Below are 57671 nucleotides of genomic sequence, written 5' to 3' on the forward strand. Positions count from 1 at the left end.
TGCTCCCGGTGGGAGGCTACTTGTTGGTGCCCGTCATGGTGGTGACGTCGAGGGCCTTCTCGAGGTCGGCCTCGGAGACCTTGCCCTCGCCCTCGCCCACGAAGCCGAGCGCGACGGTGGCCTCACGGACCGTCAGGCCCTCCTTGACGGCCTTCTTGGCGATCTTGGCCGCGTTCTCGTACCCGATGAACTTGTTCAGCGGGGTCACGATCGACGGCGACGCCTCGGCCAGGAAGCGGGCGCGCTCGACGTTGGCCTCGATGCCGTCGATCATCTTGTCCGCCATGACGCGCGAGGTGTTGGCGAGGAGGCGGATCGACTCCAGGAGGTTCGCGGCCATGACCGGGATGCCGACGTTGAGCTCGAAGGCGCCGTTGGTGGAGGACAGCGCGATCGTCGTGTCGTTGCCGACCACCTGCGCGGCGACCATGATCGCGGCCTCGCAGATGACCGGGTTGACCTTGCCCGGCATGATCGAGGAGCCCGGCTGGAGGTCGGGGATCGCCAGCTCGCCCAGGCCGGTGTTCGGGCCCGAGCCCATCCAGCGGAGGTCGTTGTTGATCTTCATGAACGAGTAGGCGATGTTGCGCAGCTGGCCGGACGCCTCGATGAGGCCGTCCCGGTTGGCCTGGGCCTCGAAGTGGTTGCGGGCCTCGGTGATCGGCAGCTTGGTGTCGGCCGCGAGCAGCTCGATGACGCGCTGCGGGAAGCCGGCCGGGGTGTTGATGCCGGTGCCGACGGCAGTGCCGCCCAGCGGGACCTCGGCGACCCGGGGGAGCGAGGCCTGGATGCGCTCCACGCCGTAGCGCACCTGGGCCGCGTAGCCGCCGAACTCCTGGCCGAGGGTCACGGGGGTCGCGTCCATGAGGTGGGTGCGGCCCGACTTGACGATGTCCTTGAACTCCTCGGCCTTGCGCTCGAGCGAGGCGGCGAGGTACTCGAGGGCGGGGACGAGGTCGTTCACGAGCGCGTCCGTCGCGGCCACGTGCACCGAGGTGGGGAACACGTCGTTCGAGGACTGGGAGGCGTTGACGTGGTCGTTCGGGTGGACGCTCGTCTCGGAACCCGCCTCGGCGAGCGCGCGGCTCGCGAGCTCGGCGATGACCTCGTTGGTGTTCATGTTGCTCGAGGTGCCGGAGCCGGTCTGGAACACGTCGATCGGGAAGTGCTCGTCGAATTCGCCGGCGGCGACGCGGTCCGCGGCGGCCGCGATGGCCTGGGCGCGCTCGTCGTCGAGCACCCCCAGCTCCGCGTTGGCGAGGGCCGCGGCCTTCTTCACGCGCGCGAGCGCCTCGATGTGCTTGCGCTCAAGGGTCTTGCCCGAGATCGGGAAGTTCTCGACGGCGCGCTGCGTCTGCGCGCGGTAGAGGGCGGCCGCGGGAACGCGGACCTCGCCCATCGTGTCGTGCTCGATCCGGTAGTCGTCGGTTGCAGGGGCCTGCACTGCAGAGTCAGTCATGGCTCCCAGAATAGGCCCCCGCAGCGACGCGTTCCGAACGGTGTCGCCTAGATCTCGCCGATCTGAGAGACGAGCTCCGCCTTGCCCTCGCGGAGGTGGTAGCAGACGCTGAGCACCGCGGTGCGGCCCTCCTCGACGGCGGTGGCGATGGTCTGCGACGTCTCGATCAGCCGGGCGCCGGCCTGCTTCGCATGCTCGACCACCGTGCCGTCGACGTCGGTCACGCCGTTGCGCTGGGCCGTGAGCACACTCGGCATGATGCGCTCGACGAGGTCGCGGACGAATCCGCTCGGCATGTTCCCGGTCTCGTACGCCTCGACCGAGGCCGTGACCGCGCCGCACGAGTCGTGGCCGAGGACCACGATCAGCGGGACGTTGAGCGGATCGATCGCGTACTCGAGGGAGCCGAGGACGGCTTCGTCGATGACGTGGCCGGCCGAGCGGACGACGAAGGCGTCCCCGAGGCCGAGGTCGAAGATGATCTCCGCGGCGAGACGGGAGTCCGAGCAGCCGAAGATCACGCAGACGGGGTTCTGCGATGCGACGAGTTCGTGGCGGCGCGCCGAGTCCTGATTGGGGTGGACGCTCGCGCCCTCCACGAATCGCTGGTTTCCGTCGCGCAGGATGCGCCACGCCTGGGCAGGAGTGAGAGTCTGGGGCACGCGCCTACTCTAGCGCCCGGCTAGCGGTGTGTGGCGGACGTGACGACGGCGTCAGCCACCTCGTCCAGCTCGGAGAACGCGGCGGAGCCGCTCAGCACCACCGTGGTACCGCCGACGGTCGCAACGAGGCTCTTCTCGATGCCGGGCTTGTCATACAGCGTCCAGTCGACCCCGGCCACGTTCCTCGTGCCGGTCACGGGCGCCTTCTTCACCTGCGCGTTCAGCCAGGTCGGGTTGGCGGTGCCGGTCTGGACGACCGAGACGAACTGCTGGGCAGGTGTGAGGTATCCGATGTCCCAATGTGACACGCCGTCGGTCCCAGCACCGCTCCACCGGGCGTAGTTCGGCGAGTAGCCGTCGGGCAGCGACGGCACGACAGGGGCGAAGCCCGCGACGCCAGCGGCGTTGGCCGCGATCGAGGAGACGTCGACCACCGGCCTGCGGGGCTCCGACTTCGGCGCGGCGTTGAGCAGCACCACTGGCAGGATCGCCAGGAGGCTCACGGCGAGGGCCATGATCATGCCGATGACGGAGGCGTTCGCGCGCTTCGCCGCGGCGGCGGGGATGACCGGCTTGACCGGCGTGGCCTCCGGGGAAGCCTGAGGGGACTGTTCGGTGCTGCTCACCCCTCCATGGTCCCGCACTGGGCCTTCCTCCCGCCAACCGGCTGCGGGGCTGTGAGCGGCGTCATCGTCGCGGCGGGGACATCCCGGACGACTATGATGCGTACAAAGCCCGCTCGAAGAAGAGGTCTCCGTGTCCCCTGCGCCCGACGACAGCCAGTACTCGACCCTTTCCAGCTCGCTCCATGTAGGAGCCGATGAGCCAGACCGCAACCTCGCCCTCGAGCTCGTCCGTGTGACCGAGGCCGCCGCGATCGCCGGCGGCCACTGGGTCGGCTTCGGCGACAAGAACAAGGCCGACGGCGCCGCCGTCGACGCCATGCGCTCGTTCCTGCAGACCGTTCACTTCAACGGCGTCGTCGTGATCGGCGAGGGCGAGAAGGACGAGGCCCCGATGCTCTACAACGGGGAGCGCGTCGGCGACGGCACGGGTCCCGAGGTCGACGTCGCGGTCGACCCGATCGACGGCACACGCCTGACGGCCCTCGGCATCAACAACGCGCTCGCCGTCCTCGCGGTGGCCGAGCGCGGGACCATGTTCGACCCCTCCGCGGTCTTCTACATGGAGAAGCTCGTCACCGGACCCGAGGCTGCCGACCTCGTGGACCTGCGCCTGCCGGTCAAGCAGAACCTGCACCTCATCGCCAAGGCCAAGGGCGTCAAGATCAACCAGGTCACCGTCTGCGTGCTCGACCGCGACCGCCACAAGCCGCTGGTCGAGGAGATCCGCGCCGCGGGTGCGCGGACGAAGTTCATCATGGACGGCGACGTCGCCGGAGCCATCGCCGCGGCCCGTTCGGGTACCGGCGTCGACGCCCTCATGGGCGTCGGCGGGACCCCTGAGGGCATCGTCGCCGCGTGCGCGATCAAGGCGCTCGGCGGCGTGATCCAGGGCCGTCTCTGGCCGACCAGCGACGAGGAGAAGCAGAAGGCGCTCGACGCCGGGCACGACCTCGACCGGGTCCTCACCACGAACGACCTGGTCACGAGCGACAACTGCTACTTCGCCGCGACGGGCATCACCGACGGCGACCTCCTGCGGGGGGTCCGCTACCAGAAGGACCGCGTCAAGACGCAGTCCATCGTGATGCGCTCGAAGTCCGGCACGGTCCGCTTCGTCGACGCCGAGCACCACGCGAGCAAGTGGGAGAGCTGGGCGCGCCGCGCCTGACCCCCGGCCGCCGCGGCTGGCCCGCGGCTAGAATGGGGCGCGGCCTTCGCCGCGCCCCATCGTGCTGCCGAGGACACACTGCCGCGCATCATCCAGGAGGAACATGAGCCCCGAGAGCCAGCTGGCCGCCCGCGATCTGACCGTCCGCCCCTGCACCGACCGCGCAACGTGGGACGGCCTGGTCAACGCACTCGGGGGTCACCCGCTGCAGCTGTGGGGCTGGGGCGAGCTCAAGGCGGCCCATCACTGGCGCACCGAGCGGCTCCTTGTCAGCGAGGGCGAAACGGTCCTCGGGGGCGCGCAGGTCCTCTACCGCGGCCTCCCGTGGCCGCTGAAGTCCTTGGCCTACATCTCACGCGGCCCCGTCTGCGCGCCCGAGGACGCCGAGCGGGTGCTCGCCGCCGTCGGCCGCGCGGTCCGCGAGGCCCACGGCTCCGTGGCACTCGTCGCCGAGCCGGACTGGGAAGCCGGATCCGCAGGGGAACGGGGTCTCGCCGCCGCGGGCTTCCGCCGCGCCGAGAGCACGATCCTCATCCCGCGGACCCTCATCCTCGACCTCACCCTGAGCGAGGACGACCTCATGGCGGGCATGTCGCGCACGACCCGTGCCAACGTCCGCAAGAACCTCAGGGGCGGTCTCGAGTTCCGCACGGTCGCGACCGAGGCCGAGCTCGACCAGGTCCTCGCGATCTACCGCGAGACGGCCGCCCGGGCGGGCTTCGGGATCCACGAGGACCGGTACTACCGGGACATCTGGCGGTTCCTCGGGGAGGACTCGCCCGTCGTGGCGGCATTCGACGGCGACCAGGTCGTCGCGTTCGTCTGGATCGCAAAGAGTGCTGGCACGGCGTTCGAGCTCTACGGCGGCGTCAACGCCGCGGGGCAGAAGGCCCGCGCGAACTACGGCGTCAAGTGGGCCGCGTTCACGGCCATGAAGGCCGCAGGCTGCACGCGCTACGACCTCAACGGGCTGCTCAACGACGGCATCTCCGACTTCAAGAAGCAGTTCGCCCAGCACGAGGACCTGCTCGCCGGAACCTGGGAGCTTCCGCTCTCGCCGTTCTACTCCGTCTACTCGACCGGGATGCCCATCGCGCGGCGGACCCTCCTGCAGGGCCGCCGGGCGGCGAAGGCCGCCGTTCGCCGGGCTAGGGGAGCCGCCGGAAGGGCACGCCAGCTCCTCCAGCGCTGACGCGCCCGACTCCCGGGGCCGGCGTCGTGCGCCTGCGGGAGGCGCCTAGGCCAGTCCCGAGGCCGAACGGAGACCGGTGGTCACAGCGAAGGCCAGGACGCCCTCGGGGCCGGGATGCGCGAGGGCAGGAGCCTCCGCATCGGGGACAAACGCGCTCTGGCCGCGCCCGAGCGCTAGGTCGCCCTTCGGGGTGTCCAGGGTCAGCGACCCGTCCACCACGAGCACGACCGCCGCGCCGGCCTGCGCCACGGGCACCGGCGCGGGGCGGCTGCCGTCCGCCGCGACCGCGATGCGCTGGAGCTGGAACTCCGCGAACGGCGGCCGGTAAAGCTCCTGCCCGAGGTCGGACTCCTGGGCGGCCAGCACGGGCACCTCGGAGGGAGCGAACACGACGGTCCTGAGGAGCTCGGCGATGTCGATGTGCTTGGGCGTGAGCCCGCCGCGCAGGACGTTGTCCGAGGATGCCATGACCTCGATCCCGACGCCCTTCAGGTAGGCATGCACGTTCCCGGCGGGGAGGTAGAGCGCCTCGCCCGGGGCGAGGCTGACCCTGTTGAGGATGAGCGAGATGAGCACGCCCGGGTCGGAGGGGTACTGGGCAGCGAGATCGACGACGGTGCGGAGCGCCGCGTCGTCGTCCCGGCCGGATCCGTGTGCGCCGCCGGGGGAGAGGTGGATGCCCACGGCCGCCGCCACCGCATCGACGCAGGAGCGCACGTCGCGCCCGCCCTCGATCATCCGGCCGAAGGCGGCCGCGAGCGCCGCCGCCTCGTCGGGGCCGCGCAGGAGTTCGGCCACCTGCTCTGTGACCTCGGCGGCGTCGGTCCCCGCGACGAGCCCCGTGAGCCGCTCGAAGAGTGCCGCCGCCTCCGCGGGGGCCCGGAAGCCGCAGAGCGCCTCGAAGGGCGTGAGCGCGAAGAGCATCTCGGGCTTGTGGTTGTCGTCCTTGTAGTTGCGGTGCGGCGCCGAACGGTCGACGCCGGCCGCCTCCTCCGCGGCGAAGCCCGCCCGGGCCTGGTCGAGCGTCGGGTGGACCTGGAGGGACAGCGGCGAGTCGGCGGCGAGGACCTTGAGGAGGAACGGCAGCCGTGGCCCGAAGGCCTCGACGCTCTCCGGGCCGAGCGCCGCGGCAGGGTCCGCCGCGATGGCCTCGTGCAGCGGGACCGACGTCTCGCCGTCGACCATCCGGGAGGGGCCGTCCGGGTGGGCCCCGATCCACAGCTCGGCCTCGGGCTGGCCGCTCGGCTCACGGCCGAGGAGCGCCGCGATCGCGGTGGGCGAACCCCACGCATAGTTCCGCAGGGTGTTGCTCAGCAGATGCATCGAAGTCCTCTCAGAGCGGCGTGCACTCGCCGTTGCCGGCCATGATCTCGTCCAGCAGCTCGTTCTGCCCGGTCCGGAACAGGTAGTCGAGCCGCTGGGCGGTGACCTTCACGCCGTCGGGCCCGATGTCGTTGTACGGCCCCGCCGGGACGCCCGAGGAGACGCTGGACGCCAGAGCGGCGGGCAGCGGGCCCGGTGCGCCGAGCCCGGCAGGACCGCCGGCGCCCGTGGCCTTGGGGCTGGGGGAGTCGGAGGAGGAGCCGGTCGCGGACTTGATGACGTCGGCGACCTTTGCATGGATCGCATCGAAGTCCGGATACGTCGGGAAGGACGCGTCGAAGTCAGGGGGGCCGATCACGAGGCGGCTCGTGGGCTGGCTCTTGCCCTTGAGCGCGAGGTCCACGAAGCTGCCGAGCTGGTCGGCCGAGATGTTGGACTCGACGACCTTCGTGCCCGCGCCGGCGATGTCCTGGAACTTGCTCAGGAGCGTGGCCGGATTGAGCTGGTTGATCATCGCCTGCTGGATGCACTGCTGGCGCGCGATGCGGTCGTAGTCGCTCGCGAACTCGCGGCTGCGGCCGTACCAGAGGGCGTGGAACCCGTCGAGCTTCTGCTCTCCGGGGGCGATCCACCCGATCGGAGGCTCGTGGGTGCCGGAGTTGTCCACCGAGGCGCCGCTGATGGGTACCCATCCGCCTGCCTTGATCCGGATGCCGCCCATGGCATCGATGAGCTGTTGGAATCCTGCCATGTCGACGACCACGTACGCCTGCACCGTGATGCCCAGCGTGCCCGAAGCTGCCTCGAGCGTGGCCTGGGCCCCCGGGTCGTCGACGCCGGGGTAGAGGTCCCGGTACTTCTCGTTCACCTCGGTGTTGATCGCGTTGATGAGGCACTCGTCGCCGCAGTTGTACCCGTCCGGGTAGATCTTGCGCATCGGCGAGCCCTCCGAGAACTGGGCGTTCTGCAGGTTGCGGGGGATCGAGATGAGGGCAGTGCGGCCGGTCGCGGCGTCGACGCTGATGATCGAGAGGCTGTCGGGGCGGCGTCCCACGCGGTCTGCACCGGCGTCGCCGCCCATGACCATGAAGTTGTAGCGGCCGTCCACCGGGCTGATGGCCGGGCCTCCGCTGAAGATCGTGCCGATCGCGCCGCGGCCCACACCGATGAGGTACGCGGCGTACGCGAGGCTCCCGCTCGTGGCGACCATCGCGGCCACGAGCGCGACGACCAAGAGGGCGCGCATCCGGCGCGCGAGCAGGGGGACGCGGATGAGGCGCAGGGTGTTCAGGAACAGGATGGCCCAGCCGAGCGCGAGGGCCAGCAGGAGCACGATGAGCACGAACGAGATCACTGGGTGCGTGAAGATCGTCAGCACCGCTCCGCGGTTCGTCAGGCCCACCACGAGCACGACGGCGGCGACTGCCCACACGCTGAGCGTCACCATCAGCGCGCGGCGGCCGAGCCGGCGGCTCCCGGCCACCAGCTGCGCCGAACCGGGGACGAGGACCGTGAGGGCGAGGAGCGTGAAGGCCCGCTTGGTCCGCACCGCTGACGGGGCGTCCTCGGGATGCCGGATCGGATCCGTGTGGTGGCTGGGCAATCCGGCGAGGTCGTGTCGCCGCGGGCTGTGCAGGGCCATCCTGGTCGTCCCTTCCCTAGCGCCCGCCCCGGGCCTGGACATGCTCCGCTGCGAAGACGGTGGACACCTTCTCCCGCAGCGAAGCTCCCTTCCGGGTGGCCGTGGCGTTGAGATCGCTGGCGAAGTCCGCGAGCTCGTCCGCAAGGCGCTGGCCGAGCTCGTCGTGGGCCGAGGCGAGCATGCGGACGGCGAGGAGGCCCGCGTTCCGCGCACCTGCGATGGACACCGTCGCGACGGGGACCCCGGCGGGCATCTGGACGATCGAGAGCAGCGAGTCCATCCCGTCGAGCGTCTTGAGGGGAACCGGCACGCCGATCACGGGCAGTGTCGTCACCGAGGCGAGCATCCCCGGAAGGTGGGCTGCCCCGCCGGCGCCGGCGATGATGACCCGCAGGCCCCGCTCGCGCGCGCCCTTGCCGTACGCGATCATCTCCTCCGGCATGCGGTGCGCCGAGACGACGTCCGCCTCGAAGGGGACACCGAACTCCGCGAGAGCGTCTGCCGCGGCCTCCATGACGGGCCAGTCCGAGTCGGAGCCCATCACGAGCCCCACGAGGGGGGCCTGCTCGGGCCGCGGCGGGGTGCTCGTGCTCATGCCTTCTCCTTCGGGCGGGCGGGCAGGTCCTGGGGTGCATCGGCGCCGCCGGGCGCCGAGGCGCCGTCGCGGATGATCGCCGCGACCCGGGCGGCGCGTGCGCGCAGCTCGTCGGGGTCCGACCCCGCGCCGCCCACGAGGTTGACGTGGCCGATCTTGCGACCCGGACGGACGGATTTCCCGTAGCCGTGCACCTTGGCGGCGGGGTCGGCGGCCAGGGCGGCGGGATAGGCGCTGAAGAGGTCCTGGTTGGCCCCGCCGAGGTAGTTCTTCATGATCGCCCACTCGCCGAGCACGTCGGTCGCGCCCAGCGGCAGGCCCAGGACGGCGCGCAGGTGCTGCTCGAACTGGCTCGTGACGCAGCCGTCCTGCGTCCAGTGGCCGGTGTTGTGGGGGCGCATCGCGAGCTCGTTGACCAGGAAGCCGACGCCGCGCCCGGGAGTCTCGAACAGCTCTGCGGCCATGACGCCGGTGACGCCGAGCTCGTCGGCGATGCGCAGCGCCGCCTCCTGGGCGGCGGCGGCCACGGCGGGATCGATGCCGGGAGCGGGAGCGATGACCTCGTCGCACACGCCGTGCACCTGGATTGTGTGGACCACCGGCCACGCGCGCGACTGGCCATCGGGGGTACGGGCGACGAGGGCGGAGAGCTCGCGGCTGAACTCGACCATCTCCTCTGCGAGGAGCGGAGTCATCGTGCCGAACCAGTCGATGGACTCCTCGGCGTCGGCGCGCGAGCGCAGCACGCGGACGCCCTTGCCGTCGTAGCCGCCCCGAGGGGTCTTGAGGACGACGGGCCAGCCGATCTCGTCGCCGAACGCCACGAGCTCCTCCACGTGGTGCGCCGCACGCCAGCGCGGATTCGGCAGGCCGAGCGCATCGACGGCCGAACGCATGCGCAGCTTGTCCTGGGCGTGGACGAGCGCGCCAGGCCCCGGCTGGACGTTGACGCCCTCGGCCATGAGGGTCAGCAGGTGCTCCGTCGGCACGTGCTCGTGGTCGAAGGTCAGGACGTCGACGCCGCGGGCGAACTCGCGCAGGTCGTCGAGGCTGCGGTAGTCGCCCACGGGGGCGTTGGGCACAGCAGGGACCGCGGAGACGTCCTCGGCCTCTGCCAGGACTCGCAGTTCGAGGCCGAGGGCGGTTGCGGCAGGGGCCATCATGCGCGCCAGCTGGCCGCCGCCGACGACGCCGATCACAGGGAAAGTCACCCACCCAGCCTACAGAACGTCAGGAAGCCCCAAGCCTGCGGCGGTAGAATCACTCCGCCCCCGGCGGCTCGCGCCAGGCGGCAGGGAACTGTGGAGGACCATGATCAGGACCATCTCCGACCGCCTGCGCGGTCTCGTCTCGCTCTTCTGGCGCGAGGTCGCGAAGTTCGGGACGGTCGGTGGGCTCGCGTTCGTCATCGACTCCGCGGTGTTCATCTGGTTGCTCAACGGCCCCCTGCACAGCGGCGAAGTCTGGGCCAAGTCCATCGCCACCGTCGTGGCCAGCATCTTCTCGTGGGTCGCGAACCGCTACTGGACCTTCCGCCACCGCAAGCAGACCAACGCGGTCCGTGAGGCCGTGATGTTCGCGATCATGAACGGCATCGGCCTGCTCATCGCGGCCGGCTGCGTCGGCTTCACGAAGTACATCCTCCATATGACCGACAAGGTCTCGATCTTCATCGCCGGGTCTGTCGTAGGCCTCATCCTCGGCACGATCTTCCGCTTCTTCGCATACCGCTTCTGGGTCTTCAACGAGGAGCTGGACGCCGAGCCCGGCTACGAGGGCGACCACGAGCTCATCGAGGTGCACCACGACGGCGAGCTTGCGTCCGGACACCCTGGCGACGGCGCGGGTGGCCCCGAGCGCGGCATCCCGGATTCGGGCGTTCCGGACCCGGGCGTCCACGGTCTCGGGAGCACAGGCGAAGGGCCGTCCGGCCGCTAGGAGGCCGCCGGCCGGGCAGCCCGGCTGCGCCGCTCAGGCGGTGACGTTCTCCACGCGGCGGAGGTGATCGACGTCGTCGATTCCCGGGTGCGCGAGGACGGCCGATCCGCCGGCGGACCACGCCCCGATGAGGCGCGCGAGCGCATCCATGAGTCCGGAACTCCCCGCCACGAGGACCCGCGCCCCATCGGCCGCCGGGACAGCGAAGCGCGAGAACAGCTCGGTCTGGGTGAACGTGTGCTGGCCGTCCACCGCGGGGTCGCTCTCCATGGGAGGGTCGAAGGGCTCGTAGGAGTCCGCGAACTGGCGCACGAGCGCCGCGTAGTCCAGTGCCCCGGCGGGCAGTTCGCCGGGATACGCCATCTCGAGCGCCCCGAGCGCGACGGCGACGAGCACGCCGCCGCCTGCCTCGCCGTCGTGCGACTCCGGGCCCGTGAACGTGATGTCCGCCGGCGCCGTGTCCACGAGGACCGCACCCGTCTGGAGCGTCGCGAGCGCGATGACGACCGACTTCCAGTGCGGCGGGAGGTCCAGCCGGACCCGGGTGCCGCGGCCGGCGTCGAGTTCCTCCGAGAGGAAGTTGGATGTCTTGGCGACCCAGTTGTCCAGGACGCGGCCGGAGAGCTCGACCCGCTCGCCGTCGGGCCCGTACCAGGTCAGGCGGGGCGACGCGGAATTGCCGGCGCGGAGGTGGTGCGTGAGGTCGAGAATCGTCGAGGGCATGGCCCTATTGTGCCCGCCCGCCGCCGTCGTCACGAGAGCGTCCCGGCCGCCACGCATTTCGGCGTGTTGGGCGGCTAAACAAATTTCTTCTGCCTAGAATCCGCCGTTCCCGCTTGACTCCCGCAACTTACACGCATGTAATTAGGACTGGACAGTAACTGCGCCGGCGGACGTCGATGAACCGATCATCGCATGCTCCGAGGGGAACCGGCACCGGGAATCTTCCTGGCGCTGGTCGCCGCGGCTCGCCGCGCAGAAAACGACCCGAGGAGGAGCACCGTGGGACAGGCGGAGCGTATCCAGTACGAGTCGGCGGTCGCTGCGCAGGCGTCCGCCGCCTACCGGTCGAGGGGGATTCCCGCGGACTGGTATGTAGACCCGGCGGACCCCGACGCGCACGAAAGGTACCAGGCCCTCTCGGCGAACGCGCTCGAGGAGGCCGCGACGGCGTTCCTCACCGAGCACGCGGTCCACGGCGATGCCCTCGTGGACGACCTGGACGAGCCCGAGGACGAATCCGACGAGCCGGCGGACGAGGCCATCGAGAGGGCGCTGGCGCTCCTCGCGAGCCCGGCCGACCACACCCCCAAGGGGGTGCTGATCGACCTCCTCCACCCGGGCGAGCCGGAGGAGGGGGAGCTCGCGTGGCAGGCAGAGGCCCTGTGCGCCCAGACCGACCCCGAGGCGTTCTTCCCCGAGAAGGGTGGCTCGACTCGCGACGCGAAGAAGGTCTGCGGGTCGTGCACCGTCCGGGCGCAGTGCCTCGAGTACGCGCTCGCGAACGACGAGCGGTTCGGCATCTGGGGCGGCCTCTCAGAGCGCGAGCGCCGCCGCCTGCGCAAGCGGGCGGTCTGATCCTGGAGGCTGTGCACGTCACCGCAGTCGTCGTCGCGCACGACGGCGGCGCCTACCTGCCCCTGACCCTGACCGCGATCTCGTCGCAGACGCGGCCGGTCGACGTCGTCCTCGGAGCCGATGCCGCATCCGACGACGATTCCGCCGAGGTCCTCGGCCGCGCCCTGGGTGCCGACCACGTCGTCGCCGTGCGCGGCTCAGGCGGCTTCGGGGGCGCGGCTCGCAGCGCCTTGGACAAGCTTGCCCCTGCGCGGAGCGGCCCCGACGGCCCGGCCCAGGAGTGGGTCTGGCTCCTGCACGACGACTCGGCCCCCGCACCCGACGCTCTCGCGGAGCTGCTCGGCGCCGTGGAGCGCGCGCCGAGCGTCGCCGTCGCGGGCTGCAAGCAGCTCGACGCCGACGCGCCGCGACGGCTCCTGGACGTCGGCCTCTCCGTGAGCCGGTGGGGCGAGCGGCTGACCCTCATCGACGTTGATGAGCAGGACCAGGGGCAGCACGACGCGCGCAGCGACGTCTTCGCCGTCAACTCGGCGGGAATGCTCGTCCGCCGGGACGCGTGGGAGCAGCTGGGCGGGTTCGACCCCGGGCTTCCGGCCACGGGTGACGACGTGGACTTCTGCTGGCGGGCCCGCCTCGCAGGCCACCGGGTCGTCGTCGTGCCCTCGGCCCGGATCCTGCACTCCTTGCGGCCGGAGGCCGCGGGCACCCCCTTCGCAGCCCGACGCGCCGAGGTGTACTCCCGGCTCAAGCACTCCCCGGGATGGCAGCTCCCGTTCCAGGCCCTCGGCGCCCTCCTCGGCGGGCTGTGGCAGTTCCTGCTCGGGATCGTCCTCAAGGAGCCGGGCGTCGGCGCTGCCAGGCTCGGGGCGAGCCTGGCAGCCCTCGGCGCGGTCGGCCATCTCGCGCGGGGCCGCCGCGCGGCGCGCCGGACGCGGACCGTCTCGCGCAGCACCCCCCGAGAGCTCCAGACGTCGCGTGCCGAGATCTGGGCACACCGCCGGGCCCTCCTCGAGTCCGCGGCGGCGGACTCCGAGGCCGTGGTCGGCGACGGATCCGGCAGCGCCGCCGGGCCCGAGGAACCCACGGGAGACTCCCAGCACGACTTCGCGGCCCTCGCGGTCGCCACGCGCGGCTGGCCGGGCACCGGCGCGATCGTGGTCGCGGGCGCTGCGCTCCTGGCCTCCCTCGTCGCGCTCGCGCCCCTCCTCGGAGCGCAGGCCGCGGTCGGCGGTGCGCTCATCCCTGTCTCCTCCGCGATGGGCGACATCTACGCCAACGCGACGGCATGGTGGTCCCGTCTGGGAGCGGGAGAGCCCGGCTACGGAGACCCGTTCGACCTCGTGCTGTGGCTCCTGGGCCTCGTGGGCTTCGGCGACGCGAACCGGGCCCTCGCCCTCGCGCTCGTGGCTGCCTCCCCGCTCGCGGCGCTCGGGGCATGGGCCCTGGCGGCGAACCTGACCGCGCACCGAGCGCCGAGAGTGCTTGCGGCCGTCGTGTGGGCGGCGGCGCCGGCGCTCCTCATCGCCGTCGGCGAGGGGCGGATCGGGGCCGTCGTCGCCCACGCGGCCCTGCCGTGGGCGGCGCTCGGGCTCCTCCGCGCGGTCGGCGGCGCGCGCGTGCGCGCCATGACGGCCTCGGAGCAGCATGAGCCGCGTCCCGGTTCGGGGGGCGTGCCCTCGTGGACCGCTGCCGCGGCAGGCGGGCTCGCCCTCGGCCTCGCGACGGCGGGCGCCCCCTCGCTGGTGCCGTTCGCGGTGATCCTGGTCGTCGCGGGCCTTGTGGCCCTGCGCGGTCAGGCGCGTGCGCTGTGGTGGGCGCTCGTCCCGACGGTCGCCGTCTTCCTTCCTCTGTGGGTCTCCACGGCCGAACGGCCCCGGGCCTGGATCGCCGACCCGGGCGTTCCGACCCCGTTCGCGGTGGCGTCGCCGTGGCAGATGCTCCTGGGCCAGCCGCTCGCCTTCGACCCCGCGGCGCCCCTCAGCGGCCTCGCGTTCCTCCCTGCCGGCGTCCCGTGGTCGCTCGTGGGTGCGCTCGTCCTCGCCGCGCCCCTCCTGCTCGGGGCCGCCGCCGCGGCGGTCCTCCTCAGGGGCCGCCGCGGCACAGCCGCACGAGCCCTCGTGGCGATCGGGATCCTGGCGCTGGCCTATGCCTGGGCCGTGTCCCGGATCCCGGTCGCCGTGTCCGGGGATACGCTCGTGGCCCCGTTCGCGGGTCCGAGCCTGGGCGCCGCCACGCTGGGCTTCCTCGGCGCTGCCGTCCTCGGAGCGGACAGGCTGATAGAGCACCGCCGTGCCGCCGCGAACCGCGTGGCTGACGGCGATGCGCACCAGAAGCGGGCGCTCCGCCGCAGGGCCCGGACTGCTGCCGCGGTCACCGCAGTGGCCCTGATCGGTGCAGGCGCCGGACCGGCGGCCGCACTCGCGCACTGGGCGTGGGCGGGTCTGAGCCCCGCGCGCGCCGAGGCGCACGGCCTGGGTCCGGACATCCAGGTGGCACCCGGCGCCGCGCGGACCCTTCCAGCCACGGCTGCAGACCTCGGCCTCGGTCCGCAGCAGACGCGCACGCTCGTCCTGGGCAGCGCCGACGACGGAAGCGTGACGGCCTCCCTCATGCGCGGGGCCGGCACCACCCTCGACGCCCTGTCCGCCGCCGCGTCGGCGAGCCGCATCACCGGCCCGTGGGGCGCGGAGCGCATCGCTGACGACGACGGCGCCCTCGTTGCCCTTCGCCGTGCCGTTGCCACCGTCGGCGGCGCCGCGAGCGGGGGAGCGGCCGGGGTCGATCCATCGAAGGACCTCACTGCCCTCGGAGTCGGATTCATCGTGCTGAAGGACCGCTCGGCGGCCGACGAGGTCGCGGCCGCGCGCATCGACTCCGTCCCGTCCCTCGTGCCGGTGGGCCGGACTGACGCCGGCTGGCTCTGGAGGGTCACGCCGAACGGGCCGCAGGCGGGCGACGCGTTTGCCATCGCGCAGCGCGCACGCATCGTCGACTCGAAGGGCCAAACGCTGTCCTGGCTGCCGTCGGGGCCCGAGCAGGTCTCCGTGGACGTTTCTGCCGCCGATGGGGCCCGGCGCCTCGTCCTCGCCGAACGCAGCGGGCCCGGGTGGACGGCGACCCTGAACGGCATAGCGCTGGCGCCCGAGGCCCAGGACTGGGCCCAGGCGTTCGAGCTCCCGGAAGAGGGCGGACGGCTCGAGGTGCGCTATGCGGTGCCGGCGGCCGCGCCGCTCGGGCTGCTCGCCGCCGTCGCGATCGGGCTCACGGTCCTCCTCGCGGTGCCGGCCCGGATCCGGCGCCGCACGTCCGGCGGCCGCACCGGCGCTGGGCTCCTGCTCCCTGAGACGGCTGCCAGGCGCCACCGCCAGGACGCGCCCCGCCAAGACACGCAGGGTGGCGGCGGAACCGCCGACGACGCGGCGGATGGGTGGGGTCCCGACAAGCGGCAGGACGACCCTCCCGGAGGCGGCGGCCGCCGTGGCACGAAGCGTCACCGAGGCGGAGAGGACGCCGACCCGCCGGAGGAGATGGACAGCGGGAATGCGAAGCAGGGGGAAGATGCCCGGCCGGAGGGAAGGCAACGTGCAAGCGATGAAGCGTCCGTCTGAGGGCCGCGCGGCGGCCTCGGGCCGGAAGACGCCGACGGGCGGAGGACGCCGCGCCCGGGCAGCGGGCGCCGCAATCGCCGGGGGCCTGCTCGTGGCCGCCGGAGCCGCTCTGACCGTCTACGCGTCGGGGATCCCGGCCCCGGCCTCGCTCGCCGCCGGGACAGCGCGGTCCGCGGAGGTGCCCGCGGGCGACGCCGTGCGAGGCTGCGCCGGCCCCGCACGCCTTCTCGAAGGAACGCCCGTGCAAGGCGATCCCCAGTTCAGCCCGGCGAGCAAGACCGCCCGCACGGACGTCTCAGCGGTCGTCCTCTCGGACACCCAGGGCACGCTGCCGGACGCCTCGGTGACCGGCGCTGACGGCGGCCTCCTCAAGTCCCTGCCCGGACAGGCCGTCGCCGCGGGCACGGCAGCCCAGCCGAGGGCCGCCGTCGTGCCCGCCCAGTCGGTCAGCGCCGCCGCAATCCTCACGGCCCGCGCGGCCGGGGGAGACGTCCCGGACATCGCCGGCCTGACACGCTTCTCCGCGTCCGACGGCGACCTCCGGGGACTTGCCACGGCGTCCTGCACGGCCCCGGCCAATGACCAGTGGCTCCTGGGCGCCTCCACCACGGTGGGCAGGACGTCGGTCCTGACGCTGACGAACCCGAGTGCCACCCCCGCGACCGTCGATCTCGAATTCGTGGGGGACAAGCCTCTGGCGCAGGCTCCGCCGTCGAGCCGCGGGCTGCAGGTCAAGCCGAACAGCACGGCGTCGTATGTGCTCAGCGGCTACCTGCCCGGACAGGCCAACCTCTCCGTCCATGTGCGCAGCACCGGCGGCCCTGTCTCGGCCGTCATCCAGCAGTCGACCCTCCGGGGACTCACGCCGGGCGGCGTCGAGCTCATCACCGCGGCCGCAGCACCCGCCGCGCGCCAGACCGTCGCGGGGATCGACCTGCAGGACCCCGCCCAAGCCAAGCAGCTCGCGGCCCGTCAGGGCTTCGCCGACGCCGCCGCCTCGCTTGCTCTCACGGTCCCCGGTGCCGCCGACGCGGTCGTGCAGCTGCGTGTCTACGGCAGGAACGGGCCGGTCGCGCTGCCGGGCGGCGGAGTGGTGACGGCGAAGGCAGGCACCGTCACGGAGGTCTCTCTCGCGGGCCTTCCCGCAGGCACGTACAGCGTCTCCGCCTCGGCGGACGTCTCCTTCACCGCCTCAGCCCGGGTTCCCCGCGGGCTATCCGCCACGGAGCCGCTCGACTTCGCGTCTCCGGGGGCGTCGATCCGGCTCGGGGACGACCACGTCCTCGCGGTGGGGAAGGGCCTCACACGGAGGGTCGTCGTCGGCGTGCCGGACGGCCGGGCCCAGATCCGCGCGGTGCCGGTCACCGACGACGGGCGGCTCCACGCAGCCCAGACGGTCGACGTAGCGGGAGGGACGACGGCGGTCGTCGACGTCCCAGCCGAGGCCGAGGGCTCACCGGTGGCGGCCCTGCTCATCTCGGCGACGGGCGATCCCGCCTACGGCACGCTCGTCACGACCGGCGACGGCAATGCGATCGCGGCAGCCTCCATCGTCGCTCCGGCAGCGGGAGCCCAGGCCCTCCCGGTCACGCTCGGCTACTGAGCCGGCGGCGTCAGTAGCCGCGGTAGTACGGATCGAGGGTCTCGGGCGCCACGCCGAGCATGAGCGCGGTGTACTCGACGACGATGTCGTGGACGAGGTCCTGCAGCTCGGTGCGGGCGCCGGCCTCGGTCTCGACGACTCTCCGGTAGATCGTGATCCGCGGCGCACGGCCCGCCCCGCCGGGAGTGTACTTGCCCTGGGGGACACGTCCCCGCTCCACGAGGATCTGCTCGAGACCTGGCGGGATCTCCTCGACGGCGTACTCGACGCCGTCGAGCCTGGAGCCGTTGAGGTCCTGGAGCCGCTCCGCTGCGTCGAAGACCCAGTCCTCGAAGCGCTCGGCCCGCGTGCGCGACGCGGGGAGGACAGCGGGCAGGATCTCGCCCCTGAGCCCGCGGCCGTGCCGATTCCTCCGCCGCTCGCGGAAGCTCCTGCGGCCGCGGCCGCTCGGCTCGTCCGCGGCTGGGACGGCCCGGATGCGAAGGCTGCCGCCCTCGGCCCCGGAGCCGTGGGCCAATGAACGATCCTGCATACATCGACTCTAGTCGCCGCCGCCCCGGCGGGCGAGCCGGAGCGGAGGCACACGCCCGGTCGCGGGGTTCAATGCCCGCTTCCGCCGGAGAGCGGGAGTAGGGTTCTGTGCCGTGGGTCCACTACGCCATTGTTCTCGATCGGCTTGCCGCCAGGCCGCGGTGGCCACGCTCACGTACGTCTACGCCGAGTCGACGGCCGTCCTGGGTCCGCTGGCAACCTTCGCCGAGCCCCACAGCTACGACCTGTGCTCTGAGCACGCCGCCCGGCTCACGGTGCCACGCGGCTGGGAGGTCCTGCGGCTGGCCCTTCCCCCGGCGCCCCCGCGCAGCCCAGACGACATGCTCGCCATAGCCGACGCCGTGCGCGAGGAGGACGCGCCCGTCCCCACGGAACAGCCAGACTCCTCGGACCGGCCTCCCCGCGCCCCGCTCGAGGCCCCGGCCGGCGCCGAAGCCGTCGTGCGGCGTCATCTGCGGCTGCTCCGCGAACCCTTCTAGTCCCGCCCCCTGAGGAAGCAGTCGCCGCCGCTCTGCGCGCCGCGCGCATGTCTGTAGGCTAGTGGGCATGCCGAACCTCAGCCCGTCGCTGCTCGCCGTCCTCCGGTGCCCCGTCACGGGGTCCGCCCTCGTCCAAGACGGTGACTCGCTCGTGGCCACGACGCGGGCCAAGGACGGCACGACGCCCCGTTACGCGATCGAGGACGGGATCCCCGTCCTCCTCGCCCCCGAGCACACGCAGGCCGGGGCCGCCCCGGGCGACCAGCACGAATCCAGCACCGCACAGGAGCAGCACGCATGACCCTCGAGTACAAGGTTGCCGACATCTCCCTCCATGAGGCGGGGCGGCACCAGATCCGCCTCGCCGAGCACGAGATGCCCGGCCTCATGGCCCTGCGCGAGGAGTTCGGCCCGTCCCAGCCGCTGGCAGGAGCCCGCATTGCCGGGTCACTCCACATGACGGTCCAGACGGCTGTGCTCATCGAGACGCTCGTCGCGCTCGGCGCGGAGGTCCGCTGGGCGTCGTGCAACATCTTCTCCACCCAGGACGAAGCAGCCGCCGCCGTCGTCGTGGGCGCCGGAACCGCCGAGGATCCTCAGGGAGTGCCCGTCTTCGCCTGGAAGGGGGAGACGCTCGAGGAGTACTGGTGGACCGCGGAGCAGATCCTCACCTGGCCCGGTGCCGACACCGATCCGGCCCTCGGTCCGAACATGATCCTCGACGACGGCGGTGACGCTACGCTCCTGGTCCACAAGGGCGTCGAGTTCGAGGCCGCCGGGGCCGTCCCCGAGGCGACCGACGAGGACCCCGAGGAGTACCGGATCATCCTCGACGTCCTCCGGGCGGGGCAGGCCCGCGACCCGCAGAAGTGGACCCGCACCGCCGCAGGCATCAAGGGCGTGAGCGAGGAGACGACCACGGGCGTCCACCGCCTCTACCAGCTCGCCGAGCAGGGCAGGCTCCTCTTCCCGGCGATCAACGTCAACGACGCCGTGACCAAGAGCAAGTTCGACAACAAGTACGGGATCCGCCACTCCCTCCCGGACGGCATCAACCGGGCCACCGACGTCCTGATGGGCGGCAAAGTCGCCGTCGTGTGCGGCTACGGCGACGTCGGCAAGGGGGCCGCGGAGGCGCTGCGCGGGCAGGGCGCGCGCGTCATCGTCACCGAGATCGACCCGATCTGCGCCCTCCAGGCCGCAATGGACGGCTACCAGGTGGCGCGGCTCGAGTCGGTCCTGGACCAGGGCGACATCTTCATCACGACCACCGGGGGCAAGGACATCATCCTCGCAGAGCACATGGCCGGGATGAAGGACAAGGCCATCGTCGGCAACGTGGGCCACTTCGACAACGAGATCGACATGGCGGGTCTCGCCAAGGTGCCCGGGGTCCGCAAGGTCGAGATCAAGCCCCAGGTCCACGAATGGGTCTTCCCCGCCTCGAGCGGCCCCAACGGTGCCGCGCCGGAACACTCGGTCATCGTGCTCTCGGAGGGACGCCTGCTGAACCTCGGCAACGCGACCGGCCACCCCTCGTTCGTGATGAGCAACTCGTTCGCGAACCAGACGATTGCCCAGATCGAGCTGTGGACGAAGCGCGACCGCTCCGAGGACGGCCAGGACTCGGCGCGCGAGTACGAGAACCGGGTCTACGTCCTGCCGAAGATCCTCGACGAGAAGGTCGCCCGCCTCCACCTGGCGGCGCTCGGAGTCGAGCTCACGGAGCTGAGCAAGGACCAGGCGGAGTACCTCGGCCTCGACGTCGCCGGCCCCTACAAGGCGGACCACTACCGCTACTGAGGCGCCTCGCGAGGCGTCGCCGCCGCGCCCCGGTCACCCCCGGCCTCTGCCCCGGGGTGACGGGGGCGCGCGTCGCTCTGGCGTACCCTTGAACGAAGGCCGGACGAAGGGGGACTCACCTGTGGCGGAACGCAGGAAACTGGGACGGGGGTCCAGAGCGGCCCTCGCAGGCATTCTCGTGGTCGGTGTCCTGGGGGGTGCGGCCGGGATAGCCATCGCCCAGCCGTGGACGCAGCAGGCCCCGGCGTCGGAGGCCGGAACGCCCCTGCGCACCCAGCCCGGGCTCGTGACCCCGGTCGTCAAGCCGTTGGAACTTGGAGTCACCCCCACCGACGGTGCCACCGAGGTGAACCCGGCGATGAGCCCGCAGGTCAAGGCCGTCAACGGCCGGGTCGTGTCCGTGCACCTCGCCGACGCCAAGGGCGTCGAGGTGAAGGGGTCAGTGAGCGCCGACGGCGTGACCTGGACTGCGCAGGACCCGCTCGCGTTCAACATGGCGTACACCTACGAGTTCACGCTCGCGGACGGGGCCGGACGCGAGACGACGAAGAAGCAGACCTTCCACACGGTCACAGCGGCCAACGAGGCCGATGCCGCGGTCTTCCCCCGCAACGGCTCCACGGTGGGAACGGGCCAGCCGATCCAGATCACCTTCAGCGAGCCGGTGACCAACAAGGAGGCCGTCGAGAAGGCCGTCGCCATCACCTCGACCTCCAATCAGGACGTCAGGTGGCACTGGTACAGCGACAAGATGGCGCGCATCCGCCCTGCGACCTTCTGGGCGCCGAACGCCAAGGTCACTCTCGCCCTCAGGCTCTTCGGAGTCGACTTCGGCAAGGGCATGATCGGCAACTTCAACGCCGACGTCAGCTTCACCACCGGACCCAGCCGCCTCGCAGTCGTGGACGACACGACCAAGACGATGCAGGTCTTCCTCGACGGCCAGCACGTGAAGACCTTCCCGGTGACCCTCGGGGACGCCGGGTGGCTCTCGCCGACCGGGTACGCCGTGATCATGGAGCAGGAGCGGTACTCGCACTTCAATGCAGGCAGCATCGGCCTCAAGCCGGGGGACAAGGGGTACTACCCGCCCCTGACGGTGGAGCACGCGAACAGGCTCACGAACTCGGGGGTCTACGTCCACCAGGCCCTCCCGTCCGCGATCCCGTATGTGGGCAACACGAACGTCTCCCACGGCTGCGTGGGGCTCCTGCCCGACGACGCCGCCTGGTTCTTCAACACGTTCAAGCCCGGAGACATCGTGCAGACCCTCAACACAGGTGCGCCCCCGATCGAGCCGCTCGAGGGCTGGGGCGACTGGAACATGGACTGGGCCACCTACGCCAAGCACTGAGCCACGCGCTGGCCACGCCGCCGGGCGTCCTGCAGACGGGCGGGTAACGCTTCGGCCACACGTCGATGACGCTGGCGGGTTGGGGCGGGGCAAGCCGGTACGGTGGGAGGCAGACCTTGCTTACTTGAGGCCCTTGCGGGGCCGCTACTGGATGGTGGCTGTGTTGACCGACAAGAGATCCGGATCCGAACCGGGGGCTGACTTCGACGAGCCGAAGGACAGCGGTGAGCCGGAGTTCGCATGGATGAAGACGGACGACGGCGCCACGGCAGTCCCAGCGGAGCCGCACCCGACCGGTGCCCTCAATGTCCGGCCCCCGGAGGACGAGGTGCAGCGGCGCAAGGACCAGCGCGAGGCCGCCGCCCGGTCGAAGCCCGTGGGTCCCCGCATCGTCCAGGTCTTCATGGCGGTCCTCCTGCCGTTCCTGCTGCTCACCGCCGCCGTCCGCGCGGTCGCGAGCCCCCTGTTCCTCTGGGCGGAGTACTTCCGGCCCGGCTTCCCTGGGGACGGGTACGGCTTCACTCCGGACGACAGGCTCACGTACGGCTCCTACGCGGTGGACTACCTCGCGAACGTGGCCGGGCCGCGGTACCTGGGGGACCTGGTCTTCCCCAACGGCGACCGGCTGTTCACCAGCGGCGAGGTCAGCCATATGGCGGACGTGAAGCTGGTCGTCCTCTCGTCCTACGGGGCTGGGCTCGCGATCCTGATCTTCTTCGTCGTCGCGTTCATCGGGCTGCGCAGGACACCGCGCGCCTTCGCCCGCGGGATCTTCGCCGGCTCGCTCCTGACCGTCGGCCTCATCGGCGCCCTCGCCGTGGCGGCCGCGCTGGGCTGGCAGCAGTTCTTCACCGAGTTCCACCGGCTGTTCTTCGCCGACGGGACCTGGACCTTCCGCCTCGAGGACACCCTCATCCGGCTGTTCCCGGCGCAGTTCTGGATGGATGCCGCGATCACGATCGGCGTGCTCGTGCTGCTCGTGTCGGTCCTCATGGCGATCTTCTGCTGGCCCACGCCGAAGCGCCGCGAGGGCGCCGCGGGCCACGCGGAGGGTCAGGCCGAGTAGAGCCCCTCGACCTCGTCGCGGAACGCCTCGGTGACCGGCTGGCGCTTGAGCTTGAGGGACGGGGTGAGGTCTCCGTCCTCGAGCGTCAACTCGCGGGGGAGGATCACGAACCTGCGGATCGACTCTGCGCGCGAGACCGTCTCGTTGGCCGCGTCGACCGCGGACTGCACCTCGGCGAGCACCTCCGGGTCGGTCCTGGCGTCCTCGAGGGTGAGCACGCGCCCGCGCCGGCGGGCCCACGCGGGGAGCTCATCGGCGTCGAGCGCCACGAGGGCGGCGACGTAGGGGCGTCCCTCGCCCACCACGATGGTGTGCGCGACGAGCTCGCACTCGCGGACGGCCTCTTCCAGCGGGCCGGGGACCACGTTCTTCCCTCCCGCTGTCACGATGATCTCCTTCGTCCGTCCCGTGAGGGTGAGGAAGCCGTCGTCGTCGAGGGAACCGAGATCCCCCGTGGCGAAGAACCCGTCCTTCTGGAACGCCGCGGCCTCGGGCGAGTCCGGGGACGCCGAGCGGTACCCGCGGACGACGCCGATGCCCTTCACGAGGACCTCGCCGGTGTCCGAGATGCGGATCTCGGTGCCGGGCACGGGCCGGCCCACACTGCCGATCCGGGTCGCTTCCGGCGTGTTCACGGTGCACGGCGCGGTGGTCTCGGTCAGGCCGTAGCCCTCGAGAACCGTGAGCCCGGCCCCGCGGAAGAAGTGCGCGAGTCCCGGGCTCAGCGCGCTCGCACCGGAGACGATGGTGGAGACCTGCCCGCCGAAGGCCGCCCGCAGGCGCCCGTAGACGAGCCGCTCGAACACTGCATGCCGGATCCGCAGCCGGCGCCCGGGGCCTTCGCCGCCCGTCGCCTCCGCTTCGAGCGCCTCGGAGTACTCCCGGGCGGTGTGCGCCGCCCGCTCGAACAGCGACCCGCGCAGCCCGTTGGCCGCCTTGGCGTGCGCGGCGGCGTAGACCTTCTCGAAGACCCGCGGCACCGCGAGCAGGAAGGTCGGCCGGAAGGTGGCCAGGTCGCGCAGGAGGTTGGCCTGGCGCGAGTGCCCGACCACGACCCCGGCGGCGACGCACGTGACCTGCACGGCCCGGGCCAGGACGTGCGCGAGGGGGAGGAACATGAGCGTGCGGCTGCCGGGACCGACCACCGTCGGGAGGTGCGCGGCGAGGTTCACGGCGAGCAGGCACAGGTTGCCGTGGGTGACCTCGCAGCCCTTCGGCCGCCCGGTCGTGCCGGAGGTGTAGACGAGGGTCGCGAGCGTCTCGAGGTCGGCTGCCGTGCGGTGCCGCTCGAGCTCGGCGTCGCCCACCCCGAGGCCGGGGCCGGCGAGGCTGCGCAGGGTGGCCCCTTCGCCGTCCTCCGTCATGACCGTCACGGGGAGCCAGGACTCGCGCAGAGCGGGGGAGGCCTCGATGGCCTCCTGCACGGACTCGGCGAGCTCGCGGCTTCCGGCGAAGACCCGCTTCGCCCCGGCGTCCTCGAGGATCCAGGCGATCTGGGACGGGGAGGACGTCTCGTAGATCGGGACTGGGACGCCACCGGCGTACCAGACGGCGAAGTCGACGAGCGCCCACTCGAAGCTCGACGGCGAGATGATGGCCACGCGGTCGCCGATGTCGAGGCCGCTCGCGATGAGCCCCCGGGCGAGCGATCGGACCTGCTCGGCGAACTGCGCCGCAGTGACGTGCTCCCAGCCCGCCGCAGTGCGTCGGGAGAAGAGCTCGGCGTCCGGCGTCGCGGCCGCGCGGTCCTCCAGGAGGTCGGTCACGTTCGTGGCGCCGGGGAGGCTCGCCACGGCCTCTGCGGACACCTCCGTACGGCTCCGGCGCTGTCCCGTTTCCGCGCTGCCTGCCACGTCGTCACCCTTTCGTCGCGCGTGCTCCGCCTCGTCCCCCGTGTCCATCCTGCCATCTGGCGCTACGTCCAGCTCGGCATCCACAGCCTGAGCCGCCATTCGATGTACGGGATGGGTTCCGCGGTCCAGATCGGCAGGAGGTAGGCCGAGATGACCAGCGCCGCCAGCAGGTACACGCCGACTGCGAGGAAGCCGGCCTGGCGGCGCCACAGCGGGTCGGTCGGCCTGCCGAGGACGAGCCCCAGCCCGAACGCCAGGGCGAGGATCAGGAACGGCTCGAAGGAGACGGCGTAGAAGGCGAACATGGTCCGCGTGGGGTACAGGAACCAGGGCAGGTAGCCAGCCGCGACTCCCGCGAGGATGGCTCCAGCCCGCCAGTCGCGCCGTCCGGCCCAGAGCAGGGTCACGACCGCGAGCGCGACGACGGCGGTCCACCAGATCAGGGGATTGCCGACCGAGAGCACGGCGGAGGAGCAGTGCTCCACCCCGCACGTGTTCGCCGGCTCGGCGTAGTAGAACGAGGTCGGACGGCCCTGCACCAGCCAGCTCCACGGGCTTGAGGCGTAGGGGTGCGGCGAGCTGAGCCCGTTGTGGAACGCGTATGCCTCGAAGTGGTAGTGCGCGAGCGAGCGGAGCGAGTCCGGGATCCAGCTCCAGGACGGGTCCGGATGGTCCCTCGCCCAGGTGCGGTAGAAGCCGCTGTCCGAGAGGAACCAGCCCGTCCACGACGCGAGGTAGACCGCCGCTCCCACGACGACGATGCTCACGGCGGCCAGCGGGGCGTCGCGCACGACGGCGCCGGGCAGCCAGGCGCGGATTCCCGCCCTGCGGCGCGCTCCGGCATCCCACAGGACGGTCATGAGGCCGAAGGCGGCGACGAACGCGAGGGCGGACCACTTCACTCCGACGGCGAGCCCGAGGCACACGCCAGCGGCAACCCGCCACCACCGGATCCCGAGCCAGGGGCCGGTGACGAGCGCTGTGGGCCTGAGGCGGCCGTCGGGCCCGGCGAGGCGGCCGAGCCGGTCCGCGAGGCGCCGTCGGCCGTCGTCGCGGTCGATCAGGAGGGCGCAGAACGCGGCGAGGAGCCAGAACGAGAGGAAGATGTCCAGGATCCCGGTGCGGGACAGGACGATGTGGTGGCCGTCGATCGCCAGCAGCAGGCCGGCCGCCGCCGCGAGCGCGTGGGAGCGGAAGAGCCGGCGGGCGGCCCACGCCGTCATCACCACGGAGAGCACGCCCACCAGTGCCGCGCTGAAGCGCCAGCCGAACGAGCTCCCTGGTCCGAAGAGCGCCATCCCGAGGGCGATCATCCACTTGCCCACGGGCGGGTGGACCACGTATTCCGGCCCGTCCTGGAGGCCGCTCATGTCGCCCCGCAGGAAGAGCGCGTTCGCGTTCTGGCTCCATGCGCGCTCGACCCCGGAGACCAGGTAGGAGTACGCGTCCTTGACGTAGTAGGTCTCGTCGAACACGAGGGCGTGCGGGCGGTCGAGCTGCCAGAAGCGCAGGAGCGCGGCGATGAGGCCCACCGCGAGGGGGATCGTCCAGCTCAGCAGCCTGTCCCGTGCCGACCGTTCGCGCCAGGCGAGCTGGGCTCCAAGGAGCCGCTGCCTGAGGGCCTCCACAGTGCCGAGGGCCGCGTCCTGCACGGGGTCGACGATCCGCCGCCGGGGCGTGTTCCAGCCGCGGACCGGCGGGCGGGTCTGGGTCGGGGAGGTCATCCTGCCCCATGCTACCGGCGTAGGCTGGGCCCCGTGCACGAGCCCGACAGCGATCCCACGCCCCCCGCAGACACCGAGCCGTACGACGCCGCGGGCACCCTCCCGGGCAGCGCGGGCAGCGGCGCGGTGGTCCTCGCGGCGACGCCGATCGGGAACCTCGGCGACGCGAGCCGCCGGCTCGTCGAGCTTCTGGGGGAGGCGGACCTCATCGCCGCCGAGGACACGCGCAGGCTCCAGCGGCTCGTCGCCGGGCTGGGCGTACGGCCCCGCGGTCGGGTGGTGAGCTACCACGAGCACAACGAGGCAGCCAAGACGCCCGAGCTCGTCGACGCCGTCCGTGCCGGCGGCACGGTCCTGCTCGTGACCGACGCGGGCATGCCGGTCGTCTCCGACCCCGGCTACCGGCTGGTCGAGGCGGCAGTGGCCGAGGGCCTGACGGTCACTGCGCTCCCGGGACCCTCGGCCGTCCTGACGGCGCTGGCCCTGTCGGGGCTGCCGACGGACCGTTTCTGCTTCGAGGGATTCCTCCCCCGCAAGGCGGGCGAGAGGGGCCAGCGGCTCTCCGAACTGCGCGGCGAGCGCCGCACCATGGTCTTCTTCGAGGCGCCGCACCGTCTGGCGGCGATGCTCCGGGCCCTCGCCGGGGCGTTCGGCGCGGAGCGCAGGGCAGCCGTGTGCCGCGAGCTCACCAAGACGTACGAGCAGGTCCTGAGGGCCAGCGCCGGCGAGCTGGCCGCCTGGGCCGAGTCGAGCGAGGTCCGGGGCGAGATCGCCGTGGTGGTCGAGGGCGCGGGGGAGGCGCCGCCGTCGAGCATGGAGGACCTCGTCGCGGAGGTGCACTCCCTCGTCGCGGCCGGGACCCGGCTCAAGGAGGCCGTGGCCGTCGTCGCCGAGGGCTCCGGGACGAGCAAGCGGGAGCTCTATGCCGCATCGGTCGCCGCCCGCTGAAAAGCCCGGAATTCCGCGGAAGTAGATTGTGCAGATGCACAGGTGAAGTGCGTCACGGTGGTTCCGTCATGCATGGACACCCATGCGGCAGGGGCCTAGCGTGGAATCAGTCCACCCACGCTCGCCGGTGAGCGTGCTGCGAAAAGGAGCCTGACGTGTCCGAGAACACCGCTGTCACCCCTGAGCGCGAGCAGGAGCTGCTCGCGAAAGTTCCGACCGGCCTGCTGATCAACGGCGAGTGGCGCGACGCCACGGGCGGGGCGACCTTCGCTGTCGAGGACCCCGCGACGGGCAAGGCCCTCCTGGAGATCGCCGACGGCACGAGCGAGGACGCGCTCGCCGCGCTCGACGCCGCCGCCGCCGCCCAGGCATCGTGGGCGCGCACCGCCCCGCGCGAGCGCGCCGAGATCCTCCGCCGCGCGTTCGACCTCGTCACTGCGCGCTCCGAGGAGTTCGCGCTCCTCATGACGCTCGAGATGGGCAAGCCGCTCCCGGAGTCCCGGGGCGAGGTCACGTACGGCGCCGAGTTCCTCCGCTGGTTCTCCGAGGAGGCCGTGCGCGACTACGGTCGCTACGTCACCACGCCCGAGGGCAAGAACAAGATCCTCGTGCAGCGCAAGCCCGTGGGCCCGTGCCTGCTCATCACGCCGTGGAACTTCCCGCTGGCCATGGCCACGCGCAAGGTCGGCCCGGCCCTCGCCGCCGGCTGCACGGTGATCATCAAGCCGGCCAAGTTCACCCCGCTCACCACCCAGCTGTTCGCCTCCGTCCTCGTCGAGGCGGGCGTGCCGGCGGGCGTCGTGAACGTGGTCTCCTCGTCGTCCGCGTCGAGCATCTCCGCGCCGCTCATGAAGGACCACCGCCTGCGCAAGGTCTCCTTCACCGGCTCGACCCCGGTGGGCCGGCGCCTGCTGGCCGACGCGTCGCAGAACGTGCTGCGCACTTCCATGGAGCTCGGCGGCAACGCGCCGTTCATCGTGTTCGACGACGCGGACCTGGACAAGGCCGTCGAGGGCGCCATGGCGGCCAAGATGCGCAACATGGGCGAGGCCTGCACGGCCGCCAACCGCTTCCTCGTGCACGAGTCGGTGGCCGAGGAGTTCACCTCCAAGTTCGCGGCCGCGATGTCGGCGCTCAAGCCGGGCCGCGGCACGGAGTCCGACACGACCGTGGGGCCCCTCATCGACGGCGGTGCCCGCAAGGACGTCCACGCGCTGGTGACCGAGGCGGTGTCCGCGGGTGCCCGCGTCGCGACCGGCGGCTCCCCGCTCGAGGGCGACGGGTACTTCTACGCCCCGACGGTCCTCGCCGACGTCCCGAACGACGCCGAGATCCTCAGGAACGAGATCTTCGGCCCCGTTGCCCCGGTGACGACCTTCGCGACGGAGGAGGAGGCCATCCGCCTCGCCAACGCGTCCGAGTACGGCCTGGCCTCGTACCTCTACACCCGCGACTACGCCCGCATGTTCCGCGTCGCGGAGCAGATCGAGTTCGGCATGGTCGGCTTCAACGCCGGCGTCATCTCGAACGCGGCCGCCCCGTTCGGCGGCGTCAAGCAGTCCGGCCTGGGCCGCGAAGGCGGCGCCGAGGGCATCGCGGAGTACACGACGACGCAGTACATCGGCATCGCGGACCCGTACGCGGGCTGACCGCCTGGGGCGGGCACAGCGGACGGAGAGACGACCAGCATCGCGGACCCGTACGCGGGCTGACCGCCTCGGGCGGGCTAGCTCCTCCGCTTGACCCCCCGTGCGGCGGCCTTCGCCGCGGCACGGATTGTGGCCCCTGCAGCCTTGGCTGCGGGGGCCACAGCTGTCAATGCCCTCGCGAGCCACGCGAAGGCAGACGGCGGCAGCGCGGCGATGCGGGCCCGCCGGACGGGGCGCTGTGCGTGCCGGGCCCTCTCGTGCACGACGGCGACGGCGCGGCGGGCGGCCTCCTCGTCGGCGTCGTACCCGGGGCGTCCGTAGGCGTGACGCTCGTATTCGGCGGTGAGGGTGTCGAGCGCGCGTCTCAGCCCGCCGTCGTCCGTCTCCCAAGCCGTGAGGCGCTTCGCGTAGGCGCGGGGGGAGTCCGCGGGGTCGGGCGGGAGGCCGTGGTCGACGCCCACGGCCTCGAGTTCCTCCCAGATGCCGTCGAGGCCGCGGTCGAGGCGGCGCCGACGCTGCGCTGCGCGCAGCGCGGCGGGCAGGGTGAGGACGAGTGCGGCCGCGAGCACGCCGAGGGCCACGAGCGCGGCGGCAACCCAGGGGGAGGCCTCGGTGGAGGCACCCGACGCCGCCGGGGCCGAGGCTTGGGACTCGGCGGGAGGCGCGCCCGGAACGCCCGAGGGGAAGAGCCCCTCGTTGAGCTGGTCCAGGTTGGTGCTGCCGGACTGGGCAGCGGAGTCGGTGAGGGAGTAGGCCGGGGTGACGCCGCGTGACGGCGTGGGCTCGAACGGTACCCATCCGAGCCCTTCGAAATACAGCTCGGGCCACGCGTGGGCGTCCCGGCCGTCGACCTGGTACTCAGTCAGGGCCTGCGCCGACGGGATCGCGACCGTCTGCCCGGTGGGCCGGCCCGGGGCGAAGCCGACGGCGATCCGGCTCGGGATGCCGACGATGCGGGCCATGACCGCCATCGCTGCGGCGAAGTGGATGCAGTAGCCGGAGCGCTTCTGCAGGAAGGTCTCGAGCACGTCCATGCCGGTGCCGTCGTAGCCGTCCTCGACGGGGGCCCGCTCTGAGTACTGGAACGTGCGCAGCCACGCCTGGATCGCGACAGCCCGCTCGAAGGCGGTGGCCTTGCCGCGGGTCACGTCCTCGGCGGCGGAGCGCACCGAGGCCGGGACGCCCCGCGGCACGTCCCGCACCTCGGAGCTGAGGCCCCGGGGGGTGCCGTTCGCCGTCGCCAGGGCATCGCGCGTGATGTCGGGCCTCGTGGAGCGCACCGTGTAGAACTGGTCGCGGCTCGCGCCCGGGTCGCCTTTGATGCTCAGGTCCGCAGGGTCCCAGCCGAACCGGCCGCGCTGGCCGTCCACGGTGGTCGGGGCGTAGGGGGCCGGGAGGTACGGGCTCGTGAAGCCGCCGGTGGTGATGACGGTGGTCGTGGTGACGCTGGGCGCCGCCGTGATGGGAGTGCGCGGCGTGATCCCTGTGAGCGGGTACTGCAGCTGGTCGTCCCGGTTGTCCGGTGCCCACGAGCCGCCGTCGAACGTGGACACGGTCACGGTCCGGAGGTAGAGCGGGATGGTGGAGTTCGTCGCGTAGCGGAGGATGCCCACGCCTTCGGCGCTGCGCAGGTCGCTCCCGAGGCTGATCAGAGGGTTGAGGCCGACATTCTGTCCGAAGCTGCGCAGCCGGGCACCTTCGGGGAAGAGCCCGCGGTCGAACCCGGGAACCACCTGCGGCAGCGCGAGCGCGCCGGCGACGATCGCCGCGATGAGGATGATGAGCCGGCCCGGAGAGAGCGCTGCCGCCGCGAGCTCTCCGGTGGACCGTTCGGGCGCTCTCGCGCCGCGCGGGGTCTCCCGCCGGGACCGCCGGCCCTCGGTCCCTCCGCCGTCCGGCCTTCCCCCATCGGCCTGAGCCGTGGCGAGGATGCCGAGGTAGCCCGCCGCGGCGGCGGCGAACCCGACGGCCCCCACGCTGTTCGGCTTGAGCGTCGCGGGCACCACGAGGACCGCGAGGAGGGCGATCCCGGCGAGCGCAGGCAGGCGGCACGAGATGGCGATCGTCTCCGCGACGAGCGCGATGAGCCCGAGGGCTCCTGCCAGGAGTGCGACGATTCCGATGTTGGGTGCTGCGGGCACGGCGTCGAAGACCACGGTGTGCCAGGCCTGGTCGAGGGCCTCGCGCGCGGAGGCAAAGGTCCGCGGGCCGGGAATGAGCCCGGCGAGGCTCGTGGCGCGGAAGAACATGGCGCACATCGCCGCCACCCAGGCCGCGAGGCCCGCGACGGCGACGACCACCGGGTGCCACGGGGCGCCCCGACGCCCGGCGAGGGCCGCGCGGGCCAAGGCGGTCCCGGCGAGGGCTGCGCAGGTGACGACGATGACGGGGTAGAGCCAGCTGAATCCCCGCAGGACGCCGCCGTAGGAGGCGGCGCCGCCCGCGACGGAGAGGGCCAGGAAGGCCTCCACGCCGAGGTGCGCGAAGCGGCGGGCCCTCATCGCCGTCCGCCCCGTTCCGGACTGTCGTCGACGAGCGCGGCCCAGGCCGAGGCCACCGGGGTGCGCGGTGTGCACTCGGCAGCCATCCAGCCGCTCTGGCGGAGTGCCTCGACCGCCTCACGGCCGCCGCCTGCAACGGGGACGACCACGGCGGCGAGCGCGCGCTCGGCGAGGAGGGCCGCGGGGGCGAGCTCACGCGCGGCGTCCCGGGAGGTCCTGCCGAGGATCGCGACGATCGGGCCGCGCCCGCGGTGGCCTTCGAGCCGGTCGAGCAGGAGGTCGGAGAACCCGTCCCCTGCGGACGCCGCGGCCTCCCTGGGGGTGATCGCGGCGAGGGACTCCCCGATGGCGGCCAGTCCGGCGGCTCCTGCGTACTCAGGGCTGTCCGGCTCCGGCGCCGACGCGGAGCGGGCGAGCGCGAGGGTGCCGTCGGGTGCGAGGAGCCTGATCGAGTAGTCGAGCGAGACCAGGTGGGCGCACACCGACATCGCGGTGGTCACGGCCCATTCGAAGGCGGGGGAGTCCGGGGCGTCTGAGGCCGCATGCCCGGGAAATGGGAACGCGGAGCGCCGCAGGTCCAGGATCAGGGTCGCCTCGGGCGACGTCGCGGACTCCTCCTGCCGCACCATGAGCTCGCCCTGGCGTGCGGTTGCTGCCCAGTGCACGCGGCGCATGGGGTCCCCGGGACGGTACTCGCGGGTCATCACGTCATCGTCGCTGGGCATGGACTGGATCCGCGCCGCGACCGTCCCCTCGGTCCCGCGCCGCCCCGCGAGGACGCCTTCGGCGAGGGGCAGCACGGGAGGGGTGACCGTCAGACGGGTGGGGGCGCCGATGCGGCTGTGACGTTCCGCGAGCCCGAAGGGATCCGTGTGCATCGCCTCCACCGGACCGAGGAGGTACAGGCCGCGCCGGGGACTCGCGAGCTCGTAGCGGTAGTGGCTCCTCCCGTCCCTGCCGATCGACCTTCCCGGGTAGAGGAAGCCCGGCCCGGCGCCGAGGCTGGGCGGGAGCTGCTCGGCCATCGACATTCGTCCCGAGAGCAGGCCGCTGTGGGCGAGGCTGAGTGCGACCTCGGTGGTGTGCCCGGCCTCGACGACGTCGGGCGTCGGCGTGCGGCGTACGTCGAGGGAGGGCCGGAACAGCAGGTTCGAGGCCAGGGCCGCCGCCGGGATGAGGCCGAGGAAGACGGCGAGGTGGAGGAGGTCGCGCCGGCCCAGGAGCTCGGCGGCCAGGAGCACAGCGATGGCGGCGCCCACGAAGCCCCAGCCGCGGAGCGTGAGGGCGCCCCTCCAGTCCGTGCGCACTGCGCCCCCGTAGTGGTGAGCGCCGCCGGCCCGCTGCCCCGCGCGCCGACTCTCCGACCGGCCCACTGCGTGCCCGCCTCAGGCCCGGCGGCGCTGCTGGCCGGTGGCCGGGATGGGGACCGACTCGATGATCGAGCCGAGGACCGCTGCTGCGCTGAACCCGCTGCCGGCTGCCCTCCGGTCGAGCACGAGCCGATGGGCGAGGACCGCGGGAGCCATCGCGGCGATGTCGTCCGGGAGCACGAAGTCGCGGCCCGAGAGGGCGGCCCGCGCCTTCGCTGCCCGCAGGAGCTGGAGGACCGCGCGGGGGCTCGCGCCCAGCCTGAGCTGCGGGCTCTCCCGGGTCGCCCGGCCCAGGGCGACCGTGTACTCCTTCACGGGGCCGGAGACGTAGACCGCCTTGACGGTTGCGGTCATCGAGCGCACCTCGGCCGCGTCGACCACGGGGTGGACCTTGAGCAGGGGCGAGTCCGACTGGTGGGTCTCCAGCATCTCTGCCTCGGCTGCCGCGTCCGGGTAGCCCATCGAGATGCGCGCCATGAAGCGGTCGCGCTGGGCCTCCGGCAGTGGGTAGGTGCCCTCCATCTCGATCGGGTTCTGGGTTGCGACGACCATGAACGGGGACCCGAGGGCGTAGGACGTGCCGTCGACGGTGACCTGGTGCTCCTCCATGCACTCGAGGAGCGCTGACTGGGTCTTCGCCGAGGCCCGGTTGATCTCGTCCCCGATCACGATGTTCGCGAACACCGCTCCCGGGCGGAACTCGAACTGCCGGGTGGCCTGGTTGTAGATCGACACTCCCGTGACGTCGCTCGGGAGGAGGTCCGGGGTGAACTGGATGCGGCTGACGGAGCAGTCGATGGTGCGGGCGAGGGTCTTGGCGAGCATCGTCTTGCCGACTCCGGGGACGTCCTCGACGAGCAGGTGCCCTTGGGCGAGCAGGACGGTGAGGGCGAGCCGCGCGGCGTCGGACTGCCCGTCGATGACCTGGCCGATGGAGGCCAGGATCCTCTCGCACGTCGCCTTGAACGCCTCGGCTCCCATCGGGACCGCTGCCGTGCCGTCGAGTGGGGCGGCACCCCGGCTTCCGTTCTGGCTGCCGGCCTGCTGGCCGGCCGCATCCAGGCCGGCGGCACGTTCGAGGCCCGCTCCGAGGTTCTGTCCGCCGTGATGGCCGTCCATGCATCCCCCTTCCGGGCGGGCCGGCGACCGCCGGGCCCGTGTGCCGTTCGCCACACTCTAGGACCACGTTACCCGCCCGGACGCCTTACGGCACCGGGGTCCCTGGGAGGGCCGGCACCGCCCGCCAGCTCAGCCCGCGAGCACGCCCGCCACTACAGTTGGTGCCATGTGTGCATCCCACCCGCCCGCCGCCTACCGCTGGACCGAGGACGACGCAGACGAGCAGGCCGTCGGGGGCGCGGACGCTGCGCGGGACGCGGTGGAGCGGCGCGCCGCGCACGACGAGTCCGGCCGGAAGCGGCGCCTCGAGTACCCGCCCGCTCCCGAGCCGCTCCCGGTTCCGGTGGTGGACAACCACACTCACCTCAACTTCCGCGACGGGCTGGTCGAGGTGGGGGTGAGGGACGCGCTCGACGCCGCTGCCGCCGTCGGCGTCGACCGCGCCGTCCAGGTCGGATGCGACCTGCCCTCGTCCCGCTTCACTGTCGAGGCCCTCGAGCACGAGCCGCGGCTTCTCGGCGCGGTCGCCCTCCACCCCAACGACGCGCCGCGGTACGCGGCCCGGGGCGAGCTCGAGGCCGCGTACGAGGAGATCGAGCGCCTCGCTGCCCATCCCCGCGTGCGGGCGATCGGCGAGACCGGGCTCGACTACTTCCGCTCCAAGGGGGACGCGCTCGCAGTCCAGCACGATTCCTTCCGGTGGCACATCGACCTGGCGAAGCGGCTCGGCAAGACCCTGCAGATCCACGACCGGGACGCCCACGACGAGGTCGTGCGCATCCTCGCCGAGGAGGGCGCTCCCGAAACGGTTGTCTTCCACTGCTTCTCGGGGGATGAGGACCTCGCCCGTACCTGCAACGAGCACGGCTGGTACATGTCGTTCGCCGGGACGTTCACGTTCAAGAACGCGGAGAACCTGCGCCGTGCCCTGGCCATCGCCGAGCCGTCCCGGGTCCTCGTCGAGACCGACTCCCCGTTCCTGACTCCGCACCCCTATCGCGGCCGCCCCAACGCGAGCTACATGGTCCCCTACACCGTCCGTTCGATGGCGGAGGTCCTCGACGCGGACCTGGCAGCCCTGTGTGCCGCCCTCTCCGCCAACACCGAGGCGGCGTACGGCGGATGGGAGTGACAGAGGTCTCTCATTCGTAGCCGCGGCGTTACGGAAATTGGCCTCTGATAACGTTTCGATTACAGTGGTGTCCGACAGCCGGGGTCGGGGAAGGCCGCCGGACGCTCGGCGCCCCCCTGCCGTTCCAGTCCGACGTCTGCCGTGCCCGGGTGGAACCACGATCGGTGACCCCTTGAGCAGATACTCCGCGCGCAGCGCCTCGACGACCACCCCTCCCGGCACCCGACGCTCCCCGGTCCGCATCGCGGGTCAGGCCGCCGTCGTGGCGGCGCTGGCCCTCGGGACCACCGCCTTCGTCGCCAACAGCAAGACCGTGACCCTGAACGTCGACGGCCAGGCCAGCACCGTGACGACCTTCGCCGGGACCGTCGGGCAGGTCGTCAACGGCGCCGACGTGGAGGTCCGCGGGGCCGACCAGGTCTCGCCCTCGCTCGACGCGTCCGTCGCGAACGGCGCCGTCATCACCGTCAGCCGCGCGAAGCAGGTCACGGTGCAGCTCGACGGCGCGGAGAAGACCGTGAGCACCACCGCGCCCGACGTCCAGAACCTCGTCACCGAGCTCGGCGTGGCCTCCACCGCAGTCGTCTCCCTCGGTGGGGACACGCGCCTCGCGCCGGAGGGCACCGTCGTCGAGATCACGACGCCCAAGGACGTCACCGTCGTCGTCGACGGCCAGCCCGCGACGCGCACGACGACGGCCGCGACCGTCGGCGACCTCCTCGCCGAGCTCGGGGTCACCGTGGGCCCCTCGGACAGGCTTTCGGCCCCGACCTACGCGCCGATCGTGGCCGGCATGTCCGTGAAGGTCACCCGCCTCGACGCCACCCAGGGCGCGAGCGTGAGCGAGTCCGTCCCGTTCACGACCGAGAAGACCGAGAGCGCCGACCTCACCCAGGGCGAGACCAAGGTCGTGCGGGCCGGCGTGGCGGGCACCGTGGAGAAGAAGTACAGCCTGCTCCTCGTCGACGGCCGCGAGGCCGCCCGCTCCCTCGTCTCGGAGACCGTGACCCGCCAGCCCGTCGCCGAGAAGGTGCTCGTCGGCACCAAGCCCAAGGCGCAGCCCGCAGCGCAGAGCGCGCCGACGTCCCAGGCGGCGCCTCCGGTGGCGAACCTCGCCATGTGGGAGGCCATCGCGCAGTGCGAGTCGAGCGGCAACTGGGCAGCGAACACCGGCAACGGCTACTACGGCGGCCTCCAGTTCGACATCCCGTCCTGGATCGCCAACGGCGGCGGGCAGTACGCCCCCAACGCCTCCCTTGCCACCAAGGAGCAGCAGATCGCGGTCGCGAACACGTACTACGCCAAGGCCGGGCTCGCGCCCTGGGGCTGCCGGACCGCGGTGGGCGGCTGACGCCCGCCCTGCCGCGGACCGGGCGTCCCGTAGGATTCTCGGGTGACTGAAGCCCCCGGATCCCAGCCCTCGCCCGGATCCCAGCCCTCTCCCGGGCCGCAGCCGCTCCTCGGCGCCGCGGACATCCGCGCACTTGCGGTCGAACTCGGAATCCGGCCGACCAAGACCCTCGGCCAGAACTTCGTGATCGACGGCAACACCATCCGCCGGATCGTCGCAGCCGCCGGCATCCATCCCGAGGAGACGGTGCTCGAGGTCGGCCCCGGGCTGGGGTCCCTCACCCTCGGCCTCCTCGACGCCGCGGCGCGGGTCGTCGCGATCGAGATCGACCCGGTCCTCGCCCGGCGCCTGCCGGAGACCATCGCACGGTGGCGCCCGGACGCCGTCGGCCGCTTCGACCTCGTGCTCTCCGACGCGCTCAAGGTGACCGACCTGCCGGGGACGCCCGAGGGCCCGGGCGCCCTCGTGGCGAACCTGCCGTACAACGTCGCCGTCCCAGTGGTGCTGCACCTGCTCGAGCACTTCCCGAGCCTGCGGCACGGCCTGGTCATGGTCCAGGAGGAGGTCGCCGACCGACTCGCGGCCGGACCCGGATCGAAGACCTACGGCGTTCCGAGCGTCAAGGCCGCGTGGTACGGGACCATGCGGAAGGCCGGCGTCATCGGCATGAACGTCTTCTGGCCCGCCCCCAAGATCCACTCGGGCCTGGTCGCCTTCACGCGCACCGCTCCGCCGCCCACAACGGCGCCCCGCGAGGAGGTCTTCGCCGTGATCGACGCCGCGTTCGCCCAGCGGCGCAAGACGCTCCGTGCGGCCCTTTCCGGCTGGGCGGGGTCCGGGGCCGCGGCCGAGGCCATCCTCCGAGCAGCCGGCGTCGACCCGAGCGCGCGCGGGGAGGTCCTCGGCGTGGCGGAGTTCGCGCGCATCGCCGAGGAGAAGCGCGCCGCGGGCTCCGCGTCCGCTGCCTCGGAGGCCCTCGGCTAGCGTGGGGACCATGAGCACCCCCCGTCCCCGCTCCGTGAAGGTCAAGGCGCCCGGAAAGGTCAACGTCTCCCTGCGGGTTGGCCCGGCCCGCCCGGACGGTTACCACTCCGTGGCCAGCGTGTACCTCGCCGTGTCCCTCTTCGAGGAGGTCACGGCCACGAGCACGCCCGAGCCGGGGGTCACCGTCAGCCTCAGCCCGGACAGCACGCTCGACCTCGACGAGCTCGACATCCCCCTCGACGAACGCAACCTCGCGGTCAGGGCGGCCCGGCTCATGGCCGAGGTCACCGAACGGCCCACGGGGGTCCACCTCGAGATCACCAAGCGGGTCCCGGTCGCCGGCGGCATGGGAGGGGGGTCGGCGGATGCCGCGGCCACACTCCTCGCCTGCGACGCCCTGTGGGGCTCCGGCCTGTCGAAGGAGGAGCTCGCCCACCTCGCGGCCGAACTCGGCGCGGACGTCCCCTTCGCGCTCCTGGGCGGCGCCGCCGTCGGGCTCGGGGTGGGCGACCAGCTCTCGCCGGCGCTCGCCACGACACGGCTCGACTGGGTCCTCGTCCCCGCCGAGTACGGCCTCAGCACCCCGCGGGTCTTCGCCGAGCTCGACCGGCTGCGTGCGGCCGAGGGGTTCGACGCTCCCGAGCCCACCGACGTCGAGCCCGGGATCCTCACCGCCCTGCGCAGCGGCGACTCCGGCGGCCTGCGCCACCTTCTCGTGAACGACCTGCAGCGGGCCGCCGTCGAGCTTGCGCCGCAGCTGCGCGACACCCTCGGCTGGGCCGACTCCCACGGCGCGCTGGCCTCGATCGTCTCCGGCTCAGGCCCGACTGTCGCGCTGCTCGCCGTGGACGCCGCCGCCGCCCAGGACCTCGTCGACTCGTTCGCGCGCCAGGGTGTCGAGGCGCTCGCCGTGCACGGGCCGGTCGCCGGCGCCAAGATTGTGAGCGACACCGTGCTGTGACGGCTAGGCTTCTGTCGTCGCTTTTCCCAGTACAGTGAGGACCCCCATCCCGTGGCACACCTTCTCGGCGGCGAGAACCTGAGCATCTCCTTCGGCACCCGGTCGGTGCTCGACGGGGTGACGGTCGGCCTCGAGGAGGGTGACCGCATCGGGGTCGTGGGCCGCAACGGCGACGGGAAGTCCACGCTCATGCGCCTGCTCGCACAGAAGGCGACGCCCGACGCCGGCCGGGTCACCAAGCGCCGCGACGTCAACGTCGGCTACCTCGACCAGAGCGACGTGCTCGACGGCGACCTGACGGTCGGCGCGGCGATCGTGGGGGACCGCGCGGACCACGAGTGGGCCGCCAACCCCAAGATCCGCGACATTATGGGCGGCCTAGTGGCAGACGTCGACTGGCACGCCCAGGTGCGCTCGCTCTCCGGCGGCCAGAAGCGGCGCGTCGCTCTCGCGAAGCTCCTCATCGAGCCGCACGACGTCATCATGCTCGACGAGCCCACCAACCACCTCGACGTGGAGGGCGTCGCATGGCTCGCGCGGCACCTCAAGACCCGCTGGCGGCCCACCGAGGGCGCCTTCCTCGTGGTCACCCACGACCGCTGGTTCCTCGACGAGGTCTGCACCGACACGTGGGAGGTCCACGACGGGATCGTCGACCCGTTCGACGGCGGCTACGCCGCCTACGTGCTCGCACGCGCCGAGCGCGACCGTATGGCCGCCGTGGTCGAGGGCAAGCGGCAGAACCTCATGAAGAAGGAGCTCGCCTGGCTCCGCCGGGGCGCGCCTGCGCGGACGTCCAAGCCCAAGTTCCGGATCGAGGCCGCGAACGCGCTCATCGCCGACGTCCCCGAGCCGCGCGACTCGGTGGCGCTGTCGAAGATGGCCACGGCCCGGCTCGGGAAGGACGTCATCGACCTCGAGGACGTCAGCCTCGCCTACGACGACCCGTCCGCCGGGACGGCGGCGCTCTTCGACCGGATCACGCTTCGGCTCGCGCCCGGGGAGAGGGTCGGCGTCGTGGGCGTCAACGGCGCGGGCAAGTCCACCCTGCTCCGCCTGCTCGCCGGCGAGATCGAGCCCACTTCGGGCCGGGTCCGCCGAGGCAAGACCGTGGTGCCCGCCGTGCTCAGCCAGGAGGTCCGCGAGCTCGACGAGGTGTCGGACCTGCGCGTCGTGGAGGTCATCCAGCGCGAGAAGCAGACGTTCGCCGTCGGCGGCAAGGAGCTCACGGCGGGGCAGCTCGTTGAGCAGCTCGGCTTCACGAACGAGAAGCAGTGGACACGCGTGTCCGAGCTCTCGGGCGGCGAGCGGCGCCGCCTCCAGCTCCTGCGCCTCCTCGTCGGCGAGCCCAACGTCCTCATGCTCGACGAGCCGACCAACGACCTCGACACGGACACCCTCGCCGCGGTCGAGGACGTGCTCGACGGCTGGCCCGGCACGCTCGTCGTCGTGAGCCACGACCGCTACCTCCTCGAGCGCGTCACCGACCACCAGCTCGCCCTGCTCGGGGACGGGAAGGTCCGCGACCTGCCCGGCGGCGTCGAGCAGTACCTCCGCCTGCGCGAGGAGGCACTCGCCGCGTCGGACGCCGCCTCCTCTGCCGGAGCCGCGTCCGGCGAGGCGCGCACGACGGCGGCCACCGCCTCGGGTGGGCGCGCGTCAGCGGCGTCGGGCTCGGCCCACAGCGAGGCCGAGAAGCGCGACGCGCGCAAGGAGCTGGCCCGGATCGAGCGCCAGCTGGGCAAGATCGCGGCCCAGGAGGAGAAGCTCCACGCCCAGATGGCCGCGTCCGCAGACGACTACGGCCGCCTCGGGGAGCTCAACGCCGAGCTCCAGGGGCTGCTCGGGCAGAAGGAGGAGCTCGAGCTCGCATGGCTCGAGGCCTCCGAGGTCCTCGAGTAGCCGGTGGTCCCTCCGGACGACCGCCCCCGATGTTCACCTCCGCGTCATCCTCCCGGCACGCCCGCTGCGTAGGCTCGGGACCGGCTGCCGAACGGCAGCGGCAAGGGGGAAGGCCATGGGCGCGCGCGGCGACGACTTCGCACTGGTGCTGCCGGGTGACCCGGTCACCGTCACGGCACGCGGGCGCCTCGCGGTGTCCGGAACGGTCGACGCCGTGGCTCCGGACGGATCGGTCCTCTGGGTCATCGAGGACGGCGGCCAGGGACGCCACATGGTCCACCGCACGGACCCAGCGACGGTCGTCCGCCACGAGCCCTGAGCCATGATGCGTCGGCACCCGCGGCTGGCACGCAGGGTGGGCTCGCCCTAGGATCGACCGGTGGGTGACATCGTTGCCGCGGTCCTCTCCATCCCGCCGCTCGCGGCCTACCTGCTCGTGTTCGCCCTCGTCTTCGCCGAGGACGCGGCCTTCGTCGGCTTCGTGGTCCCCGGGGAGACGGCCGCCGTGGTCGGGGGCGTCATCGCGAATCAGGGCAAGGCCGACGTCTGGGTGATGGTCCCCCTCGTCGTGGTCGCGGCGGTCGCCGGGGACACCGCCGGGTACGAGGTCGGCAAGCACCTGGGCCCGAAGCTCCTGGGATCCCGCGCCCTGCGCCGCCACCGTGAACGCCTCGGGCACGCGCAGGAGTTCCTGGCGAGGCGCGGGGGATGGGCGGTGTTCATCGGCCGCTTCGTCGCCTTCTTCCGGGCCGTGACCCCCGCGCTCGCCGGCGCCTCCCACATGCGCTACCGGACATTCCTCGCCTACAACGCCCTCGGCGGGCTCGTGTGGGGGACCGGCTTCACCCTGCTGGGGTACCTCGCCGGCGCCTCGTACGAGGTGGTCGCGAAGACCGTCGGGCGGGACGTCGCCGCCGTCGTGGTCGCCGTCGCGCTCGTCGTGGTGATCGTGTGGCGCGCCCGCAGGGCCCGCCGGCAACGCCGCGCCCAGCGGCGCAGCGGACGAGGCCAGTAGGCAGGGCGGGGCACCGGGCCATCCGTGGCAGAATTGGTCTCTGTGCCGCGCGCCGCGGGCCGTCCCCGTCCTTCCGGGGCCGGGCTGCTGCACAGCACTCCGCCCTGGTGTAATGGCAGCACGCCGGCCTTTGGAGCCGTGCAGTCTAGGTTCGAATCCTAGGGGCGGAACGTGGCCGCCCCGCCCCCGCGGACGGCGCGGATAGAATGGCGGAGCCACACGCGCCTCAGCCGATCGATCAGGAGAGCCAGCGACAGTGAATGCGGACATGCCCGGCAACAGCGTCAACGCACCCGGTGCGGAGTCCGCACAGACCCCAGAGCGCTCGGAACCCGGCCAGGCATCGGCAGCCCGGGTCGCTGCCGTCGTCGTGCTCGCGGCCGGGGCCGGGACGCGCATGAAGTCGCGCACGCCCAAGATCCTCCACGAGCTCGGCGGGAAGTCCATGGTTGCCCACGCGCTCGCCGCAGCCCGGGGCCTCGCCCCCGAGCGCCTCGCCGCCGTCGTGCGGCACGAGCGGGACCGCGTCGCCGAGCACATCGCGTCCGTGGACCCGGACGCCGTCATCGTGGACCAGGATGAGGTGCCCGGCACGGGCCGGGCGGTCGAAGTCGCGATCGAGGCGCTCGACGCCGTGGTGGCCGCCGAGGGCGGCTCCCTCGCCGGCACGGTCGTGGTCACCTACGGCGACGTGCCCCTGCTCACCACCGGACTCCTCGCCGAGCTCGTCCGCGAGCACGAGGCGGGCGGCAACGCCGTCACGGTCCTCACTGCCGTCCTCGACGACGCGACCGGCTACGGCAGGATCCTGCGGGGCGGCGACGGCACGGTGACCGGCATCCGCGAGCACAAGGATGCCACCGAGGACGAGCGCGCGATCCGTGAGGTGAACTCCGGAATCTATGCCTTCGACGCGGCGGTCCTCCGCGACGCGCTGAAGCAGGTCACCACCGAGAACGCCCAGGGCGAGAAGTACCTCACCGACGTGCTCGCGATCGCTCGCGAGGCGGGCGGCCGGGTCGCGGCGCTGGCCACGACGGACCGCTGGCAGGTCGAGGGCGCCAACGACCGCATCCAGCTCCAGGCGCTCGCCGCCGAGCACAACCGCCGCACGGTCGAGGGGTGGATGCGCGCCGGCGTCACGGTGGTCGATCCCGCCACGACGTGGATCGATGCCACGGTGTGCCTGGCCGAGGACGTCACCGTCAAGCCCAACACCCAGCTCCACGGCGCCACGGTGGTCGAGCGCGACGCGGTGATCGGCCCGGACACCACGCTCACCGACGTGCTGGTGGGGGAGGGCGCCACCGTGAAGCGGACCGACGGCACGAAGGCCGAGATCGGCGCCGGTGCGACGGTGGGCCCGTTCACCTACCTCCGCCCCGGCACCAGGCTGGGCCCGGAGGGCAAGATCGGCGCGTTCTACGAGACGAAGAACGCCGTGATCGGGCGCGGCGCGAAGCTCTCGCACCTCGGCTACGTCGGCGACGCCGAGGTGGGCGAGGGGACCAACATCGGCTGCGGCAACATCACGGCCAACTACGACGGGGTCAGCAAGCACCGCACCGTGATCGGGGCGCACGTCCGCACCGCGTCGAACACCGTCTTCGTGGCCCCCGTGACCGTGGGCGACGGCGCCTACACGGGCGCGGGCGCCATCGTGCGCAAGGACGTGCCGGCCGGAGCCCTGGCCCTGTCCGTCGCGCCGCAGCGCAACGCGGAGGGGTGGACCGAGGCGAACCGCGCGGGCTCGCCGTCCGCCGCGGCGGCTGCCCGGGCCCGCACTGCTGCCGCGCACGCCCGCGACACCGCTGAGACTTCCCAGTCCGCCGCATCCCCGACGAAAGAAGAAGGCAAGTAGATGACCGACATCACGGCACACGGCGAGAAGCGCCTGGTCCTCGCCTCCGGGCGAGCCCACCCGGAGCTCGCGCAGGAGATCGCCAAGGAGCTCGGCACCGAGCTGCTGCCGACGTCGGCGTATGACTTCGCCAACGGCGAGACGTACGTCCGGTTCGAGGAGAGCGTGCGCGGCACGGACGCCTTCGTGATCCAGGCCCATCCGGCGCCGATCAACAACTGGATCATGGAGCAGCTCATCATGATCGATTCGCTCAAGCGCGCGAGCGCCAAGCGGATCACGGTTGTCTCCCCGTTCTACCCCTACGCCCGGCAGGACAAGAAGCACCGCGGCCGCGAGCCCATCTCGGCCCGCCTCATGTCGGACCTGTACAAGACTGCGGGTGCGGACCGGCTCATGAGCGTGGACCTGCACACGGCGCAGATCCAGGGCTTCTTCGACGGCCCGGTCGACCACCTCATGGCGATCCCGCTGCTGGCCGACTACGTGCGCACCCGCGTGGACCTGAACAAGGTCACGGTCGTCTCCCCGGACACCGGCCGAGTCCGTGTCGCCGAGCAGTGGGCCGAGCGCCTCGGCGGCGCCCCGCTCGCCTTCGTCCACAAGTCCCGGGACGTCAACGTGCCGAACTCGGCCGTGTCCAAGACGGTGGTCGGCCAGATCGAGGGCCGCGACTGCGTCCTGATCGACGACATGATCGACACCGGGGGCACCATCTCGGGCGCCGTGACGGTCCTGAAGAACGCCGGGGCCCGCTCGGTGATCATCGCCGCGACCCACGCTGTGTTCTCCGATCCCGCGGCGCAGCGGCTCGCCGAGTCGGGCGCGCGCGAGGTCGTCGTCACGAACACCCTCCCGATCCCGCCCGAGAAGCGCTTCGAGCAGCTCACCGTGCTCTCGATCGCGCCGCTCATCGCCCGCGCGATCCACGAGGTCTTCGACGACGGCTCCGTCACGAGCCTCTTCGACGGCCGCAGCTAGCCAGGCACGGCCCGCAGCGGCGGGCGCACGACGGCGGGTGCCCACCCGGCGTCGTGCGCCCACCGCGCGCGTTCCACCCTCGGCCCTCGGTGGGCTGGTAGGATGGACGGCGAACCTTGGCGAGGGAGCGTCCTCCCTGCAGCAGTGCAGGCGCCGCTCCGTGATCGACTGGGTCAGATCTCCTTCGGCGGCGTGCTGGAGGCCGTGAAGACTCGTCCTGTCGGCCTCGCCCCGAATCTCGAAGGAGCCACCATGAGCGAGAAGCTCGCAGCCGAGAAGCGCACTGAATTCGGCAAGGGCTACGCCCGCCGCACCCGCGCCGCCCACAAGATCCCCGCCGTCATCTACGGCCACGGCGCCGAGCCGATCCACGTCGCCCTCCCGGGCCACGAGACGATGATCGCCGTCCGCGTCCCGAATGCCCTCCTCACCCTCGACATCGAGGGCGAGGAGCACCTCGCGATCGTCAAGGACATCCAGCGCAACGCCATCCGCCAGACGATCGAGCACGTCGACCTCCTCACGGTCCGCCGTGGCGAGAAGGTCAGCGTCGACGTCCCCGTGCACGTGACCGGCGAGGTCGCCCCCGGGCTCGTCGTCACCCAGGAGGCCGTGACCGTCTCGGTCGAGGCCGAGGCGACCCACCTGCCCACCGCCCTCGAGGTCAGCGTGGAGGGCCGCGAGGCCGGCCAGCACATCCACGCCTCGGACATCGCGCTCCCCAAGAACGTCACGCTCCTCGTCGACCCCGAGACGCTCATCGTGAACGTCTCTGAGCCCGTTGCCGCCGCAGAGGAAGAGGAGGCCCCGGCCGAGGGTGCCGAGGCCGCCGAGGCTCCGGCCGAAGAGGCCGCGGCCGAGTAGTCCCGCACCCGGGACTCGAGGCGGCCCGTCCCACCCGGGGCGGGCCGCCTTTCCCTTGTCCACTCTCCGGTCCACGTCCCACCGGACCTGTCCACGTCCCCTTCTCAGGAGCGCATCCATGACCGACACCTGGCTCATCGTGGGCCTCGGCAACCCGGGTCCCGAGTACAGCGGCAACCGGCACAACGTGGGGCAGATGGTCCTCGACGAGCTCGCGGGCCGGATCGGCGGGAAGTTCACCTCCCACAAGGGAGCACGCGCGGTCGTGCTCGAAGGGCGGCTGGGCATCGGCGGCCCTCGCGTGGTGCTGGCCAAGCCCCTGACGTACATGAACGTCTCGGGCGGCCCGACGTCGTCGCTCGCGAAGTACTACGGGATCGCCCCCGACCATGTCATCGCCGTGCACGATGAAATCGACATCCCCTTCAACTCCATCAAGCTCAAGCTGGGCGGTGGGGAGGGAGGCCACAACGGCCTGAGGGACATCTCCAAGGCACTCGCCACGAAGGACTACCTGCGGGTGCGCGTGGGGGTGGGCAGGCCTCCGGGCCGGATGGACGCGGCCGACTTCGTGCTGCGGGATTTCGGCACTGCAGAGAAGAAGGAGCTCCCCTTCCTCCTCGACGAGGCCGCCGACGCCGTCGAAGCTCTCGTCCGCGACGGCCTGCTCGACGCGCAGCAGCGATTCCATCCCGCCAAGGCGTAACCCTACTCGCCAGTAGGTGACGTTAGACCCTGCGGCCGCGCGGAGCGTAGCTGTATCGTTTCCCCTGCGACGTTCTATGGGGGACGTGCCGACGCGCTGGGGCGGAGGTTCTATGGGGATCAAGCTCGACGTGCCCGGGTCAGGGCACCTCGTCCGCGAGGCCAGGGAGAGGTCGGCCGACAGGCTCCGCTGGGCGCGGACAGTCCGCGGCAAGGAGATCGCGGAGGCCATCGCCGTGCTCCGGGACCCGAGGTCCTACGGCGTCGTGCTCACCGGCGATGCCAGCCTCGGCAAGTCCGCCGTCGCCTCCGTCCTCGTCTCCGAGCTCGAGGCCACCGCGCACACCGTCCGCCTGCGCAGCACGATCGTGGGTCGGGAGACGCCCTACGGCGCCCTGGCCCTCCTGCTCGCCCGCCTTCCCGAGGTGGACCAAGGCGACCCCGGGTCGATCATGCGCGGCATCCTCAAGCTGCTGGCGGCGGATGCGGGCGGCCGCATGTCGGTGGTCGCGCTCGAGACGGCCAACAACCTCGACGAGCTGAGCACAGCGACACTCGTCAACGTCATGGTGACGGGCACGTCGAAGCTCATCATCGTCGCCGACCGGGCCAGCGACCTCCCCGTCGACTTCCACTGGATGATCGCCGAGGAGCGGCTCCGCGAGGTCCCGCTCGCCCCGCTCGCGCCGGAGCAGACCCTCTCTGCGCTGTCCGAGCTCCTCGGCGGGCTGGTGCCGCGCACGGTGGGCCTCCAGCTCCACGCGATGTCCCGGGGCAACCCGCAGGTCGCACTGCTGACGGTCTCCGAACTCCTGCAGAAGGGCCTCCTGGCCGAGGCCGACGGCGTGTGGAGGCTCTCGCCCGACGCGGACACCGGGTCGATCCGCCAGCTCGACGACCTGGTCCGCGCGAGGATCGAGCGGGAGCCGGCCGACGTCCAGACCGTCATCGAGGCGCTCGCGTGTGCGCGCCGCATCTCCCTCGAGCGGCTCGTCTCGGCGTTCGGCGGCGAGGTGATCGCGCGCATGGAGGACGCCGGGCTCATCGCCGTGGACGAGGGCGGGCGCCATTCGACCACGCTCACCGACCCCCTCGTCGGCGACGTCGTGCGCGGCTGGCTCTCGGTGCCCCGGAGACGCGAGCTGCGCAGGCTCCTCCTCGCAGACGGCGAACCTCCCCTCGAGGTGATCACCACGGTCGAGCTCCTCGGCCTCGCCGCCTGGACCAGGGAGTGCCACACACCGCTCCCCGTCGCCCACGCGATCGCCGCCGCCGCCGCGTCGCTGCGCCTCTACGACCCCGGGTTCGCCCTCGAGTGCCTCGACGGCGTCGAACGCGAGCCCTCGACCTGGCCCACCGTCCAGCGGCTCAGGGCGCGCGCCTCCCTGGCCCTCCAGCTGCCGCGCCAGGCCCTGCAGTACCTCGAAGACGTGACCGAGGAGGAGCTCGACGAGCTCAGTCCCACCGCCGCGGCCAAGTTCGCCGTCTCCCGCGCGGAGGCGACACGATGGGTCCCGGGGCGAGGCGGGGAGGTCGCGGGACTGCTCGCGGACGCCCGGGGCGAGGTGCTCCTGCGGATCGGCATGGGAGGGGCGGACGACGCCGAGGCGCGCCACGCCATGGCGCTCCTGGACCTGGCCGAGTTCGAGCACGCGGCGTTCACCGGGGACTACGCCGGCGTTGTCGACCGCCTCGAGGCCATGGCCGCAGGCAGGGGCGCGCCCGACGACGAGCTGCGGCTCATCGCCGCCTGCATCCTCATGGAGGCACGCACCGTGCTCGGCCGCGAGCAGGAGGCGCTCGCACTCATGCACGAGATCGCGAGCCAGCTCGACCGCCACCCCACGGCCGCGCGCCTGCGGCACGAGTACGCCTCGCGAGCGTTCGTCGTCCTGCTGTACAACGGGCACTGGCGCCAGTGCCTCGCCCTCCTGAAGGGGATGCCGCAGTGGCCGCTGGCCCGCCTGCGCACTGCCGGGGCGTCGGTGGAGCTCGCGATGGGCCTCGCCTACGTGTACGCGGGGCGGGGCAGGGACGCCCTCTCCTACCTGCTCTCCGCGACAGCCCTCCTCGAACAGCAGCCGGTCCTGAACTCGCTGGGCTCCGCCTATGCCGCGACGGCGTTCGCGTACGCCCAGCTGGGTGACGCCGCCGGGGCCCGCCTGTGGCTCACCCGGCTCGATGGGCTGGCCCTCCCGAGCAGCTCCGCAGCCCAGGCCGTCACCGAGTTCTGCGCAGAGATGGCGAGGCGCTGGATCGGCGATCCGGGCGCATCACGCCGGCTCGTGGCCTCGGCGCAGGAGGACATCCTGCGCGGTCGCTGGAACCGGGCGGGGATCAAGCTCGTGGGTGCCACCGTCGAAGGCGGGCCGGAGGAGCTCAGGCTGCTCGAGGCGGTGTGCGCGCGCCGGCAGGGACCCCTCGCCGAGGTCGGGCTGCTCCTCGCCCGCGGCTCCCGTACCGGGGACCTCGCGGAGCTCACCCGCGCGGCCGACCTCGCCTCCGGCCTCGAACTCGACGCGCTCGAGTCCCGCTGCGCCGCCGTCGCCCTCGAGAAGGCCAGCGAGCAGGGCGACACCGTCACGCTGCGCCTCATGCAGGCCCGCCTCGACGCCCTCGCCGGGCGCCTGCCGGTCCTCCCCGTGGCGCCGAGCAGGGCCCTGCCGGTGCTCACCGTGCGCGAGCGGGAGGTCGCCGTGCTCGCGGCGAAGGGGACCTCGAACCGGAAGATCGCCGAAGACCTCGGGCTCTCGGTGCGCACGGTCGAGGGCCACCTGTACCAGGTGTTCGCGAAGCTGTCGGTCTCGACCCGGAGCGAGCTGGCAGGCATCCTGTGAGGGCCGGCCCCGGGAGCCGGCGGTGAAGACCGAGCGGGTGGTGGGGCGGGTCCGGGATGTCGAGCGCACCACCGCGCTGCTGCGGCGCCCCGGGACCGCTGCCGTTCTCGTCATGGGGGAATCCGGCTACGGGAAGTCCATCCTGCTCGACGCGACGGCCCGGGCGTTCGACGGCGAGCTCGAGCCCCTGCGCATCCACGGCAGTCCCGCCCTGGCCAAGGTCCCGTTCGGGGTGCTCGCGCCCTTCCTCGGGGGCCTGCCCGCCGAGGAGGCCGGTTCTCGGGTCGAGGTCCTCCGGGCGTTCTGGCGGCAGGTCGAGGACCTCACCCGGGTCCGCGAGCGCGGCCTGCTGCTCGTGATCGACGATGCCCACGAGCTCGACGACTCCTCGAGCGAGGTCGTGGCCGAGGTCGTGTCGGCGCGGTGGGCCAAGGCCATCGTGGCCGCTCCGAGCGGCGCCGCGCTCCCGAGGCCGCTCCGCGAGCTCTGGCTGGACGGCGGGGTCGAGCGCCTCGACCTCGTCCCGCTGCGCCTCGAGGAGGCGCGGGACTACCTCGAGTCCACGCTCCTGGGCCGGTTCCTCCCGTCGGTCGTCCGGGTGCTGTGGCAGGAGTCCCATGGCAACCCGCTCGTCCTCGGCAGCCTCGTGGACGAGGCGCGCCGCGAGGGCTCCCTGATCCAGCGCGGGGGAACCTGGATCCTGGCCGGCGAGCTCCCACGGCGCGCGGACGGGCTGCTGGGGCTGGCCCGTGCGCAGATCGCGCGGCTCTCCGCCGAGGAACGGGACTGCCTGAGCCTCATCGTCGTCGCGGAACCGGCGCCGCTCGAGCTCGTGGAGCGCGAGTGCGGCCCGGAATCCGTACGGCAGCTGGTCGCCAAGCGCCTCGTGCGCCAGCCGGAGGGCGCCCACGGGGTCCTCCGCCTCAGGCACCCCGTCTACGGCGACGCCCTCGTCCAGCTCATCCCCCGCACCCGGGCGATCCAGCTGCACCAGTCCGCGGCGGAGTACGTGCGCGAGCAGACCTCGACCGCTGAAGGGCTCCTGCGCGCCGTCTCCTGGGCCCTTGACAGCGGATTCGAGACCGACGACGCCACGCTCCTGCGCGCCGCCTCCCTGTCGGTGCGGCTCTTCGAGAACGCGCTCGCCGAGCGCGCCGCGAAGGCGGTGCAGGAGCCCCAGGCGCGAGCGCGTGCCAAGGAGATCCTCGGCCAGATCGCGTTCAACCGCGGCGAGTACGCGCAGGCACAGGCCGTCCTCGCCCCGACCGTGGGGCGCGACGGCAGGGTGCGCCCGGGGCTCGGCGGCTGCCTCGTCTGGCTCATGAGCCGCGCCCTGCTCGGCCACGACCTGACAGCAGTGCGGCGCGACGCCGAGGCCCTGGGCGTGGAGGACCCCGGCACCGGACGCCTCCTTGCCTTGGCTGCGGACTTCCTCCGGGGCGACGTGGACAGCGTCAGGGCTGGGCTCCTGACGTTTCTGGCCGAGGAGCCGGAGTACGACGACGAGGCCGGCGTCGTGCTTGCTGTCCTCGAGGCGCAGGTGGCCGTCGCGCAGGGCCGCCCGGTGCACGCCCTGGCCACGGTGCGGAAGGCCGTCGAGCGCCTCGCGGGGGACAGCGCGGCCGACCCCTTCGTCGTGGGCCTCGGCGCCGCGAGCATGGTGGCCGCGGCACAGGCCGCGGGTGACTGGGCGGCGGCAGAGGACGCGCTGACGCGGTACCTGACCGCATCGAATGCCGGCCTCATCTGCGCGGGGGCGGCGGCGGAATGCGCGCGCGGACTCTCGCTCGTGCGGCGCGGCCGGTTCCGGGAAGCGTGGCCACTCCTCGCCGTCGCCGTCGACGGCCTGCGCGAGCGCGACCCGCAGCGCGTCCTGCGGCTCGCGGAGGCCCTGGCCGCCTACGCCGGGGCCGGCGCCGGGCGGCAGGCCGAGGCCGAGGACCTCATGCGCGAGGCGGCGGCGCGGGACGGGCAGTGGGCGGGCTTCGTGGGGCCGCTCGCCGACCTCTTCCTCGCGGCTGCAGCGCACTCCCTGGTCCCGGACGCCCGCAGGCGGCGCGCACTGGCCAAGCTCGTGGCCTCGGCCGAAGCGGGCACGAGGCAGGACGTCGCGCTGCAGGCCGAGCTCCTCTGGTTTGAGGCGGGAGGGCGCGATCGGCTCGGCCGGCTGGGACGGCTCGCCGGAGGCGTCGAGGGCCCCTGGGCCCTGGCGGCCGCCGCCCTGGCCGACGCCCTCGTGGAGGGGGAGGCGGAGGACCTCCTCGCCGCCGGCGAGCAGCTCTTCGCTGCGGGCTACGAGCGCTACGCGCGCGAATGCTTCGCCGAGGCGTCGAAGGCCCTCGACCGGGGGCTGCGCAGAAGCGACGCGAGGGCGGTGTGGGCGCGGAAGACGGCGTGCGACACGCTGCTCGGCGACGAGGGCGGTCCCATCGCCGCCACCGACCCGCGTTCCCTGACCAAGCGCGAGCGCGAGATCGCCTCGTTCGCCGTGGCGGGGCTGAGCGACCGGGAGATCGCCGACAGGCTCACGGTCTCGGTCCGCACGGTCGAGGGCCACCTCTACCGTGCCTACGCGAAGCTCGGCGTGACCAGCCGGGAGCAGCTCGCCTCGTCGCTGGGCCGCACCCGCCAGAAAACCGAGTACACCGCCGGCGGGGCCAAGTAGTCCTCCCGGCGACCGCGTAAGAAAAACAAGTACCAAGTACCCATGTGCTCCCGCTGCCACGGTGTCACAGTGGATGTGTAGCCGGAGCCGAGAGGCTCAGTCTACAGACCCGAAGGACAGGGTCGGCGACGTCGGAACCTCCCCGAGACCAAGGTTCCTCCCCCCAGCCGTCGCCGGCCCTCCTTTGGTGTCTGCAGGGGTTCGTGACCAGTCGTGGGACAATGGATTGCGCCATATCCGTATGCCGTAATTGATAGTGCTGCCGCCGAGCAGCTTTGTCCCGCCCGAAGGAGCCCAGCCCGTGGCCCTGGTCAAGACCCCCATGACCCTCCAGCACGCCCCGTCCGGCGTGGACGACGCCGAGGCCGAGCGCATCCGCAATGACTTCCCCGCGCTGGCCCAGGAGGTGCACGGCCACCCCCTCGTCTACCTCGACTCGGGCGCCACGAGCCAGAAGCCACGCAGCGTGCTCGAGGCCGAGCAGGAGTTCTACGAGCAGCGCAATGCCGCCGTGCACCGCGGCGCGCACGAGCTCGCCGTCCGGGCCACGGATGCCTATGAGGACGCGCGGGCCACCGTGGCGCGGTTCGTGGGGGCCGATCCCGATGAGATCGTGTGGACCTCGAACGCGACCGAGGCCATCAACCTGGTCGCCCAGTCGCTCGCGACCGCCTCGGTCTGGGCCGAGCGCGGCCGCGGTGGCGCGGACACGCGCCGCCTTGCGATCGGGCCAGGCGACGAGATCGTCGTCACCGAGCTCGAGCACCACGCGAACCTCATCCCCTGGCAGGAGCTCGCGTTCCGCACGGGAGCCACGCTGAGGTGGATCCCCGTGGACGACTCGGGCCGGCTTCGGATGGACGAGGCTGAACGCGTGATCGGACCCCGCACCCGCGTCCTCGCCTTCGCGCACGCCTCCAACGTCCTCGGCTCGGTCGCGCCCGTCGAGGAGCTTGTCGCGCTGGCCCGGCGGGTCGGCGCCCTCGTGGTTCTCGACGCATGCCAGTCCGCGCCGCACCTCCCGCTCGACCTGGCGGCGCTCGACGTCGACTTCGCCGCCTTCTCGGGCCACAAGATGCTCGCCCCGACCGGTATCGGCGCCCTCTACGGTCGGCGCGAGCTCCTCGACGCGCTTCCGCCGTTCCTCGTGGGCGGGTCCATGATCACGACCGTGACCATGGAGAGGGCCGAGTACATGCCGGCGCCGCAGCGGTTCGAGGCAGGGACCCAGCGCATCTCGCAGGCCGTCGCCTTCGCGGCCGCCGTGGACTACCTCTCGCACACCGGCATGGAGCGCATCCACGCGTGGGAGTCCCAGCTGGGCGCGCGGCTCGCCGAGGGCGTCGCCTCCATCCCGGGGGTCCGGCTCCTGGGCCCGGCGCCGGGCGAGGAGTGGCACGGCAGCGGCCGCATCGGCCTTGCGGCGTTCGACGTCGAGGGCGTCCATGCGCACGACGTCGGGCAGTTCCTCGACAGCGCCGGGATCGCCGTCCGAGTCGGCCACCACTGCGCCCAGCCCCTGCACCGGCGGCTCGGCCTCACCGCCTCCACCCGGGCGAGCGCCTACCTGTACACCACGAACGGGGACGTCGAGGCCTTCCTCGGCGCCCTCGCCGAGGTCCGCGGCTACTTCGGGGCGACGCGATGAGCCTCGACTCGCTGTACCAGCAGCTCATCCTCGAGCACGCGAAGCAGCGGCACGGCAGCGGCCTCGCCGGCGAGCCCGGCCCGCACGAGGGGCAGTCGCACCAGCTCAACCCCGTGTGCGGCGACGAGGTGACGGTCCGCGCCCAGGTCGCGGACGGCGTCGTGCGCTCGCTGCGCTGGGAGGGGGCGGGCTGCTCGATCTCGATGGCCTCCGCCTCGGTCCTGCACGACATGGCGGAGGGGACCAGCACCGACGAGTTCGCTGCTCTCGTGGACGCCTTCCGGGAGATGGTGCGCTCCCGCGGGACGGTGGCCGCGGACCCTGAGGTCCTCGGTGACGCGGCAGCGTTCGAGGGGGTCTCCCGGTACGCGGCACGCGTCAAGTGCGCCATGATCGCGTGGGTTGCAGCCGAGGACGCGGTGCGCAAGGCGCAGAGCTGACCGGAAGCGGCGCCCCGATCCGCCACTCGCTGGATTTTTGCGGAGCCTGTTGTACCGTCAAGCGCGCGGCTACGCTGTGTGGAGCACCGGAGCTTTCAGCCCAGGGGACCGGTGCAGGAGGCTAAGCATGGGGACGATGGCCTATGAGCCCGTTGCTGGCACCGCGACGGTCGAGGGGCACGGCATCGAGGCAAAGGGACGCCAGACTGAGCGGGTCCGCTGGTCCGTTCTGGCACGGCCGGCCGAGACCGAGGCTGCGCGCGCCGCGCTGACCGCGTCCGGCTCGCTCGGGATCGTGATCACGGGGCCGCCCGAAGTCGGCAAGTCCTTCCTCGCGAGCGGAATCGCTGGGGCCCTCGGCCGGGAGGCCCACACCGTCCACGTCAGGAGCACTGAGGCGGCCTCGCACACCGAATACGGGAGCCTCGGCTTCCTCCTGGCCCGGCTGCCGGCCGGGGCAACGGACTCCCGCCCGGGGCTCCTCCTGGCTGCCGCGGACATCCTGCGGCGCGACGCCCAGGGCAGGCCAGTCGTCCTCCTCATCGAACTCGCCGCGCCCCTGGACGAGGCGAGCGCCGGCGTCGTGCTCCACCTCCTGCTCTCCCGCACGGCCCGGGCCATCGTGGTCGCCCAGCGCGCCGCCTTCCTCCCGCCGGACCTGCTCAGGCTCCTGCGCCGCGGACGGCTCACCGAGGTGCCGCTCGCCGGGATCGGCGTCCAGGACCTGAAAAGGCTCGTCGTCGGCCTGCTCCACGGGAGAGTCACCGCCGGGGCGCTCGGCGCGCTGCACGAGGCGTGCCACGGCAATCCCGCCGAGCTCCAGTCGATCATCGGCGAGGAACGCGAGAGCGGGAACCTCCACCTCCACTCCGGCGTCTGGACCCTCAGGGGGCCGATCGTGCCGCGCCAAGGGGCCGGGTACGACGACCTGCTCAGGGCGCGCTGGGCCCGCGAGGCGCAGGACGTGCGCGAGGTGATCGAGCTGCTCTCCGTCGCCAGGCGCGTTCCCCTCACCGACCTCGCCGACCTCTTCGGCAGCGACGTCCTCGTGGACATGGACGACGGCGGGCTCATCCTCACCGAGGCCGGCGACCGCCGCTGCGTCGTGCTGCGCGAGCCGCGCATGGCCGAGCTGGTGCGCGCCCGGCTCAGCGCCGAGCGCTCGCGAGAGCTCATCGGCCTGCTCACGGGTCGGGATGCCGGCCGCCCGCCCGAGGCGCTCAGCCGCTCGGAGCTCGTCGCCGATGCGGAATGGGCCCTGCGCTCCGGGGACACGATCTCCCCGGAGGTGGCCGTCGCCGCCGCCCACGCCGCCGTCGCACTGTTCGAACCCGAGAAGGCGCTGCGGTTCACCGCCCTCGTCCCGGAGCAGCACGCCCTGCGCGCCGTCGCCGCCCGCCACCGGGCCGCCGCGCTGTCGCTCCTCGAGCGGACCGAGGAGGCGCTCGAAGTGCTCCGCAGCGTCCGCGAGGACGCGCTCGCGAGGGTCAGCGCCGTCGACGCTGCGCGGCACGCGGTCGCGCTCGCCGCACTCCTGCGGACGATGCCGGGGCAGGGGAGGCCCCTCGAGGTCCTCGCGGACGCCCAGACGGTCCTTGCCCGGCGAGAGGGGAGCCAGAGCGGTGCGCGGCCGGGCAGCACGGTCCGCGACGGGCCCGACAGCCTGGCCGAGGCCGCGGAGGTCCTCGAGTCCGCCCGCTATGCGGAGCTGTGCTTCGCCGGGGACTTCGCCGCCGCCATGCCGGGACTCGAGGATGCCGTGGCGAGGCCAGGCGTGAGCGAGCGCTTCCGCCGCGCCTGCACGGTCATGCTCGCTGACGCGTGGAGCGCGTGCGGGCGGGAGGACGACGCCGAGCGGCTGCTGGACAGCCTCGGCGACCCCCAGGACTGGGCAACCGGCCAGGACGCCGACTCGTTGGCCGGGAGCGCCTTCACGGTCTGGCTGTGGACCGGCCGGTGGCAGCGGTGCGTCGCGCTGACGGCCCACTACCTCGAGCACAACGCCCAGCGGCTCGCGTTCCGCGGCGGCATGGCCGAGATGGCCCTCGGGCTCGCGTACGTGACGGCAGGACGCGGGGACCTCGCAGCGGATCCGCTCCTGGCAGCGTGCGCGCAGCTCGAGCGCACCCAGGCCGGGAACGCCTTGGCCACGGCCCAGGCAGCCGCCGCCTTCGCGTTCGCCCAGACGGGAGAGCGCGCCGAGGCCGAACGGTACCTCGCGCTCGCCGCCCAGAGCCGCCGCCCGACCTCCTGGCGCCTCGAATGGACCGCCGACTTCTGCGTGTCCATGGCGCGCCGCTGGCTCGGCGACCCGGAAGCCTCTGCGGCGCTGCACCGCCTCGCCGAGAAGGACGAGGCCGCGGGGCGCGTCTCCGCGGCGGGCATTGCCCTCTTCGGCGCCAGCGTCCCCGGGACCGAGGAGGAGTTCCGCGCGATCGAACGCCTTGCCGCCCAGCGCCAGGGCCCCCTCGCGATGGTCAGCGGCCTCGTCGCCCAGGGCAGCCGGCTCAAGGATGCGGGCCTCCTGCTCAATGCCGCGGAGCTCGCCCACGGCCTGCTGCTCGACGCGGTGGAGGCCCGCTGCGCTGCGCTCGCCGTCGACTTCGCGCGCATGGCCGGCGACCAGACCCGCGCGGGCGAGGCCCAGGTGCGTCTGGACCGGCTCACACGCACCTTGCCCGCCCTGCCGATCACCCCACAGGTTCCTGCGCCCATGCTGACCGAGCGCGAGCACGAGGTGGCCCGGCTCGCGGCCAACGGGGCCAGCAACAGGGAGATCGCGGCCGCGGTTGGACTGTCCGTGCGGACAGTCGAGGGACACCTGTACCAGGTGTTCACCAAATTGGGGGTGACGTCTCGTGGCGGTCTTGCCGGCTTGGTATGAGCCGCATCAGGGGGGCCCGGCGTGGCCCTCGCGCGGGACAGAGGGGACCGAGGGGCCCAGAGCGCTCGGCTCGGCGGCGGTGGTCGACGCCGCCGTGGCGTCGCTGAAGTCCGGGGACCTCGGCGCGGTGCTCGTGGTCGCGGAGGCTGGCGCCGGGAAGGCAGACGTCGCCGAGGCGATCGCCGGGGCGCTCGAGGGGGAGTTCGCCGTCGTCCGGCTGCTGGCGAGCCACGCCCTCAAGGGGGTGCGGCACGGTGCGCTCCTGGCGATCCTCGACTCGCTGGAGCCCGCGGACTTCGCGGCGCCCCACGGAGCAGCCAACGGGAGCGCCGCCAACGGGAGCACGGCCAACGGGAGTACGGCCAACGGGAGTGCCCGCGCAGCGGGCCCGGACCGGGGCATGGCGGGACATGTGGCGGTGCTGCGGTCCTTATGGACCATGGTCGACACGAAGGCGCGCGACGCCGGGCGCCCGGTGCTGATCGTCGCCGAGGACATGCACCATGCCGACGAGGGAACCGCCTCGGTCCTCGCCGAGGCCGTCTCCTCGCGGTGGGTGAAGCTCGTGGCCACCGCCCGCCTCCGGCCGGGCATGCCGCCTGGCCTCCTCGAGCTCTGGCACGACGGCCTGGGCGAGCGGCTGGAACTCGGGCCCATGGACCTGACTGGAAGCCACGCCATGTCCGAGGCCCAGCTCGGGGGCGCCGTCTGCCGGGCGGCCGCGGCCGTCCTGCACCATGTGAGCGGAGGCAGCCCCGAGCGGCTCCCGCTGGTGATCGGCGAGGCGCTGGGCAAGGGCGCCCTCGTCGCCCGGCGGGGAATCTGGGTCCTCGCCTCCGACTTCGTCAGCAGCGGGGCGGCCCTCGAACAGCACGTCCGCGCCGACCTGGACACGCTCAGCCCCGCCCAGCGCTCGGGCCTCGCGCTCATCGCGCACGCGCAGCCCCTCCAGGAACAATCCGCCCGCGCACTCATTCCCGAACACGTCCTGATCGAGCTGGGCGAGCGCGGCTGGCTCGCCGACCGGGAGGACGGGTTCGTGCGGATCCGCTCGGCCCTCGTCGCCGACGCCATCCGGCTGCTCACGTCGATCCCGCGCAAGCTCCAGATCCACCAGAAGCTCGAATCCCTGGGCGAGCCGTGGGGTCCCGACCGGCCCAACGCGCTCGGGCGCATCGCGCTCGCGCTGGACGTGGGCGCCGAGGTGGGCGACGCCCAGCTGGCCGCGGGTGCCGAGCTCGCCGTGCGCCAGTCCGAGAACGCCCTCGCCCTGCACTGCATCAGGCTCATCGGCGACGAGGGAATCCGCTCGCGGCTGCGCGGCGCCCGTGCCCGGGCGCTCTTCAACAGGAGCGACTACTCGGCATGCCTCACCTCCCTCCTTTCCGGACCGCGCCGCAAGGCGGACGCCGGCGACCTCCTCGTCGGAACCCTCCTCCTCTCGCATGTGCGCTCCGTCCTCGGACAGGCCCACGCCAACCCGGGCGACGCCGACCAGCTCGCAGCGATGGCCCGGGAGCTGCCGCCGGACTTCCCGCCGGACCGGGCAGACGGCCCGCGCTACGCCATCGAGCGGAGGGCACGCCTGCTGAAGTCCATGGCGCTGGCCTACGGGGGAGACTTCCATCG

At 72.6% G+C, this 57671-nt stretch carries 44 protein-coding genes and 1 tRNA gene (1 of these 45 running past the window's edge); 31 read left to right on the plus strand and 14 right to left on the minus strand.

All coding sequences use genetic code 11. The features are described from left to right. Positions 1-16: 16 nt before the first annotated feature. The 3 genes from ABD298_RS10190 to ABD298_RS10200 are packed head-to-tail and all read right to left on the minus strand — an operon-like array spanning position 17 to position 2747. On the minus strand, positions 17-1459 hold the full coding sequence (locus tag ABD298_RS10190) for a class II fumarate hydratase (RefSeq protein ID WP_344299573.1): 1443 nt from the start codon (positions 1457-1459) through the stop codon (positions 17-19). Positions 1460-1506: 47 nt separating this feature from the next. Beyond that, positions 1507-2121 carry a carbonic anhydrase gene (locus tag ABD298_RS10195; RefSeq protein ID WP_208711996.1) on the minus strand — a complete coding sequence of 205 codons (615 nt, stop codon included), beginning with the start codon at positions 2119-2121 and terminating at the stop codon, positions 1507-1509. Between the two features lie 20 nt (positions 2122-2141). Continuing rightward, the gene (locus ABD298_RS10200; protein WP_344299574.1) at positions 2142-2747 is read right to left on the minus strand and encodes a DUF4245 domain-containing protein; all 606 of its coding nucleotides are present in this window, start codon (positions 2745-2747) and stop codon (positions 2142-2144) included. Positions 2748-2877: 130 nt separating this feature from the next. On the opposite strand from ABD298_RS10200, the gene glpX reads away from it, so the two are divergent. Together glpX and ABD298_RS10210 are read left to right on the plus strand one after the other, a co-directional pair. Further along, positions 2878-3915: a class II fructose-bisphosphatase gene (glpX, locus tag ABD298_RS10205; protein WP_208712013.1), complete on the plus strand. Its 1038-nt coding sequence runs from the start codon at positions 2878-2880 to the stop codon at positions 3913-3915. Positions 3916-4018: 103 nt separating this feature from the next. Continuing rightward, positions 4019-5107: a lipid II:glycine glycyltransferase FemX gene (locus tag ABD298_RS10210; RefSeq protein WP_344299575.1), complete on the plus strand. Its 1089-nt coding sequence runs from the start codon at positions 4019-4021 to the stop codon at positions 5105-5107. Positions 5108-5152: 45 nt separating this feature from the next. Here ABD298_RS10210 and manA read toward each other — a convergent pair whose 3' ends face one another. Genes manA through ABD298_RS10230 form a run of 4 tightly spaced genes read right to left on the minus strand, consistent with a single transcriptional unit; the run spans position 5153 to position 9830 of the window. After that, positions 5153-6430 (minus strand): mannose-6-phosphate isomerase, class I, encoded by a 1278-nt coding sequence (manA, locus tag ABD298_RS10215; RefSeq protein WP_344299576.1) that lies wholly within the window; start codon positions 6428-6430, stop codon positions 5153-5155. Positions 6431-6440: 10 nt separating this feature from the next. Further along, positions 6441-8072 carry an LCP family protein gene (locus tag ABD298_RS10220; RefSeq protein WP_344299577.1) on the minus strand — a complete coding sequence of 544 codons (1632 nt, stop codon included), beginning with the start codon at positions 8070-8072 and terminating at the stop codon, positions 6441-6443. Positions 8073-8088: 16 nt separating this feature from the next. Next, the gene (purE, locus tag ABD298_RS10225; RefSeq protein WP_344299578.1) at positions 8089-8667 is read right to left on the minus strand and encodes a 5-(carboxyamino)imidazole ribonucleotide mutase; all 579 of its coding nucleotides are present in this window, start codon (positions 8665-8667) and stop codon (positions 8089-8091) included. Next, on the minus strand, positions 8664-9830 hold the full coding sequence (locus ABD298_RS10230) for a 5-(carboxyamino)imidazole ribonucleotide synthase (protein WP_425564385.1): 1167 nt from the start codon (positions 9828-9830) through the stop codon (positions 8664-8666). Before ABD298_RS10230 ends, purE begins: the two co-directional genes overlap by 4 nt. Before the next feature lie 148 nt (positions 9831-9978). Here ABD298_RS10230 and ABD298_RS10235 point away from each other — a divergent pair, with 148 nt between their 5' ends. Continuing rightward, positions 9979-10605, plus strand: coding sequence for a GtrA family protein (locus tag ABD298_RS10235; protein WP_344299580.1), 627 nt, complete (start codon positions 9979-9981; stop codon positions 10603-10605). Between the two features lie 33 nt (positions 10606-10638). Here the strand turns inward: ABD298_RS10235 and ABD298_RS10240 are convergent, their stop codons facing one another. Next, complete coding sequence (locus ABD298_RS10240) at positions 10639-11328, minus strand: TIGR03089 family protein (RefSeq protein ID WP_344299583.1); 690 nt, start codon at positions 11326-11328, stop codon at positions 10639-10641. Positions 11329-11607: 279 nt separating this feature from the next. Here ABD298_RS10240 and ABD298_RS10245 point away from each other — a divergent pair, with 279 nt between their 5' ends. The 3 genes from ABD298_RS10245 to ABD298_RS10255 are packed head-to-tail and all read left to right on the plus strand — an operon-like array spanning position 11608 to position 17394. Then, a complete protein-coding gene (locus tag ABD298_RS10245) occupies positions 11608-12183 on the plus strand; it encodes a WhiB family transcriptional regulator (protein WP_344299584.1) in 576 nt (191 codons plus the stop codon). A gap of 11 nt (positions 12184-12194) precedes the next feature. Further along, positions 12195-15791, plus strand: a complete 3597-nt coding sequence (locus ABD298_RS10250; protein WP_344299585.1) for a glycosyltransferase — start codon at positions 12195-12197, stop codon at positions 15789-15791. After that, on the plus strand, positions 15775-17394 hold the full coding sequence (locus ABD298_RS10255; RefSeq protein ID WP_344299586.1) for a DUF5719 family protein: 1620 nt from the start codon (positions 15775-15777) through the stop codon (positions 17392-17394). Before ABD298_RS10250 ends, ABD298_RS10255 begins: the two co-directional genes overlap by 17 nt. 10 nt (positions 17395-17404) lie before the next feature. Here ABD298_RS10255 and ABD298_RS10260 read toward each other — a convergent pair whose 3' ends face one another. Beyond that, positions 17405-17926, minus strand: a complete 522-nt coding sequence (locus ABD298_RS10260; protein ID WP_344299587.1) for a metallopeptidase family protein — start codon at positions 17924-17926, stop codon at positions 17405-17407. A gap of 112 nt (positions 17927-18038) precedes the next feature. On the opposite strand from ABD298_RS10260, the gene ABD298_RS10265 reads away from it, so the two are divergent. From ABD298_RS10265 to ABD298_RS10285, 5 genes are all read left to right on the plus strand, one after another. After that, on the plus strand, positions 18039-18425 hold the full coding sequence (locus ABD298_RS10265; RefSeq protein ID WP_344299588.1) for a DUF3499 domain-containing protein: 387 nt from the start codon (positions 18039-18041) through the stop codon (positions 18423-18425). Between the two features lie 67 nt (positions 18426-18492). Further along, positions 18493-18726 carry a Trm112 family protein gene (locus ABD298_RS10270; protein WP_208712023.1) on the plus strand — a complete coding sequence of 78 codons (234 nt, stop codon included), beginning with the start codon at positions 18493-18495 and terminating at the stop codon, positions 18724-18726. After that, positions 18723-20228 carry an adenosylhomocysteinase gene (gene ahcY, locus ABD298_RS10275; RefSeq protein ID WP_344299589.1) on the plus strand — a complete coding sequence of 502 codons (1506 nt, stop codon included), beginning with the start codon at positions 18723-18725 and terminating at the stop codon, positions 20226-20228. Before ABD298_RS10270 ends, ahcY begins: the two co-directional genes overlap by 4 nt. A gap of 178 nt (positions 20229-20406) precedes the next feature. Then, complete coding sequence (locus tag ABD298_RS10280; protein WP_344299590.1) at positions 20407-21582, plus strand: L,D-transpeptidase; 1176 nt, start codon at positions 20407-20409, stop codon at positions 21580-21582. A gap of 160 nt (positions 21583-21742) precedes the next feature. Then, positions 21743-22648: a TIGR01906 family membrane protein gene (locus ABD298_RS10285; protein WP_425564387.1), complete on the plus strand. Its 906-nt coding sequence runs from the start codon at positions 21743-21745 to the stop codon at positions 22646-22648. Here the strand turns inward: ABD298_RS10285 and ABD298_RS10290 are convergent. Beyond that, complete coding sequence (locus ABD298_RS10290) at positions 22636-24501, minus strand: AMP-dependent synthetase/ligase (RefSeq protein WP_344299592.1); 1866 nt, start codon at positions 24499-24501, stop codon at positions 22636-22638. The genes ABD298_RS10285 and ABD298_RS10290 overlap by 13 nt on opposite strands. Before the next feature lie 62 nt (positions 24502-24563). Continuing rightward, complete coding sequence (locus tag ABD298_RS10295; protein ID WP_344299593.1) at positions 24564-26225, minus strand: dolichyl-phosphate-mannose--protein mannosyltransferase; 1662 nt, start codon at positions 26223-26225, stop codon at positions 24564-24566. Between the two features lie 33 nt (positions 26226-26258). Between ABD298_RS10295 and rsmI the strand changes: the two genes are divergently transcribed. Next, positions 26259-27173, plus strand: a complete 915-nt coding sequence (gene rsmI / locus ABD298_RS10300; protein WP_425564371.1) for a 16S rRNA (cytidine(1402)-2'-O)-methyltransferase — start codon at positions 26259-26261, stop codon at positions 27171-27173. Positions 27174-27328: 155 nt separating this feature from the next. Continuing rightward, entirely contained in the window at positions 27329-28822 is a 1494-nt protein-coding gene (locus tag ABD298_RS10305; RefSeq protein ID WP_344299594.1) for an NAD-dependent succinate-semialdehyde dehydrogenase, read from the plus strand. Positions 28823-28899: 77 nt separating this feature from the next. On the opposite strand, the gene ABD298_RS10310 is transcribed toward ABD298_RS10305, so the two are convergent. The 3 genes from ABD298_RS10310 to ABD298_RS10320 form a co-directional block, all read right to left on the minus strand. Next, positions 28900-31323: a transglutaminase TgpA family protein gene (locus ABD298_RS10310; protein WP_344299595.1), complete on the minus strand. Its 2424-nt coding sequence runs from the start codon at positions 31321-31323 to the stop codon at positions 28900-28902. Further along, positions 31320-32630, minus strand: a complete 1311-nt coding sequence (locus ABD298_RS10315; protein ID WP_344299596.1) for a DUF58 domain-containing protein — start codon at positions 32628-32630, stop codon at positions 31320-31322. The genes ABD298_RS10310 and ABD298_RS10315 overlap by 4 nt, the downstream gene beginning before the upstream one ends. A 78-nt stretch (positions 32631-32708) precedes the next feature. Then, positions 32709-33812, minus strand: a complete 1104-nt coding sequence (locus ABD298_RS10320) for an AAA family ATPase (protein WP_344299597.1) — start codon at positions 33810-33812, stop codon at positions 32709-32711. A 166-nt stretch (positions 33813-33978) separates the two neighbouring features. Here ABD298_RS10320 and ABD298_RS10325 point away from each other — a divergent pair, with 166 nt between their 5' ends. The 18 genes from ABD298_RS10325 to ABD298_RS10410 all read left to right on the plus strand — a co-directional run. Continuing rightward, positions 33979-34944 (plus strand): TatD family hydrolase, encoded by a 966-nt coding sequence (locus ABD298_RS10325; RefSeq protein ID WP_344299598.1) that lies wholly within the window; start codon positions 33979-33981, stop codon positions 34942-34944. Between the two features lie 172 nt (positions 34945-35116). Then, a complete protein-coding gene (locus tag ABD298_RS10330; RefSeq protein ID WP_344299600.1) occupies positions 35117-36295 on the plus strand; it encodes a resuscitation-promoting factor in 1179 nt (392 codons plus the stop codon). Between the two features lie 42 nt (positions 36296-36337). Continuing rightward, positions 36338-37279 (plus strand): 16S rRNA (adenine(1518)-N(6)/adenine(1519)-N(6))-dimethyltransferase RsmA, encoded by a 942-nt coding sequence (gene rsmA / locus ABD298_RS10335; protein ID WP_344299602.1) that lies wholly within the window; start codon positions 36338-36340, stop codon positions 37277-37279. Positions 37280-37289: 10 nt separating this feature from the next. Further along, entirely contained in the window at positions 37290-38240 is a 951-nt protein-coding gene (locus tag ABD298_RS10340) for a 4-(cytidine 5'-diphospho)-2-C-methyl-D-erythritol kinase (protein ID WP_344299604.1), read from the plus strand. Positions 38241-38291: 51 nt separating this feature from the next. Continuing rightward, complete coding sequence (locus ABD298_RS10345; RefSeq protein ID WP_344299606.1) at positions 38292-40142, plus strand: ABC-F family ATP-binding cassette domain-containing protein; 1851 nt, start codon at positions 38292-38294, stop codon at positions 40140-40142. A gap of 115 nt (positions 40143-40257) precedes the next feature. Then, a complete protein-coding gene (locus ABD298_RS10350) occupies positions 40258-40461 on the plus strand; it encodes a hypothetical protein (RefSeq protein ID WP_344299607.1) in 204 nt (67 codons plus the stop codon). 60 nt (positions 40462-40521) lie between these two features. Beyond that, positions 40522-41157, plus strand: a complete 636-nt coding sequence (locus ABD298_RS10355) for a DedA family protein (protein WP_344299608.1) — start codon at positions 40522-40524, stop codon at positions 41155-41157. Positions 41158-41255: 98 nt separating this feature from the next. Beyond that, positions 41256-41327, plus strand: a tRNA-Gln gene (locus tag ABD298_RS10360). A 98-nt stretch (positions 41328-41425) separates the two neighbouring features. Beyond that, the gene (gene glmU, locus ABD298_RS10365; RefSeq protein ID WP_344299609.1) at positions 41426-43018 is read left to right on the plus strand and encodes a bifunctional UDP-N-acetylglucosamine diphosphorylase/glucosamine-1-phosphate N-acetyltransferase GlmU; all 1593 of its coding nucleotides are present in this window, start codon (positions 41426-41428) and stop codon (positions 43016-43018) included. Next, positions 43019-43999 carry a ribose-phosphate diphosphokinase gene (locus ABD298_RS10370; protein ID WP_208712041.1) on the plus strand — a complete coding sequence of 327 codons (981 nt, stop codon included), beginning with the start codon at positions 43019-43021 and terminating at the stop codon, positions 43997-43999. Between the two features lie 252 nt (positions 44000-44251). Next, positions 44252-44863 (plus strand): 50S ribosomal protein L25/general stress protein Ctc, encoded by a 612-nt coding sequence (locus ABD298_RS10375; protein ID WP_344299610.1) that lies wholly within the window; start codon positions 44252-44254, stop codon positions 44861-44863. A gap of 118 nt (positions 44864-44981) precedes the next feature. Next, entirely contained in the window at positions 44982-45569 is a 588-nt protein-coding gene (gene pth, locus ABD298_RS10380) for an aminoacyl-tRNA hydrolase (protein WP_344299611.1), read from the plus strand. A 112-nt stretch (positions 45570-45681) separates the two neighbouring features. Continuing rightward, on the plus strand, positions 45682-48405 hold the full coding sequence (locus tag ABD298_RS10385) for a helix-turn-helix transcriptional regulator (protein ID WP_344299612.1): 2724 nt from the start codon (positions 45682-45684) through the stop codon (positions 48403-48405). A 22-nt stretch (positions 48406-48427) separates the two neighbouring features. Next, entirely contained in the window at positions 48428-51070 is a 2643-nt protein-coding gene (locus ABD298_RS10390; RefSeq protein WP_344299613.1) for a helix-turn-helix transcriptional regulator, read from the plus strand. Positions 51071-51371: 301 nt separating this feature from the next. Then, entirely contained in the window at positions 51372-52718 is a 1347-nt protein-coding gene (locus ABD298_RS10395) for a cysteine desulfurase (protein ID WP_344299614.1), read from the plus strand. Further along, positions 52715-53158: a Fe-S cluster assembly sulfur transfer protein SufU gene (sufU, locus tag ABD298_RS10400; RefSeq protein ID WP_344299615.1), complete on the plus strand. Its 444-nt coding sequence runs from the start codon at positions 52715-52717 to the stop codon at positions 53156-53158. The genes ABD298_RS10395 and sufU overlap by 4 nt, the downstream gene beginning before the upstream one ends. A 127-nt stretch (positions 53159-53285) precedes the next feature. After that, positions 53286-56042, plus strand: a complete 2757-nt coding sequence (locus ABD298_RS10405) for a LuxR C-terminal-related transcriptional regulator (RefSeq protein WP_344299616.1) — start codon at positions 53286-53288, stop codon at positions 56040-56042. Positions 56043-56121: 79 nt separating this feature from the next. Then, on the plus strand, positions 56122-57671 hold the 5' portion of the coding sequence (locus ABD298_RS10410) for a helix-turn-helix transcriptional regulator (protein WP_344299617.1). The gene runs 1195 nt beyond the window's last position; only the first 1550 of its 2745 coding nucleotides appear in the window; it begins with the start codon at positions 56122-56124; the stop codon falls past the right edge of the window.

The sequence above is a fragment of the Sinomonas flava genome, from assembly GCF_039531875.1.
Lineage (GTDB): Bacteria > Actinomycetota > Actinomycetes > Actinomycetales > Micrococcaceae > Sinomonas > Sinomonas flava.

Coding starts and splice junctions, on each gene's coding strand:
- ABD298_RS10210 (WP_344299575.1), top strand. CDS start 4,019: ATGAGCCCCGAGAGCCAGCTGGCCGCCCGCGATCTGACCGTCCGCCCC.
- ABD298_RS10220 (WP_344299577.1), bottom strand. CDS start 8,072: ATGGCCCTGCACAGCCCGCGGCGACACGACCTCGCCGGATTGCCCAGC.
- glmU (WP_344299609.1), top strand. CDS start 41,426: ATGCCCGGCAACAGCGTCAACGCACCCGGTGCGGAGTCCGCACAGACC.
- ABD298_RS10270 (WP_208712023.1), top strand. CDS start 18,493: ATGCCGAACCTCAGCCCGTCGCTGCTCGCCGTCCTCCGGTGCCCCGTC.
- manA (WP_344299576.1), bottom strand. CDS start 6,430: ATGCATCTGCTGAGCAACACCCTGCGGAACTATGCGTGGGGTTCGCCC.
- ABD298_RS10320 (WP_344299597.1), bottom strand. CDS start 33,812: ATGGACGGCCATCACGGCGGACAGAACCTCGGAGCGGGCCTCGAACGT.
- ABD298_RS10370 (WP_208712041.1), top strand. CDS start 43,019: ATGACCGACATCACGGCACACGGCGAGAAGCGCCTGGTCCTCGCCTCC.
- ABD298_RS10235 (WP_344299580.1), top strand. CDS start 9,979: ATGATCAGGACCATCTCCGACCGCCTGCGCGGTCTCGTCTCGCTCTTC.
- ABD298_RS10375 (WP_344299610.1), top strand. CDS start 44,252: ATGAGCGAGAAGCTCGCAGCCGAGAAGCGCACTGAATTCGGCAAGGGC.
- ABD298_RS10240 (WP_344299583.1), bottom strand. CDS start 11,328: ATGCCCTCGACGATTCTCGACCTCACGCACCACCTCCGCGCCGGCAAT.
- pth (WP_344299611.1), top strand. CDS start 44,982: ATGACCGACACCTGGCTCATCGTGGGCCTCGGCAACCCGGGTCCCGAG.
- ahcY (WP_344299589.1), top strand. CDS start 18,723: ATGACCCTCGAGTACAAGGTTGCCGACATCTCCCTCCATGAGGCGGGG.
- ABD298_RS10255 (WP_344299586.1), top strand. CDS start 15,775: ATGAAGCGTCCGTCTGAGGGCCGCGCGGCGGCCTCGGGCCGGAAGACG.
- ABD298_RS10385 (WP_344299612.1), top strand. CDS start 45,682: ATGGGGATCAAGCTCGACGTGCCCGGGTCAGGGCACCTCGTCCGCGAG.
- ABD298_RS10190 (WP_344299573.1), bottom strand. CDS start 1,459: ATGACTGACTCTGCAGTGCAGGCCCCTGCAACCGACGACTACCGGATC.
- ABD298_RS10350 (WP_344299607.1), top strand. CDS start 40,258: ATGGGCGCGCGCGGCGACGACTTCGCACTGGTGCTGCCGGGTGACCCG.
- ABD298_RS10405 (WP_344299616.1), top strand. CDS start 53,286: ATGGGGACGATGGCCTATGAGCCCGTTGCTGGCACCGCGACGGTCGAG.
- ABD298_RS10325 (WP_344299598.1), top strand. CDS start 33,979: ATGTGTGCATCCCACCCGCCCGCCGCCTACCGCTGGACCGAGGACGAC.
- ABD298_RS10340 (WP_344299604.1), top strand. CDS start 37,290: ATGAGCACCCCCCGTCCCCGCTCCGTGAAGGTCAAGGCGCCCGGAAAG.
- sufU (WP_344299615.1), top strand. CDS start 52,715: ATGAGCCTCGACTCGCTGTACCAGCAGCTCATCCTCGAGCACGCGAAG.
- ABD298_RS10260 (WP_344299587.1), bottom strand. CDS start 17,926: ATGCAGGATCGTTCATTGGCCCACGGCTCCGGGGCCGAGGGCGGCAGC.
- ABD298_RS10230 (WP_425564385.1), bottom strand. CDS start 9,830: ATGATGGCCCCTGCCGCAACCGCCCTCGGCCTCGAACTGCGAGTCCTG.
- ABD298_RS10295 (WP_344299593.1), bottom strand. CDS start 26,225: ATGACCTCCCCGACCCAGACCCGCCCGCCGGTCCGCGGCTGGAACACG.
- purE (WP_344299578.1), bottom strand. CDS start 8,667: ATGAGCACGAGCACCCCGCCGCGGCCCGAGCAGGCCCCCCTCGTGGGG.
- ABD298_RS10310 (WP_344299595.1), bottom strand. CDS start 31,323: ATGAGGGCCCGCCGCTTCGCGCACCTCGGCGTGGAGGCCTTCCTGGCC.